Here is a 57671-nt window from a genome sequence, read left to right as displayed (position 1 = left end):
TTTGCTGCATCTGTAAGCTCAAGACTGATACGCTTGTCCTTAAGCCTCTCTACAAGATCGGCAGCCTTGATGTCAACGATCCTGACAAGTTCTTCAGGCTTGAGTGCATGGAAGAGAGCAATCTCATCAACACGGTTGAGGAACTCCGGCCTGAAATACTTTCCAAGCTCGGTCATTGCACGCATCTGCAGTATGTTGTAATCCACATCCTGTGCATCCTCCTCGGACTTCAGGACTTCTGTAAGATCTCCTGCGAAGATGTTGGATGTCATGATTATCAGCGTGTTCTTGAAGTCCACGGTCCTGCCCTTGGAATCGGTCAGGCGACCGTCATCAAGTATCTGAAGCATGACGTTGAACACATCAGGATGCGCCTTTTCGATCTCATCGAAGAGTACAACTGAATATGGTCTTCTGCGTACTGCTTCTGTGAGCTGTCCACCTTCATCATGTCCGATATAACCGGGTGGTGCTCCGATCATCCTTGCAACGGTGTGCTTTTCCATGTACTCGGACATGTCAATACGCACCATGTTGTTCTCATCATCGAACAACTCTGCTGCAAGGGCTTTTACAAGCTCGGTCTTACCGACACCTGTCGGACCAAGGAAGATGAAACTTCCAATCGGACGCCTTGGGTCCTTGATACCTGCGTAGTTACGTATAACCGCATCTGCAACTGCCTTTACAGCTTCACTCTGACCTATGATACGGTTGTGCAGGTTGTCTTCAAAGTGCACAAGCTTCTCACGCTGCCCTTCCATAAGCCTTGTTACAGGTATGTGGGTCCACTGGCTGACAACATCGGCAATATCCTCTTCGCCGACTTCCTCATTAAGAAGCATCTCACCCTGCATATCCTGAAGCAGTTTTTCCTCTTCAGCATACTGGTGTTGCAGTGGAATGAGAGTTCCGTACTTGAGTCTGGAAGCAAGCTCAAGGTTGTTGTCGTTCTCAGCAAGTTCAAGCTGGATCTTCGTGTCCTCTATCTCCTGCTTCAGTGAACCAAGCTTTGAAATCGCTTCCTTTTCACGATCCCATCTTGCTCTCATTGCATCGGATTCAGCCCTGATATCAGCAAGTTCCTTCTCAAGAATTTCCAGACGATCCTTTGAAGCAGCATCCTTCTCCTTCTTCAATGCCTCGCGCTCGATCTCAAGCTGCATGATCTTACGGTCAGCCTCGTCAAGTTCTGCAGGCTTACTGTCAATTGCAGTTCTCTTCTTTGCAGCAGCCTCGTCTACAAGGTCAATCGCCTTATCTGGAAGGAACCTGTCTGCAATGTAGCGGTGACTCATGATCGCAGCAGCCACAAGTGCAGAGTCCTTAAGACGTACACCGTGGTGTACCTCATATTTCTCCTTCAGTCCACGGAGGATGGAAATTGTGTCCTCTACTGTTGGCTCCTCAACGAATACCGGCAGGAACCTGCGTTCAAGTGCAGCATCCTTTTCAATGTACTTACGATATTCATCAACAGTTGTAGCACCGATACAGTGAAGCTCACCACGTGCAAGCATTGGCTTGAGGAGGTTTCCTGCATCCATTGCACCTTCTGTGGCACCTGCACCTACGATTGTGTGGATCTCATCAATGAAGAGAATTATCTGACCTTCGGAATCTGCAACTTCCTTAAGTACAGCCTTGAGCCTCTCTTCGAACTCACCGCGGAACTTGGCACCGGCTATCAATGCACCCATATCAAGGGCAATGATACGCTTGTCTTTCATGGCATCAGGAACATCCTTCTTGGCAATACGCTGTGCAAGACCCTCGACAATTGCAGTCTTACCTACACCAGCTTCACCGATAAGTACAGGGTTGTTCTTCCTGCGGCGTGAAAGTATCTCAACTGAATGCCTTATCTCCTGATCCCTTCCGATAACTGGATCAAGCTTACCCTGAGCTGCAAGTTCTGTGAAGTCTATACCGTACTTCTTTAATGGTTCCATTGTGTCTTCCGGATTCTCTGAAGTTATTCTTCTATTCCCCCTTACCTGCTTTATCGCTTCAAGAAGTCTGTCACGTGTAACGCCTTCACTTGCAAGTATTTTACCGCACTGGTTGTCCTTTTCTTCCACCATTGCAAGCAGGAGGTGTTCGACACTTACATATTCGTCCTTCATCTTGCCGGCTTCCTGTGAAGCAGCATCAAGGACGCGCCTCATGGTCTGAGTCATGTATACCTGATCGCCGCCAGGCCCTGACACCTGAGGAAGACCTGCAAGCTGAGACTCAACTTTCTCCTTTACGCGGTCCACCGGAACTTCCATATTCTGAAGTAAGGTTGTTACCAGTCCCCCACTCTGTTCCAGCAATGCAAGAAGCATGTGTTCGCAGTCTATCTGCTGGTTTCTGTATCTTGCAGCAATTGTACTTGAACCCTGGATAGCTTCCTGGGCTTTTTGTGTGAAACGATTAAGATCCATATTATAAACTCCCCGGGATTGACATTTCCCATTTATTATTTTTTGATTCTAAGTTAAATCCTTTTTGACACGTTTTTCGGGGTCATGTCTGAACCCGGAATGAGTAAATAAAAAACCTGATAGCAAGCGGCCATTGCCCCAGCTATGCAGGAATGTTACTCATGTATGGACCCATCTATTCGATGGGTATCTTTTTGTTTTCTTCTATCTGCAGCTTTGGCAAAGTAACAGTAAGCACACCGTTTTCGAGTTTTGCCTTTGCACCTTCTGCAGAGACTGTGTTTGGTAAGGTCACAGTTCTTGAGAATGAACTGTAAGTCCTTTCCCTGCGCAGGTATCCTTCGTCCTTTTCTTCTTTGTCTGAACTGCGCTTTGCAGATATTGTCAGCATGTTATCGCTGACATCAAGGTCAACATCATCTTTCTCCACTCCCGGAAGGTCGGTTGTGACAAGTAATTCGGAACCTTCATCCTTAACATCCACAAGAGGTGCAAGAATTCCAGGTTCTGACCATCTGTCCCCGAAACTTCTCTCTTTAAACATGTTGTTTAACATATCCTGCATCTGCACTATTTCTTCCATTGGATTCCATACTCCACTTCTTGCTGGCGTTACTTTTGTTAAACCAAATCTCATATTATCACTCCTGTTCTCATGGATATTCTGATTTTTTTGGTCGTCCGGCGGTTCCGTTTGTTTTCTGTTTTGTAATTGTTGTTTCATGATAGGAACAGGATAACTCCTGTTAACTGAACAATTATATTGTGGATTTCCTATTTAAATCTTTTGTAGAAAATAGCTATTTTATCGTTTTTATCGAGATGATATCGATAAAATACAAGTAAGCTATATATACAGGCAATTCAATAGAGTAATACTATGCCACAGCAGATTATCCTCGTAAATCTGGAAAAACCCAGAGAAAAGAGACTGGAAGAAGATATTCGCTGGTTCTGTGACAGTTTCGGATTATCTTCCGGCCGTGATACGGAAAACCTTGCTACACAGATAGTCCTCGATCTACTTCAGCAGCTGGCAGAAAACCAGGATAAAATATCATCAGATATCATAGCCAGGAGTATTGAGGTCAACCAGTCCAGAGTGAACCACCACATAAGGAACCTTATCAATTCAGGACTTATCTATAGAGAAAAAAGAGGACTGTACATTCGTGGAGGAAGTCTTAAGGCTGCGGTACAGGAAATGAGAAAAGATTCCGAGCGCATATTCCAGGAACTGGAAGAAATCGCCGAAGAAATAGATGAGCAGATGGGACTGAAGAACAGATAAAACTACCTCAACCCATTTATTGTAATGCTTTTTTCCATTTTAATTCAGAGCTTGTCGTGAACCCAGAAATCACCTTCAATGGTGTACTCTTTTTTCCAGATAGGAACATCTTCCTTTATACGCTCAAGTGAATCGACAAGTGTCTGGAAAAGCTCCTGCCTGTGAGCGGCAGCCACAACTATGTAAACGATATCCTCACCCGATCTAATAAGTCCTGTTTTGTGATGAATGAGTACATCAATTATGTTTTCCTTTTGTTTCATGTCAATGCATATCTTTTCAATAGCTCTGTCAGCAACACCGTCATATTTTTCAAAATCTATGGCAGTCGTTTCCACATTATTGTTGATACGGCGGACTATTCCGGTGAATGTTGCGATACCGCCTGAAAGACGGATGTTTGGATTGGCTCGCACCTTTCTGATAAGAGAGTCAAGTGTTACCCATTCAGGTTGATCATGGATGAGTTCAACAAGAGGAGCCATATGCCATTCAGATCTTACAGGCAGTTTGACAAGTATATTGGAGATCTCATCAGAGCCTTCCGGCTCACCAAGGAAGATCTTTGGAAGATCACTGCTTTTTGCACCTTCAACTATTGCAAAGTCTGCTCCGTTGTCTGCAAGAGAGTCCAGAGCATCCTCCAGAGTAGGATCACGTTTAATGGTTACAAGCTCAGTATCTGTTATCGCCGCTACCAGATCAGCACCTGCATCGAAATGTTTTCCCGTATCAGTGTCCTGCGGATTGAAACGGTGATGAAGCATCTGTTTTACAGTTCCAACCTTCCCGTGTTCGGAAAGAGCTTCAACAAGGCGGGTAACCAGAGTTGTTTTGCCTGAATTCTTATATCCTGCAACACAAATGACTTTCATAAAGGGAATTATGGAGAGTCATTCTATAAGTACACAGCGCAAACAGTATCCTGCACGTTCATAGCAACTATTTTTTAGATAAAGAGTAAATTATAATAGATTAATTACGATTAATTTATATTCTTGAATTTTGTAGCCATTTCAATGAGTGATTACAAGATTAGTATCCATGACATGCCAATGGATGAAAGGCCAAGAGAAAGACTATTGAAATACGGTCCTGAGACACTCTCAAATGCGGAACTGCTGGCGATAATCCTTAGAACAGGGTCGCAGAAAGAGAACGTTATCAACATGTGCAGCCGTATTTTCTCAGAATACAATATCAAACAGCTCAGCCAGGCAAATATCGCAAATCTCACTAAAATTCATGGCATCGGCACTGCAAAGGCTGCACAGATAGCTGCCATCTTTGAACTTGCCCGCAAGCTGGAAGGATTCAGCGATGAGCCTAAAAGAAAGATAAGATCACCTGCCGATGTTTATTCAATTCTCTATCCGGGAATGAGAGAACACAAGCGCGAAAGACTTGTAGCCCTTCTGCTCGATACAAAGAATCAGGTCATACGTGAGGAACTAATTTCCATCGGCAGCCTGAATGCAAATATCGTTCATCCAAGAGAAGTATTCAAGGCAGCACTTATGGAGTCATGCGCTTCAGTGATTCTTTCACACAATCACCCTTCAGGCGATCCCACACCAAGCAGGGAGGATATTGCAGTTACTGAGAAACTTGTAGAAGGCGGTAAGCTCCTTGGTATCGATGTGTTGGATCATGTGGTTATCGGTGATGGAAGATATGTTAGTCTGAAAGATGAAGGATATGTAAGATAACACATGACAAACAAAACATTTAAAGTATTGACTTGCATTTAAGTCCCAAATGAAAGAGATTGAACTTAGTGACCCCTATATCACTCCATACAGGGGCATATACGCAATATGCGACAGTAAAAACGAATACGCTGAGGTCATCGAGCATTCGAACTGTTATGGCGGTGCTGCATGGTCTAAGTTCCATTATTCTCACTCGCCGCTTATTCTGAACACACGTTCCATTGGGAACATGATCAGATACAAAGTAAAGACAGGTACTTCAACCCTTGAACTGAAACCATCCACTGCAGCAGCAGGAATTGAGTCTGTTATTGTGGAAGGAGATGAAGTCCATATTACATACGCAGGACTTGGAGGAGGAGGAGTGGGTGCCACAAAATGCAGGGCATTCGCTGAAGGCGTACTTCGCTGCAATTATACCGAATCCGGCGGTGGCCGTGCTGCAAAAGGCACTATCGTAGTTCCTAAAAGAGAAAGAGTGCTCATTGGAATCGATGACACCGACACCAAAGAAGAAGGCGCTACCTGGACATTAACTCATAATATGGCAAATGCACTTGATTGTAATGAGTCTATTTACCTATCACACTCACTCGTACAATTGTTCCCGGTATCCGCAAGAACCCAGAACTGTGTTTCCACAGTACTGGAATTCGGATGCGTGGATGAGAATGCAAAACAGGAACTCCTTGAAAGCGTGAAAGCAGCTCTCCTGAAATATAGTGTTTCAGATGAGACGGGAATGGTAGTGCTCTCAGACTTTGATGCAAAGAAGATCAACGAGTACAGCACTAAATGCCGCAGTGGAGAGCTTACAAAGGAATATGCCCTCCAGTATGCAAAAGATAATGGTGTTGACATCTGGCTTGATGGCAATGGAGTCATTGGTGCACTTGCAGCGCTGGCATGGTTCGCACAACCAGATGATTCAGTTAAACTGAAAGCCCAGATCGAATAAACAAGTAATCAAATTATGACTAATACAAAGGATACAACCGGCCTTGAAGCAATTTACCTTGCAGCACTTGACAGCAATGTAAGGTTCATTACTGCTGTAGCCGGATATCCCATGACTGCAGTTGCAGACTACTTTTTTGAGAAGAAAGAGTTTACTAATTATGATATTCACTGGTTCACCAATGAGAAAGCTGCCTTAGAAGCAGCATTGGGTGCATCAGTTACCGGACGCCGCTCAATGGTAATGGTAAAACATGTTGGAATGAATGTGCTTTCCGACCCGCTCATGACAGCAATGATGCACACTATCGGCTCAGGACTTGTGATACTTGCAGGTGATGACCCGGCAGCAAAAGCATCACAGAACGAGCAGGATTCCAGATTCTACGGAGCAATTTCAGAGACCGCCACTTTTGACCCTGCAACACCGCAGGACGCATACGATTCACTTAACCGGGCTTTTGAACTCTCAGAGGAAACAAAGGTTCCCGTAATTATGAGAATAACTGACCGACTGGAGAACGAAGAGCAGGAAGTCAGTCGATCACAAATCAATTCAAAGGTAAAACAGGAAGGAAAGGTTTTAGACAGGAATATCTGGAAACTTACCATGCATGGAAAGCATCAGCGCTTCCATATTGAATCAGAAACTCTCCTCATCCATGAAGCTGAAAACTCACGGTTCAATCATTGTTTGATCAAAGAAGGAAATGTTGGAATAATCTCATCCGGCTACTCTTCATTCATTGTAGACAAGATACTTTCCACACAATTAGTTTATTCTTCTTATTCACACCTGAGTCTTGGAATGGTGACTCCGTTGCCGGAGAAACTTGTAAAACGTTTCATAGAACAACATGAACGCATACTTGTTGTGGAAGAAAGCGAGCCTTTCATTGAATCTTACATAAATACATGTTGCAGCAAGATTCTTGGAAAAAGAACCGGACATCTGCCTTTTGGGATAATAGAAAAAGAACATGTTGAATTTGCCTTCGAGAACATCGATAACGATGAACTCTCAAAGTACATCGATATCCAGACTATCCTTAATAGAGGTTCAAGACCTATTTGCAGCGATTGTCCGTTCATGCCACTCTACAATGTACTGCACAATATTCAGCCGGTTGCAGGAGATATGGGATGCTCCATACGTACAGCACCTGATCCTTTAAACGCAGTTGACACCGGATTTGCACTTGGTGGTGCGATATCTACAGCCTGCGGATTTCCCGGAAAGGGCATAGCAGTCATCGGAGATTTCGGACTTGCGCATTCTGGCATCATTGGACTTATAAATGCAGTAGACAGTGGTTTTGATATCCTAGCAATCATACTTCAGAATGATGTTGCTGCAATGACAGGCGGACAGAGTGCACCGGACCTGAAAGAAGTCGTAAAGGCACTTGTACCCGATACAACCTGCATCAATATCGATGAGCTGCAGAAATTAGAAGGAAAAGAAGCTTGCTCAGAGAATATCCAGGACATGATACAAAAGAAACTTGATAATAAAGGAGTTTCTGTAATCTACATTGAAGGCAAGTGTACAAAACACTGATCGTTTGATGTTTCAAATTTGTTGTTTAAAACTAATAGTTTATAATTTATAGTTTTAAGTTTATAATTTAAAATTTCAAACGGAAACTATTTATCACTTATTTTTGAAATTGACCTTAAGACCCAGGATCTCACTTGAACCTGAATTAATATCTCTTGCAATCTCAGCACAACCAATGGCTGCACTCCACCTGTCAAGAACATGAGCCTTTACTCCAAGATGAGCTTCTATCTTCTTTACAACATCAGGAACTTCACCTACGGAACCTTCGATGATAACTTCACCAACTGAACCATAGTCCTTCATCAGAAGCTGCATTCCTGCAATTTCCATGGCAGCAAAGAGCGCCACACTATCCATGGCAAGCACAGCCTGAGAATCCCCATCTGCTGCCGCTTTAATGAGTTCATGTCTATCTGAGAAAGAGGTGTGTTTAAGAACACCTGAATTTACAAATGCTTCATTTGCACTTATTTTTCCTGCATCCACATCCCTGAGAGCCTGCACATCCAGTGGACCGTGTTGCAATCCCGGAGCAAAGATACAGGCATCTATGGCACCAATGAGTTTTCCATTTGCAACTGCAACAGTAACGGTGTTGGAGCTAATATCAGAAAGAACAAAATCATGGAATCCAAGTGCAAATGCATGATAGGCAATTCCTATCTTTTCAGGACTGGTGGAATGTGAGAAAATATTAAGACGAGAGTCTGTATCACTGTTTTCATGGATACCGGGAATTACAACTGCAGGAATGCCGGATGATCTTATAGAATCAAAAACAAGTCCGCCACCACCTGTCTTCTTTCCTGCACCTTCTATGCTTTTGACACCGCGATTCTCAACAGTGGTTATGTCCTCTATATCCTTTATACCATCACCCATGGAATAGGTCACAGCCATAAGAGAAATGTCAGAAGAATTTATCCCAAAAGCATCTTCCATTGAGGATATAAGCTGGGACTCTGTCATCCCGGCAGCTTCAGTTCTTGGAATCTCAAGTTTCAGCACATTTCCGTCAGGAAAGAGTGCAGCAAAGCGCATTGCAGTTGTACCATGATCTATTCCAATGAACATAGATTTCACCTTAGATATCAGATAATAATGAATTAAGTTCTTTCATAATGTCTTCACCTTCCTCAAAACTGCCTACATTCGTGACAATACGCAGTTCCTGGAAAGATGTACCATGTGAAAGAAGAAGTCGCAGGTTTCCCCTGTCATCTGGTCTTTGGATTTTGGCAGTAAGTTTTCCGCCGGAATTACCTTTTCCTTTTACAGCAATTACAGAAGGAATTACTTTTTTGACAGAAGGATGTTGACTCAACATGGACACTATCTTTTTACCTGCACGTCCACCAATAATAGTAGTATGCGAACCGCCGAGTTTACACTCCGGTTTGTGAACTCCTTTTGAATTGATAGTATCCGTCATTTCAATTGGAATGACAACAGGTCATATAAAATATTAGTGGTTCGTTTTAATGATCCGATCCTGCAACGGCTGCGAAAACCGGAAGAGAACATGAATATGAAATAAGTAGCAAACAAAAGTGTAGTAAAAAAGAGTGATGGTTTTAAAACAAGATAGGTAAATAAAATAAGTAGTATTCAGAAAATCAGATTTCCTGAATATCTGCCATATCGATGAGCTTTACACCTGCACCGTCAAGGACCTTGATAGCCCCCTCGATGTCACTTACCCTGAGAATAAGAAGTGCCTGCTCAGTCTTTGTGACAAAAGCATAGGCATAGTCAATATTGATATTCTGCCCACCAAGCACATCAGCTATCTTACCAAGACCTCCGGGTACATCCTCCATCTCGATGCCAAGAACACTGGTTTCGGAAACTGTGAATCCTGCATCATGAAGGACTTCGTGTGCAAGGTCAGGCTTGTCAACTACCATCCGGATGATGCCGAAATCTCCTGCCTCAGCAATCGTAAAAGCCCTTATGTTGATACCTGCCTTTCGGAAATTAGTTGCAATATTAGCAAGGCGGCCTGGCTTGTTCTCAGCGAAAAGTGATATCTGCTTGATTATCTTTTCTTCCATATTAACACCTGCATTTTTATTAGAAGTTATGTTGCATAAGCGTTTATAGCTTTCTGTTATCTATCACTTTCTTGGCTTTACCCATTGAACGTGGGATGGTCCCCTTCTCAACAAGCTCGACCTTAACTGCCAGATTAAGCACGTTCTTAAGAGCAGCCTGAACCTTCTTTTCAAGACCAATGATATCAGTGACCTTGTCACTGAATGCCTCATCTGTCATCTCTATCTGGATGGTCATAGTATCAAGTTCATTCACCCTGTCTACGATAATCATAAAATGCTCGCCAACTTCAGGGAGGGTCATCAGTACAGACTCTACCTGACCAGGGAACACGTTGATTCCACGAACGATAAGCATGTCATCTGCACGGCCAAGTACCCTCATGATACGTGGGTGTGTACGACCACACTTGCATGGCTCCTTGTTAATGATAGTAATATCACCAATACGATACCTGATAAGTGGAAGTGCTTCCTTTGCAAGGGTTGTGATTACAAGCTCCCCACGCTCACCATCGCCGAGCTGTTCACCTGTTGCAGGGTCAATTACTTCGAGAAGGAACATGTCAGCCCAGATATGAATACCGTCCTGGAACTGGCATTCAGTACACAGAGGACCACTGAGTTCTGAAGTACCGTAGATGTCGTAGGCTTTGATACCTGTTGCTTCCTCAATCCTTGTCCTCATTTCCTCAGACCATGGCTCTGCACCGAAGATTCCGGCCTTAAGCCTGGTGTCATTCTGTATGCTGATTCCGTTCTGGTTTGCAACCTCGCTCATGAAGAGGAAGTAAGATGGAGTACAGGCAATTGCTGTGCTGCCCAGATCCTGCATAAGATCAAGCTGTTTTTCAGTGTTACCTGAACTTGTAGGAAGAACAGTGGCACCCACTTCTTCAGCACCATAGTGCAGTCCAAGACCACCGGTGAAAAGACCATATCCATAACTCACCTGAATAATATCCCCACGACCCAATCCAATTGAGGTTAGAGCTCTTGCAAGAGATGTATTCCATGCATGGATATCATTCTTTGTGTAACCTACAACAGTTGGCTTCCCGGTGGTTCCTGAGGACACGTGGAAACGTGTGAGCTGTTCGTTGGGAACACAGAACATTCCTGTTGGATATGTATCTCTTAGATCGGATTTGTATGTAAAAGGTAATTTCTTCAGGTCAGCAAGCGTCTGGATGTCTTCAGGTTTGACATCTGCTTCATCAAATCTCTTTTTGTAGAAATCTGAGTGCTGGTAGACATAGTTAACCAGACTTCTGAGTTTATTCTCCTGCATCTTCTCCAGTTCACCAACTGGCATCCTTTCCATCAATGGGTTCCAGTATTCTATCATCTAATTGCCCCTTTATCGATTATTCAGATTCGTGACATTCATCATTCAGTGAATCACATATAGAAGGATTGGGTTTGCCTTTGAGAATACCACGTATCCTGTCTTTGCATTCACCTAAAATAGTATCCATGTCGGCAACTACATCAATTCCGGCAGCTCCCGCATGACCTCCTCCGGTACCATCATAATTATGGCTAATATCTTCCATTATCTTTCCAAGATTGACACCTGCAGCGACAGCTTCACGTTTAGCCCTTCCACTGACCCTGATATTTGCATCACGGGAAGTTCCTATAAGAGCCACATCAGCGCCAATGTTGAGGAACATGGATGATGCTGCACCACCGAATGAATTCACATGAGAATCCACCAGTAACCAGTCATCAACCCTTTCAATGTTTGCACGGGTAGCACATTTTAACATGGCTATACGCATGGATATATCCTGCGGGGTTGCTGCCATCATCTCCAATACGTCTGCATATTCAACACCACTACAGGCAATTATTTCAGAAACAGTCTTGAATGTTTCCTGTGTAGCGTGCTTAAAATGGCCGGTATCGGTTATTATTCCAGTGAGCAGACCCATAGCAGTACGGCGCATTACAGGTGCACCCATTGATACAAGAATATCAAAGACCATCTCGGCAGTGGATGTTGCATGACGATGCAAATAGAACTCTGCATTTTCGATAAGAGCGGTTGTCGCGTGATGATCAATCACACAGTATTTGCCAAGTTTAATGTCATTAAGCTGAGAACTGGTTGAAGTGTCAACTACAAGAGTAATATCATATTCTGACGGATCAGGTTTCTCGACCACGTCTATGTCAAGTTTATCAATAAGAAGAGAAGCAACCCGGTTACATCCATCAACAAGTCCTATTGTACCTCCGATGGCTTCAGATAGCGCAAATGCACTGCTTACAGCGTCCGGATCGGCGTTCCGATGGCAAAGATAAAGGATATTATTATAATCCAGAAGCTTATTGTAAAACTCCGTTTCTTCAACTCGCATGGAAACCTCTGAACATAGCCGGCGCTTATACCGGCATGTCATCAGTAGTAGAGAACAGGCTTACTGTGCCTGGTTCCCCATAGACTGTTCGATCTGTTCCTGAAGTTGTGTGAAACGTTTTGATATCCTTTCTTCCTGTCTGGAAATGGATTGTAACCTGAGTGAAAGTGTTTCTACTTTTTCATTCAGTTTGGACACAGATTCTTCCTTGCTTGATTTGATCTGCAGTTCACCTACACTGCGGAAAATTACAACATCTTCAGGCAGTTTATCCAGCTCTTCAAGTGCCATTTCAGCTTCTTTCTGCATGGACTCGATCTGGGATTTCTGCATAGCAAGGGACTGCGCCTGCTGCTGAACCTGCTGCAACTGTGCAAGCTGGTTCTGTATCTGTGGGGGTATTTGCGTACTCATTTGGTTTCACCTGGCATACCAATAAACCTGAAGTGATTTTAATGTTTCTATGTGCATTAATACAAAAACAGGAATGAAAGAGAGAATCTGATGCAGAATAATTGTTACAATTGCAGAAATTATCCCGTATTAAACGAGACAGTCTGCAGTCTCGGATGCAACCTGTATTAGGCGCAGCCATGTATTAAGAGTCGAGCGCATGGCAACAAGGTCATCAGACCGTATTTCCAGATAGAGGGTTGAATTTTCAACTTTTATGTAAACAGAAGAACGATCTGTCACCTGACTTTCAAGCTCTGGTTTAAGTGATCTGTAAATACGTGAAGCTGCAGGGGTTTCAAAAATAGAATGCGAAGTTAACAGCACTCGTCATCAACCTCAAATACCTTGTAGCTTTTCATCCTGAGACTGAAAAGTTCTTTCTCACCTTCTTTGAAATCCAGCTGATTTCCTGAAATTACAAGAGACAACACTGTTGAAGATGTTGAATTTTCAGGATTTATCAGATCATTGAGTAAAGGTACCAGCTCATTGTCACCTTCAATTAAAGGAAATGAATGAGATCTCTTTGGATAATCAGAAGGAGCTTCCAGTACGGAAATGTAAATTGAAAGAGTACAGAACCCTTGTCCGTCATAAAAAGCTAAACTACCTGGATTACCATGATATTCACCGACAATAAGAAGTGGATTATCATGAGAGAGGTTTAAGACCTCACCCATGCCCATCTTACCTCGGTTAAAGTAATCAAAACCGAAAAAAGATGCCAAATGCTTACATAAAGTACGCGTTCCGGCAGAAGGTTTGCGAGAAGAAGTGATATACATCGCTTCTTACTCTGCTTTGATGCGCTTGATAGTTGTTGGACGCTCTTTCACAAGGATACGGTGTCCACAGTATGGACAGCGAATACCTGTATACTCGTAATCGATCTCAACGTTTCTCTTGCATCTTGTACATTTATAGGCCATACTCACCTACTCTAATGCTTCTGTAGCCTTCTTTACTGTACGTGCAACTGTCTTTCCGACGTTGGTCTGAGGCAGGAATGTGCCACCTGCAAAAGTGTAATCACATTTGGTACATTTCCAGATACCTGTACCTGCTCTCTTTACGTTAGGACGTGCACATCGTGGGCACTTGTGTGGCATACGCATCTTTTCTTCAAGATCTGCCACAAGTTTACGGTCCCTTCTACCATAGCGAGTACCAAATCTACCGGCTGACCTGGATACTCGGCCTTTTCGTGTATATTTTTTTGCCATGAATCTTATCTCCTTGAAATGGTGTAAATATTATATGATATTGATTTTCTGCTCAGATATTCAACAGGTGAGCTTCCCTGAGTTCAGATGCTTTCTGGCAGGCAAGTGACACAGCCTTTAACAGCTTTTCCTCGGTAAGTGCGCCATCGCCGCTCTTCTGCATTCCTGATATAGAGCCATCCTGATTTGAAACAATGGTTATGCGGGTGTCACAAACAGTTTCTTCATCAAGGTCAGGATCAACCATCATCTCACCGCCGATGTCTACCAGCGTAACTGAAATAGGCATATCCCTTATAGGCATTGGCATGTCCTCACCACGGCCTTCGCGTTCACCAGGAACAACGGCAGTCAGAAGGGCAGCTATTGCGCCCAGAGAGGACACATCCTGAATATTACCCTCATTGTTGAGAACATGGATATCTATGAATACCATCCAGACTTCTTCTCCCTCCGTAATACACAACTTGTTTAAATCAATTGCGCCTGATTCACGGATTCCCCTGTCGGTGACACGGGCCATTTCAATGGCATTCTCTTTTGGAGGACCTGCCTCAAAATCAGGAGAAGCTATCGGATTTAGTTCCATACTTGTAATAATGACACCCTGATCAGCAGAGTCAGGGAAAGGTGTACCTACCTGTAGTTTTACTCCTACAAGGATCTCGGTACCACCCATCTTTATCCAGGCGGAACCTTCAGCTTTTTCTATAACATTGGTTCTGATCTCAATATCCCTTATCTCATCAAAAGCACGTCCATCAGCACGCTGACCTTTGAGCATAAGGTTGTAAATGTAATCTTTCTTAAGTACTGACATTACTTCGTTGCCCATGATCTCACCTCAGGCCTTCTCTTCATCATCTTCATCCTCTGTGGCATCCTCTTCATCCACATCAGTGAAAGACTCTTCAAAATCCTCTACCAGCTCGACAGCTTCGAAATCAGAATGAGATTCTACTGAATCGAGGTCTTCATCTTCATCGTCCTCAGATTCAGGTACATCTTCTTCTTCATCAACTGAATCCTCGTCAGCATCTTCAATCTCTTCTTCCTGATCAGCATCATCGTCGGATTCAACTTCAATTTCGTCCTCATCTTCAACATCATCCTCGGATGGTTCAAGAGTGGATTCCACAAGGGCAGAAACATCAACGTCTTCATCATCATCAGAGATCTCTACATCATCAAGTTTTGTGAACTTGTTTCTAAGAGTCTCCTTCTGTATCTCCATAATCTGGCGACATCCTTCCTTGCACATCTCAATTGCCTGTTTGAACTCTTCAGGAGTAACGTCACCGTCCATCTGAACAAGAGTAATCTCGCCATCAGATGTCATAGCCATTGGGATGTCAGCATCACCATAGTTGTCTTCGGGCTTGTTAAGATCAAGTACAAGCTGTCCGTCAACCTTTCCTACTGCACATGCAGAGACAAGCCCTTTCATAGGAATACCTGCATCAGCAAGAGCCATACAGGCTGCGTTGATAGCTGCAGTCCTTGTACCTGCATCAGCCTGGAGGACCTCAGCAAAAACATCGATCACTGCACCAGGATAAAGGTGAGTAAGCACTACAGGCTCAAATGCCTCACGACTTACCTTTGATATCTCAATACTTCTTCTGCTTGGACCTGGTCTTATACGGTCCTCTACAGAAAAAGCTGCCATATTATAACGGTATCTTATCAGTGCAGAATCAGCTTTCTGCAATCTTCTTGGGTGAAGTTCCCTTGGACCATAAACAGCCGCAAGTACCTTGTTCTTACCCCATTCTAAATAACATGAACCATCAGCCCTGGAGAGTACACCTATCTCCATTTTCATTGGCCTGATCTCATCAACACGTCTGCCGTCCAGACGTAATCCATTTTCATCAATGAACTTTTCAGGTTTATCACTCATATTAATTCTCCAATATTCTCACATTCTCCCTGATCAAAAAGAGTTACTCTGGTCAATCATCATCTTCCAGAAGAGCATCCACTTTTCGGTAGGTATCTTCCCTTATCTCACTTTCGTTCTCTGCGTCTTTTTTATCTTCTGTGAGATCTTCTTCTAAAACAGCTTCATCCTTCTCAGAAACAGGTTCTTCCTCACCTTTCAAAAAAAGAGATATCCTATCTGTCAATCCTGATGTGTGAGAATGTTTCATTATAAGCTCGATAGCCTCTGTGAGAAGGTCCATTTCACTATCTTTTCCATTTATCCATATTCTTCCGTTCTGGCCTACGAATACCTCACAATTTGTCTCTTTCTTAAGCATAGATACCATAGAACCACCATGTCCTATGATACGGGGGACCTTCGTAGGAGTTACTTCAATAACACGGCCAGTACCAAGAGCTCTCAGACCGCGTTCTCTCATGGTCAACTCGACCTTCATGGATGAACTTACATCTTTTACACGAAGCAAGACAGATGTGCCTATGCCCATGTACTCCGCCATCTTTTCCTGTTCAACACGTCTTGGATATTCAGACACGTGCAATAAACCGTCATATGGCGATCCAATATCAAATATCCAGTTAGAGGGGGTTACATCTATAACCGTACCAATAACGTAATCCCTGGAAGAAGGAATATACTTTCCGGAAAAAGGAATGACTGACATCTTCTTCTTGGAATTCTTAACTCCGTATAAAAGAGAATAGACTTTTCCGTCCTTTACATATGTACCAGGACCTGAATCCGCCTTATTTTCAGACAAAAGTTGTCCAGGAATTACAATTTCACGTTCCATTATGGGGCCTCATAATAATTTAGTTTCAGCATCCCCTTTTGTAAGATGATTCACAAGGCCATAGAAATCATTCTGCAGGCCAGCAGGCATTTTAATCACGGCTACCCATGAGCCGTCACTCTGCCATTCATTCTTTACAAGGGTTGCAAAGCCGGCAATCTCTCCATAGGATTTTGCCGCATATTCACCCGGAATCTTTACAGCTACATCGACCTCTTCAAACCTTATAGGAATTATCGGACGAATAGCTTTCATTACAATATTTACCTGCTCATCTACGCCTTTCAAAGGATCGATGTGAATCTTTGCCTCTTCCATCGCCTTTTCAATTCTGGCAGGTGGATGAGGTGCCCTTGTCTGGGGGTTAATAGCATTTTGTGCAATAATGGTTATGACCTGTCTGGTCTTCTCTTCAAGAATCTGTTTTCTCTGCTCTTTTGTGAGCTGGAGTTCACCATGCAATATAATTTGCCTGGCAACATCCATGACATCACTAGTTTCAAAAGCATTTAGAAGTTCAGATTCCCCGGCATTGTCTCCCTGCGCAGCATCAGTAAATACTGATTCTACAGCAATGACATCTTCCATATTGACATCTTCGCCTCTTTTCAGTGAAAATGCACCTTCCGGATCAACTAAAACCTCGAAATGATGCTTACCTTTCTTGAGCCTCGCAATAACAGCCTCGTCAAGAGATACCATGTTAGTTCGCCCCAATAATTGCTTTAATTATTCCTCAGACTCCTCGCTTTCAGAGTCTGCACTTTCTTCTTTCACATTATCCTTAAGCTCTTCGCGAACCCTGGAAACAAAACCAGCAACCTCCTCTTCAGAAAGCTTTCTGAACTGGCGGTCATCAAGTGTTACAACACCAAGCTCAAGGGTAGCTGCATCAACCTTTCCTTCTGTAGAAGTGTAAAGGGCCTTCATACCAAGCATAATTGCAGCATCAATGTCCATATCTTCATGATAATCTGCCTCAAAGATCTCCATGAAAGCGTTCCTTCCCGCACCAATGGCAGTTGCCTTGTACTCAAGCAATGCACCGCTTGGGTCACTCTCAAAGAGACGTGGGCGTGAATCATCAACACCTGCAATAAGAAGAGCTGTACCGTATGGACGGACACCACCATACTGTGTGTACGTCTGCTTGTGATCGCAGATCTTCTTGGCAATAACTTCGACACCTATTGGTTCGTCGTATGAGACCATGTTTACCTGAGCTTCGACTCTTGCCCTGTCAACAAGAGCACGGGCATCAGCTACAAGTCCTGAAGTGGCAACACCTATGTGGTCATCTATCTGGAAGATCTTCTCAATAGATTCTGCTTCTATCAACCTGCTTGTGATTCTTTTGTCTACAAGCAATACCACACCATTCTTTGCTTTTACACCGGCTGCGGTTGTGCCTCTCTTAACTGCTTCTCTTGCATATTCTACCTGGAAGAGACGTCCGTCAGGACTAAAAACTGTGATGGCTCGATCATACCCCATCTGTGGCGTCATTTGCATCTTCACTTCATCTCCTGATTTATTTATAAATAACAGAATATATACGATAACTAACTGAAATACGCTCTCTACTCATTTATATGTGACTGTTCTTCGGGGTTTAATACATCGACACCCTCTAAATACTTTTTTGTTGCACCAAGAACAGTGCCTGATACTCCAAGAACATGGAGCAGAACTCGTTTTCCTTTTACATTTGTGATAGTGGCCATAACAGCCCTTGTCTGTGATACATGATCACGTTCACAGCTTATTACACCTTTATTATCATCAAAGGCAAAAAGCCATATATTACACTCGCTTGAACCAAGGTCACCAAGAAGACTTCCTGATGCTGAGAATATCTCACGGATAAGTTCATCCCTGCTTATCATTGAATCTCCTTCAGCTATAAGCTCAAAGGCGAGATAACGCTTATTTTCCCGCATGGTCGGAGGCAGTATTTTCATTGCCCATCACCTTCACCAATAGCATCTCCCGACATACCATCTACAATTTCCACACCCTCAAATACATAATTGGACGAGGGGCGATTCCTTGAGATAATGCTTTCCGGAGTGTCAGACAGTCCACGGACAGCTTCCTCCTTTGTCATCCCAAAAAGTTGTGCAAGAGCTATTAATTCCCTTGGTGCACGCAAATCGTAGCAGGATCTTGCATTGGACGTTAGTATAAACGGAACATCGTATTTACGGACAATTGCCAGATCTTTTCTGAAATTGGACAAAGTCCTGACCCTTCTCCCTCCACGCTGGCTGATAACTTCACCAAGATCAAATGAAATTGCAACATTGTTATCACTTGCAGATTTTGCAAGAACATGATTAAGACCATTGTCCTTCATTGATCCAAAACCACAAAGAACGTCCACATTGGAGTTCTCAACAGCTGCACGGTTAATATTTTCACTACCACCGTGTACAACAATAACATCGGTGTTCTTACGATATTTTCCCACCATACCATGTAAGCGGGAAGGGTTATCTACCCTTATCTCAACACCACTGAAAACTTCAAGATCATTTACTATCTTCGCCTTTACAGGTTGAGAGCTACCGGAAGGATTGGTAATGGCAATTCCAGAAAATTCCAGTCTGGAAGAAAAAGCAGCCATTTCTTCGATCGTGTTCTTACCTTCTGGTGCAGAGTAAACGTTCAGATCATAAAAAACAGGTCTAGCCAAACAATTCCTCCACTATCAGCCCCGCCTGAAGACGGTTCTTCGGATAAGTGGCTATTTTTACTTTGACAGTAATGGCATCGGATGACGAACTAAGCACCAGTTTCCCTAGGAAAGCTGCCTGTTTGTCAAACCTCATATGGAATAACTGGTCATCATCTAGCCTGTCAGGCATTTCACTGCGCAGGTCTTCTACATCTTCAGGGCTCATGTTTTCCCTGATAAACCTGGCAAGTTTTACAGAATCCGATTTGCGTGAGATCTGCGAACTGAGCATCACAGACGGATTACCATAGTGACCTTCAATATCAGTTACGTCTACAAGTTCATCGGTAACATCATCGTCGGACATGCCGGTGGCATTCCGTAAAAAGAAGTCCAGGGCACCACGTACCCTGGAAAGATCCTCAGTAGAGTGCGCGATCACGCGCAAGTTAATATAGTGGATCACTTGCCCCTGTTGAGGTTGGATCTCAGGCTTGGCCTGGTCTTTTCAGTACCGGTTCCACGGGTCATCATACCTCTGCCCTTGCGGCCTGCGCTGGTCTTACCGCGGTGTGCACGTCCCTTGTGGGTGTTGTCACAGATCCAGTTGAGGTTCTTGTCACTCTTGATTACAGGGTGGCTTGGGTCTACAAGGATAACCTCGTACCACTTGGATTTACCGTCGTCGCCTACCCAGTATGAGTTGAGAACTTCCATGTTAGGGAATTTCCTGTCAGCACGCTGTTCAGCGATTCTCTGAATGCTCATTCCACCAGTGATCTTGTTCTTACCCATGCGCTGTGTACGTCTTCCACGGATGTATCTGGACTTTCTAAGACCTCCTCTGCGTACCTTTACACGAGCTACAACGATACCCTGCTTTGCCTTGTATCCAAGGGAGCGGGCACGGTCAATACGAGTTGGACGCCTGATCTTTGTTACAGATCCTTCTCTTCTCCATTCCTGAAGTCTTTCCCATCTAAGCTCACGGACATATGTGTTGTCCGGGTCTTTCCATGCGTCTCTTACGTATGAATAAAATGATTTTGACAAATTAGTTCACCTAAGTTTCATTTCTAGTTTCACGGTTCAACTTTTGAAAATTACAAAAGCTACATTCCCACGGGACTAATCCCGACAATGAAACAGGACTACTACTTAACCCAATTGAATTTAAACCTTTGCACAATTCAGAGATAAAAATGCAAATTACCAGCAGAGAAATGTAAATTTATATAATGTTGACATGGTATTTTAGTAAAGACAATTCCCAGAGGAAAAAGATGAACATATCAAAACTGAACTACTATGTCGACATCTTGCTGGCTGTATTATTCATTGTAGTTGCCATTACAGGTTTTGTATTATACCTTGTCATCCCTTCAGGAGTACGACAGGGAAGATATCAGGAATTTATAGGCATTACCAAAGTAACATGGACACTTATTCACAACAGATCAGCCATACTGCTTACATTACTTACTGGTCTTCATTTCGTCCTGCACAAAAGATGGATGTGCTGCATGACAAGAAACCTGTTCAAAAGAGAAGGAGACCGGAAAAACACCGAGTGCGAGATGATAAACGTTTAAATAAAAAGCTCAGGATTCTAATTACTCATTTCAATTACTCAAATTTACTCAGATCTTCCCCTGAACGCAGGATACCGGTAATTTTACCATCGTTATCCATCAGGACAACATCATACCAGCGCATAGGGATTTCTTTTCCATCTTTTGCAAGGACAACGTGCTCGGCAAATTCCTGTGGTTCGGATTCACCGGAAATAATTTCAGTAAACTCATCCCGAAGTTCGGAACCTTTTCCTTCCGGTACAAGGAATTTAATGAAATCATGGCCAATAAGTTCGAACTCATTGTAACCCAATACTTCGTTACCTTTACGGTTCACAAGATTGATCTTCATATCACTGTCAAGTACAAAAACAACAAAACCTGCAATATCAAGATAATTCATTGCCTCGTTCCTCTCTGCAAGAATCTTATCCTGAAGGTGCTTTATACGCAGGAGAGATTTTACCCTTGTCACAAGCTCAAGACGGTTTACAGGTTTTCCGAGGAACTCATCCGCACCAACCTCAATACCTTTTATACGGTCATCCTTGCCAGACAGTGCAGTAACCATCACCACTGGCAGGAATTGTGTCTCCACTGACGTCTTTAAAACCCTGCATACCTCATACCCATTCATATCAGGCATCATCACATCAAGCAGAATAATATCCGGCTTTTCGGTTTTGACCTTATCCAGCGCTTCCTGCCCGCTATATGCAGGAATAACATCATAATCTGATTTAAGGTAAAGTCCCATTAGCTCTACTATAGCCTGCTCGTCGTCAACAATGAGTACTTTATCCCTGTAGTGCATGAATCATAGGCTCCTTTTTACACGTAAATTAAATAAATACATTGCAATATAAATTTAATGGTAATTGTCCCATCTTGTTGTATTATATAAGTAAAATTATTTTAAATTTTACTATTAATTATATAGTTCTATCTACATATATAGTTTAGGCATAGAAAGAGTTACTCGCCCTGTTTTAGGACAACTAAATCAAGAAAATAGATGGGGTTGGTGAGATTCGAACTCACGATCGACGGGTCTCTCCGAACAGCTGAAAAAACAGCTATAGTTCTCATGAGCACATATCAGTGCTCCAACGGTTCCTCACAAACCAACCCCGTCGGGTTAGTCTCAGTAGACCCGTTGTTCATCATTTATCCGCTGGAGCCCATCGCCATGCCGGGCTAGGCCACAACCCCATAAATTCGGGTAGTATCCCCTGAATACATCTTATCAAAGATATATTTAGCGGTACTACACGCCTACGCTTATATATCTTCACCGGCAACCCGGGCGAGATCCCCGAATTTGCACAGCTCATCACAGAGTTGCTCGATCTTTGAGCGTAACTCTTCCATTGAATATCCATACATGGCCGTGAGGTAAATAGCGCCACCTGCACCTACACCTTCTTTCACAAAACCTACCTCATATTGCTGCAGACCTTTGAATGAAGACTTTCCAAATTCAGGATCTGCTCCTTCATAATCTGCACCAATCTCAGTTACCAGTTCCACAAAGTTGGCAGTTTCATCACGAACCACATAACTTGTAGTTACTATCTTTACGTTGTCAGTAGGATATCCCATGTGTTTAATGGCAGCGAATATCGATGCCATCTGAGTGCCGCCTGCAAGGACCACAGGTGTGTCACCAAGTCCTGCAGTAATTCCTGCAACTGCAACCATCATAGGATCACCTACGGAAGCTATTGCCTTAAGAGGATCATCACTCAGAGAACCAAAAGTGATTCCTGATGAGACCAAAGCATCCCTCACAACCTCTTTTTTAAGTGTCAGAGGATTTGCATCGGAACTGCTGCTAACGTTCCCATCATAACCAAGTGCCTGCAATAATGCATTTGCAGTGGTTGTTCCCGCAGGGATACTTTCACCGATCATGATGAAGTCATGTTCCTTTGCAAGCTTCTCTCCAAGCTTGAAAGCGTTATCAAAAGCTTCCTGTACATTGTGCACAGCAACCGGCTTTCTGATGTCACCACCTGGCTTCCCTCCGATATCTACAAGAGGAACCTGTTTAGCCGGAAGCACCTTCAGACCTGAATTCACAAATATATGAGGCACACCTGTTATCGAAAGTGCTGCACGTGTGATGAGTGCAGGTGTAGGTGTGTCATATGGAGGTGTCATAGGTAAGATAGGAATATCAATAATAGTTCCTGTCTCAAGAACCTCTGCATCACCGGCAGGCGTATAGTCTGTCAGTTTTGCAGTCTTTCCTGCTGCGGAAAGACCTTCGATATATGCAGTCTCCGTATTTCCAAGGACACAGACGAATAACGGTTTTTCAGGTAACCGGACTTTTTCAGGTGATAACGTATCCATACCAATCGCCTAGATGTATTTTACAGGGAGTATATGACTTTTTCCTGACAAACTCAGTATGTCCTTGCAACATACACCTTGGTGCTGGCATCTGCGCCACATACAGGACACTTGCCCTTACACTCTTCCTGATCAGTTGGTATTCCAAGTATTCCTGCACCAATCTCATCTTCCAGTTTCAGGCCACATTCCTTGTTGCCACACCAGAAGATCTTTGCAATACCTTTTGGAAGATTCTCTTTGACACCATCAAGGTCATCACAGTCAAAGACACGTGAATAGACACTTTCCTTTGCCTTTTCATAAAGTGAATCATGAATATCATCAAGCATTGAAGACACATCATCAACAATTGTATCCAGAGAAAACTGCTGTTTCTCCCCGGTATCACGACGTGCAAGCATAGCCGCATTGTTCTGGAGATCCCTTGGACCAAGTTCAAGTCTTACAGGCACACCTTTCATTTCCCACTTGTAATACTTGGCACCCGGACGGTCGTCACTTGCATCCATTTTGACGCGAATTCCCACTGCCTCGAGTTTACTCATTAACTCTTCACATGCTTCAAGTACGCCTTCGGCTTTCTTGAAAATGATAGGAATAATGACAACCTGAACAGGAGCAATTGCTGGCGGAAGCACAAGACCCTTGTCATCTCCGTGCATGGAAATAAGAGCAGCTATGGAACGCTCGGAAACTCCATAACAAGTCTGATGAGCATAGACCTGTTCGCCTTCAGCGTCTTCATAAGTAATATCAAAAGTTTTTGCGAAATTGTCACCAAGGTGGTGGGCAGTACCTACCTGGAGAGTCTTTCCGTCAGGCATCAGTGCATCGGTTGCAATTGTATAATCTGCACCAGGGAATTTATCCCAGTCAGGCCTTTTGGATGCAAGTACAGGTACAGCAAGCTGACGATAGAACTCAGTATATATTCTGATAGCTTCATCGACCTGTGCTGCCGCATCGTCCCATGTAGCATGGACTGTGTGAGCCTCTTTAAATGAAGTGATCTCACGGAGCCTGATAAGAGGACGTGTGTGTTTTGTCTCATACCTGAAGGTGTTGACTATCTGGTAGAGCTTAAGTGGCAGGTCTGCATGTGACCTGATCCAGAGCTTGTACATTGGATAGATTGCAGTCTCACTGGTTGGACGGAGTGCAAGCTTCACATCAAGCGGAGTCAGACCACCATGTGTTACCCAATAAACCTCATCTTCAAATCCTTTGATGTGCTCTGCTTCTTTCATGAACTCATTTTCAGGAATAAGGAGTGGGAACATTGTTTCCTGATGATCTTTGTCAAGCAGCCTGCGCATGATATCATAAACATTTCTTCTGATGTTGAATCCGAATGGGAACCATACATAAAGTCCCTTTACAGGATAACGTACATCCATGATCTCGCCCTTTAAGAGCAGATCGTTATACCATTCACTGAAATTCTCTTTAGAAGGAAGTGCAGCATCTTTTTCTTGCTCTGCCATTTATTCACCTTATAAGTTTCATACTTGATTTGGCTACAATAACTAATACATTGCTTATAGCCATTTCCTTTCATAGCCGGACTGAGGCAGATGGCACTACTGACCTGAAATTCTAAAATCAGATATAAAAACAACTATTCGGATTGAACAGAAATTTCTGATAGGAAGGAATAAAAAGAAGAATTAAAAGAAAAATGAAATGGAAATCTTAATCGATTAGGTTTCAATCTGTAATGCGGTGCTCTGAATCACTTGCATCCAATTCCATCTCAGAAGAATTTGCATCAAAGACGATCATGCCTGTCTTAAGACAGCCAGCCTCCTCAGGAGCAAGTACACAAGATTTCACCTTTTCAGAAATGATTGCACTATTACCGAATGGATCCTCTATGACAACGGTTATTTGTCTTTGCCCTTCAATTGCATCCCTGAGGAATTCCTGGACTTCAAGACCACGTAATCGTTTTTCTTCATCATCCTCACACCATTTGGTTGCTGTGATAACCACACTGAGAATTCTGTCAAGTATACCCTCAATATTGGTAATGTATGATTCTGATATTGAACCCGGTTCAACATCAATTCCAAGCTCTGGTATCCTGATGGTACCTGAAGTAGAACGTACTACCCTGCTGTTGAGGTCTTCAAGACCCTCCACCAGCAGTTCATAACGCATTGGCTCTTTCTGGGAAAGAATAAGAGTGTCAGCAAACCTGAAACTGCAACTGCATGATGCGGTGATGTACATTACCTCACCAAAATAAGGAATTTCATCACCCTGCCAGCTGATGATCAGCTCTTCATGGCAGAGAGGACATGAAGTCCTTGTTACAAATTTCTGACAGGAATAGTTTTCGCTCAATATCTGCCACCAATGATCTTTGACCTGTCGATCTTGATACCTGTTGGAGTTACAAGAACCTGGTCTTCCTTGATACCGGCGATATCGCCATGAACATCCATTACTACTTCCTTGAGATCCTTCAAAGCACGGTCAAGTAATAACTTGTCAACCTTGATGTTTGAGATGTCTATCATTACGATGTTACCGTCATATATCTCTTTTTTGAGTGCGGTCAGCTCATTGAGGTTTGTAAGTTCTGCAACACGGATGTAAGTCTCTGCAGGCTCGTCATCCATTACCTCTTCGTACTTGGTAAGGTCAAGTTCAGTATACTCATCCTCAGTGGTTGAGCTTTTGCTGCTGCCACCAAACAATTTGTTAACAATATTTGCCATAATTCGCCCTCATGTATTCAAAAACACTGTTATATTAATAGCACTAATACTTAAAATGTTACCGGATTGGATTGCGTATACCGGACCATGTCAGTATTATCTGCCGGTGATATTTAGTTACTGCTATTTAATGGTATTAACTGACAATTATATTTAATCTCATCCTATTTTAATGATTTCTTTTAGATGTCAAGATTCCAGAGCTTGTCGCCTACATAATGAATGGACTTCACACCTTTTCCAGTGTTCCCTTTCATCTCAGCACCCGGAATCAATGCAGTTCCAATGGCAAGAGGTTTGCTGTGAGCTTCCTCAATAATGATGACCGGATCGCCTTCCTGAATATTATCATCTGCAGCAACTATACCAGGACACATGATATCAGCACCATTTACTACAAAACGCACGGCACCGGAATCAACCGTTACCACATTCTTCATCAGACCAAGCTTCAACACTCCCCTTACAGTAGGAAAGTAGAATTCATTTATCTGGAAAAGCAAAGGTTCACCGTCAACCAGTATCAGAGACAGATCATCTATGTTTGCGGTTTCAAACTTACTATTTTCCAGTTGTTTTACATCATCTCCGAAAACAGATGTAATATCACTTAAAAGCTGGTTCTTTGCAGACTTCCTTAACTGTACCCTGGACTTTATTTTCAACTTATCACCTGTCAGATAAGATATTTTGAATTGGATTGTTTATCGATAGTAATCTTGTAATTAATAGATAACTCTATTAGTAATTCAATTGATCTTACTAATTATACTACGAAAATAAGTAAGGGATGCTTTAAAAGAGTTATGTGGAACACATAAAGCATCCTGAAACAGTATTTACTGAATATTCCTTATCGTTGCGATATTATCGATATATTATCTGATAATCACAACAGGAATTCCGCTGATGTCAAGAACATCCACAGCCCTTCCTGCAGAAACTACCTCTTTCTCGATCTCCACGCATTCAGGTTCAAGCTCGATAGTCTGGCCATCTACTTCAACGACAACCTTACCATTTGCTACCTCATCTGCAACCTTCTTTGGATTTGCATCTGTAAGTGCATTGATAATTGCCTTGGCCTGTCCTCTGAATTTAGGACCGATCATACCCATGTTTGGCTTAACATTCACAGGTACGTGCTCGAAGTCAGGTTCACCGTCGATCATCTCTACAGGAGAATTGGTAGCTCCAAGTACGTCTGTAAGGTCATCAAGACTTCCGTATATCTCGATCTTTTCAAGAGGAGCGTTCAGTGCCATTCCATGCTCGGACTTGTAGCGTCTTACATTACTTGCAATCTCTTTGATGAACTCTCCGGATTTCTCCACATCTTCATCGATAAGTGAATCACAAACTTCAGGCCATGCCTGAACGTGAACACTACCCTCACCAATGCGTGAGAACATTTCCTCCGCAAAGAACGGAGCGAACGGTGCAAGCATGCGTGAAAGCGCATCAATAGCCACATACAAAGTGTACCTTGCTGCCTTCTTTCCAGCTTCATCATCACCATAGAGACGTGCCTTTACAAGCTCGATATAGTTGTCAGCAAGGACATCCCATGTGAAACCCCTTACAGCCTTGAAAGCTTCATCGAACTGGTATTTTTCCATTGAATCGGTTACTGAAGCTATGAGCCTGTTAAGGTTGCTCAGGAGCCATTTGTCAACGATCTTAAGTTCTGAAACATCAAGGGCACTGTGTTCATATTCCTCAAGGTGGGACATGCTGAACCTGTAAATACTCCACATCTTTGCGAAGAACCTTGATGCTGAAACGACATCTTTCCAGCGGAACATTACGTCTGAACCTGGTGAACCACCGATTGCAGCCCACTGTCTGAAAGAGTCAGCACTATAATCTTTAATTACTTCTTCAGGTGAGATGACATTACCAAGTGACTTACTCATCTTGTGCCCATCCTCACCAAGAACCATACCGTTGATAAGAATAGCATCCCATGGCCTCTTGCCCTGAATTGCCATTGACCTGAGAATTGTATAGAATGCCCATGTCCTGATAATATCGTGACCCTGTGGGCGTAACTGAGTTGGAAGCCTCATTTCGTGGTCTGTGAGCCAGCCTGAAACATGTAGTGCTGTTATTGATGAATCCATCCATGTGTCCAGAACATCTTCTTCTGCCTCGAAATCTGTACATCCACATTTACAGGCTTCCGGTGGCTGCTGTGTTGTTGGATCGATTGGCATCCACTCTTCCTTTGCAACCATTGTTTCGCCACAGTCCTTACAATACCATACAGGAATCGGGGTTGCGAAAAGCCTCTGACGGGATATACACCAGTCCCATTCCATAGTGTTGTTCCAGTTGTCAAGCCTGACCTTCATGTACTCTGGCAGCCACTCGATCTCATTTGCTGCCATTGCGATCTCTTCATTAGGAATCTTAATGAACCACTGGCGTTCGGAGAGGATCTCAATAGGAGTGCTGCATCTCCAGCACATACCGACATTCTGATCCAGTGACTTCTGATCATAGAGATAACCTTCGCTCTTGAGGTCTTCGATTATTGCCTGCTTACATTCTGGAATTGTCATTCCCTGGTACTTGCCTGCAATCTCGGTCATAAGACCCTGTTTGTCAATTGCCTTGCGCAGTGGAAGACCGTGCTCCAGCCACCATCTGACATCCTGTTTGTCACCGAAAGTACAGATCATAACAACACCTGTACCAAATGTTGGGTCTACAGCCTCGTCCCCAATGACCTTTACCTCATGTCCAAAGAGAGGGACTTTCACAGTTGAACCGATGTGCTGTTTGTAGCGTTCATCTTCTGGATTAATCACAACTGCAACACAGGCTGCAAGTAATTCCGGTCTTGTGGTTGCTATCTCAAGACCATCGAAGTGCAGGAAATTGAGCTTTGTTTCCCTTGCATCATATTCAACTTCTGCAAAAGCAATAGCAGTTTCACATCTTGGACACCAGTTTACAGGGTGCTCAGACTGATAGAGACGGTCCATATCGTACATCTGCCTGAAAGACCTCTGGGTCTTGGAATAGTACTCAGGTTCCATTGTCACAAACTCGTTGCTCCAGTCTGTGGAGAATCCGAGGTTGAGCATGGTCTGTCTCATCTTCTCGATGTTACCAACTGTGAGTTCACGGCACATATTCCTGAACTCTTCCCTTGGAACCTCATTCTTAGTAATGCCGTGGATTTCCTCTACCTTTACTTCGGTAGGAAGACCGTGACAGTCCCATCCCTGTGGGAACATCACATTAAACCCGCACATACGCTTATATCTTGCAACAAAATCGATGTAACACCAGTTAAGAGAGTTACCGATGTGGAAATTTCCGGTAGGATATGGTGGCGGAGTATCAATGAGGAACTGGGGTCTGCTGTTATCTTTCCAGTCAAAGTGATACATGGTCATATCCCATGAATCGCGCCATTTAGGCTCTATAATGTGTGGGTCATATTCTTTAGGAATTGTCATTGTGACTCTCCGGTAAATGCGATAAAATGTAATTAGATGTATTTGATATATGTGTGAAATTCATCAATTCATTGAATGTATTGATTGTGTTTTTATCCTAAGTGGTGTAAGATTATTTAAATTATCTGGTTAGACCAGGAATACCGGAGCATGCTGATAAACATATTTATGCGAACCGGAAGGAACATGATAATAATCTTACCTCTTTTAAAAAGAGGCTGCCCTTGCACAAAAGAGTATCTTGCAGAAAAGAGTATCTTGCAGAAAACTCCACGGACAAGAGGTCATTGGTGTACGATCGAAAGCAAACATTTCCTTGACGAATGGGTGATGATACCGTCTGGAACATATGCCCTATATTCTGCCCGGTTATGTGCAAAAGACAAGCCACCCACTGTGACGAGAATTTAGTATATCAAATTTACGATTTTATTTTTACAATATGCACAACTGCACACAATAATACACAAATAATCGTAGACATCAATCTGTAAACCATTGCAGGCGTGGTACCTCCGTATTTTGAATGAAAATATCAGGAGACCGAAAGCACTTTATAGAAATCTCTTCAATTGTATGCAGGGGAAGCAGAAGGGTTAATCCGGTGATATAATGACCAGAAAAGTAGCTATTTTTGCTTTTAACGGAGAGGAGATGTGTTTCATCCATTCCCTGATGAATGCACTTGATATGAAAGATAAAGGATATGATGTTAAGCTTATAATCGAAGGTTCTGCGACCCGTCTTGTGAAGGAGGCAGAAGGTGAGAAAAAACCATTTACTGCCCTATACCTCAAAGCAAAGGAGGCAGGACTTATCGACTGCGTATGCAGAGCATGTGCATCCAAAATGGAAAGCCTTGAAAGTGCGAAAAATCAGGAACTTCCGCTATGCGATGAAATGTTCGGACATCCAAGTATGGCTCGATATATTAATGACGGCTACGAGATAATCGTAGTTTGATCATTTATACATATCAGAACAGATAGTGAAACAGCATTAAGAATGGAGATTGAAAATGTTAAGTGAAAAGATGATAGCAGCCCTCAACGGGCAGATCAATAAGGAGATGTATTCCGCATATCTTTATATGGACATGTCAGCTCACTGCACATATGAAGGGCTTGACGGTTTTGCCAACTGGTTCATGGTTCAGTACCAGGAAGAAATGACCCATGCAATGAAGATATACGATTATGTGAACAACCAGAGTGGAAAAGTTGTACTTGAAGCAATTGAAAAACCACCTGAAAGCTTTGGAACTCCGTTAGAAATGTTTGAAGCGACACTTAAGCATGAACAGTTCATTACAAAATCAATCCATGATCTTGTGACCCTTGCAAACGAAGAAAAGGACTATGCCACACAGATATTCCTCCAGTGGTTCGTGACAGAACAGATCGAGGAAGAAGCTAATGACAATGAACTTATTGCAAAACTCAAGCTCATAGGAGACGATGGAAACGGCCTCTACATGCTTGACAAAGAACTCCTGACAAGGGTGTTCACACCACCAGCTACAACAAGCGAGTAAACAGAATCACAGTTATCAAAAACACAAAATCTGACAAAAGGTGAGATAAATGGAATTTGAAGAAGCACTTAAAGGAAAGGAAGTTGAAGGTAAAGAGAAGCATGTCCCTGAGATTGATATCATCAGAGGACATGGCCAGGCAAAGGCAGACTTTGTACGTGTAACTGTCGGAAAGGAAGTAAAACATCCGAACACTGTTGAGCACCACATCGAATGGGTCGAGCTTTACGGCATTACAAAGGATGGTAAGATGGTAGATTTTGGAAGAATGAACTTCGAGCCTGTTTACACCGAGCCTACAGCCTCATTCCATGTCAACAACATTGATGACTTCAAAGCATTCTGTGCACTTGAATACTGTAATATCCACGGCGTGTGGAAGAACTGTATTGAAGTTTAAATAATTGAGTGAAAAATCTACAATTTGTGGTATCAGTCGCCACATCTTTTTTATACTTGTCCATTTCCATCTTTTACAAGAACATCATGCAAATGAGTTTTTAAAAAGAGGGAAAACAGTGATCAGAAAACTTATTGGAAAACTTGCATTCCTTGCCATTATAGTCGGTATCATGGCAGTGATTATACTAAACTATGTAACACCCTACATGCATGCATAAAAGAAAAAAGGTTACTTAAGAATCGTCGTAACCTATCTCTTCCTTGGTAAGATAACATGCAGGATCGTCTGCCCAAGTGTTGCCATAGATAGCTTCCGCCCTTACACGGAAGTTCCCGTTACAGACATCTAACCATTTACAATGGGCACACCTGTCAGCATTTTCCTTTATCAGAGGCTTACGGTCTTTTAGTCCTGCCATGAGTTCATCGCTTGTATCTCTCCAGATCTCGCTGAACTTGCGGTCCCTTACATTGCCAAATGTGTAGTGTCTCCAGAACTGGTCAGGATGTACTGAACCATCCCAGGATACACATCCAAAGCCAATTCCAGTGGAATTGCCCCTGTTCATGTTCAATAGTTCAAGAACTTCAGCGGCTCTCTCTGGATCCTCTTTCAGAAGACGCATGTAGATGTATGGACCGTCACAGTGGTTATCCACAGTCAGTACTTCAGCTTTGAAGCCTTTTGCATGAAGCTCTCTTGTTTTGTCCATAAGCAGGTCCACAGTCTTGCGACTCTCTTCAAGGCTCAGGTCTTCATTGACCATCTCAGAGCCACGGCCTGAATATACCAGATGGTAGAAACAGATACGTGGAATGTTTTCCTTTTCCATCAGGTCAAATATTGCAGGAATATCATGGACATTATGGCGATTGATGGTAAACCTGAGTCCTACCTTGATGCCTTCTTTCTGGCAGTTGTGCAGACCTTGGAGTGCTTTGTCAAAAGAGCCTTCAATACCACGGAACTTATCGTTTGTTTCCCTCATGCCGTCAAGAGAAATACCTACGTAAGAAAGACCAATATCCTTGAGCTTTTTTGCCATCGCTTCTGTGATCATGGTACCGTTTGTTGAAATTACAGCCCTGATGCCTTTTGAACGTGCATAGCCTGCAAGTTCAGGCAGGTCTTTCCTCATTAGAGGTTCGCCGCCTGAGAAAAGTATTACAGGACAACCGAAATCTGCAAGGTCATCTATGAGAGCCTTACCTTCCTCGGTAGTCAGTTCATTTTTGTATTCTATGTCTTTTGAGTGAGCATAACAATGGACGCAGCGAAGGTTGCAGCGCTGGGTGACATTCCAGACTACAACTGGTTTTTTATCCTTTGAGAACTGGAGCAAATGTGATGGGAGTTTTTTAGAGTCACGCCCATATCTGAGCGCGTCCGAAGGCTCCACGGTTCTGCAATAAAGTTTTGAAATTCCTATCATAATCGGACTCCGAATAAAAGATAAAAGAAGATTGTTCTATTATATGCGAAACTCCTATACCATCATCCTATATTATATCTATGGTATAGAGAACTTTTTATTCAAAAAATAAATAATGGGAAATGCTAATTCAGCATATCCTGAACTTTTTTGAGAATATCCTCGAATGTGAATTTTCCAGGAGTCACTGAAACCTTCACACCGTAACCCTCAATGGTCTTTGCAGTTGGTATGCCGATGGCTGCAACGATGGAATTGTTCATGATATTTATCACTTCATCCTTTGAAGACTGGTCCACAGCATGCTCAAAGAAATTGCGCACCATCATGGAACTTGTAAATGCGAACACATCAACCTCACCTGCAAGTACCTTTGCAATGAATTTTTCCTGCTCGTTACCTTCAGGTTTTGTCAGTGTGTAAACATTTGTCTCGTGCACCTCAGCACCGCAGTTCTTCAGGCCTTCAATCAGAAGCGTTGAACCGTAGAAACTTCTTGCAGTATCAATGACTTTACCTTTTACATCAGGACAGAGATACTCCACAAGACCCTCTGAACTATAAACTCCCGGCATGCCAAGTACGTTTATATCCATGTCATCCAGCGCCTTGCGAGTAGTTGGTCCTATGGCAATAACTTTTGTGGAATTAAGGGCAGCAATGAATTTCTCATGCTCATCGGCGGGGATCTTATCCAGTGTGAAATCTATGCCGTTTGCACTTGTGAATATCACATAATCCGATTTCCCTGCCATTACCCTTTCAACAAAGCTATCGAAAAACTCATCCTTCATACCTTCAAGCTCAATCATTGGAACTGCAAGCGGTTCAAAACCCATATCCTGTGCAAGTTCCACTGAATCTTTCAGGTAACGTTTTGGCCTCATTATAGCAAGTACAGGTCTTTTGGACTTTTCTGTCAAAGGTAACACCTTCTAATCAAAATAATTAGAGACCTGTTCGCCAAGAATATCGTGCAATGATACAACATTACCAATTATGGTAATTGCAGGTGCCTTTACACCTCTCTCCTTTGCAACTTCTGCTATATTCTCAAGGACACCAACGGTCACGCGCTGGTCAGGTCTTGTACCTCTCTCAATAAGAGCAACAGGAGTTTTTGGATCCTTGCCGAATTTCATAAGTTCACCGACATTCCTGCCAAGCATTTTTACACCCATGAAAATAACAATGGTACCATCGAATTTTGCAAGTGTTTCCCAGTCAAGAGCTGTTTCCTCTTTAGTAGGATCTTCGTGACCTGTGATGAAAGTCACCATTGATGCATGATCCCTGTGGGTAACAGGTATGCCTGCATATGCCGGAACTGCCACAGCTGATGTAATACCTGGAACGACCTCAAACTCAATCCCTTCTGCAATGAGTTCCTCAGCTTCTTCTCCACCACGGCCAAACATGTAAGGATCGCCACCTTTGAGGCGTAGTACGTTCTTTCCTTCCTTTGCCTTCTGTATGATAACAGCATTGATCTCATCCTGTGTGAGTGTGTGATCACCTGCATGTTTACCTGCATCGATCTTTTCAGCGCTGTCAGGAATGGAATCTATTATCGCCTTACCCGGAAGCTGATCGTATACAACTACTTCAGTTGTATCAAGTAACCTGCGTGCCTTAACTGTCAATAATTCCGGGTCACCCGGGCCTGAACCAACCAAATAGACTTTACCATATTTCTGGGCCATGTTAGTGAGATCCTCTTAATCTTTATCAGAATGGTAATGAACTTACCAAGTTATAAATATGCATCGTCTTGAAAAGACGGAAAACAAGGTAACTTTATAAGTAGTCTAAAAAGCAGAACCTGATAGATAAACAAAACCAATGTGACAAAAAGATTTGAATAAGAAAAATCAAATCTTAATAAATATAAATGGAGTGCCGTACCGTTAGATACCGCACCTTTTCCAACCCTAAAAATCTATTTTTTGCTCAGTATGTAGAACAACATTTCTTTATTTAGTTTACCTTCGCGCTCAAGTTTACTTACTATATCCTCATCAGACATGCCTTCTGATTTAAGCTCTTTGATCTTATCAAGCAGCGCCGGAGCGATACTATAATACTCGTTGATGTCTTTCCTGTGGCCCCAGACATCACCTTCAATGAGCTTAATACCCTGCATTTGCATGAACATCTCGATGGACTTTGAGACTGTACGCCTGTAAGAACTCGGGATCTGGATAACTTCCACTTTAGGACAGGTCTGGACCAGTGAAAAAATATCCTTGTTCGATGGTCTGAATGCAAGATGGATAACCTTCTCACCTGGATTCAGATGTGGTATCTCCTCTCGCGAACTTACAACTCTTATTTTCATAAGTCTCCCTCACCTCCAGTTCGTTGAGAACTTATTAAAATAATGTATGTATTCACCTATTAAATAATTACCGATTTAAAAATCAAAAAAATAGAAAGGTAATTTACTCGAACCTTGTTCTAACGGAATCTGCATGTGCCTGCAGACCCTCTTTTTCAGCAAGAGCAATTACAGGCTCTTTCAAAGTTTCAAGTCCCTGCTTGCTAATTCTCTGGATACTTGCAGACTTCATGAAGTGCGCAAGGTTCAGTCCGGAATATATTCTGGCATATCCTGCGGTAGGCAACACGTGATTTGTACCTGATGCATAGTCACCGACAGGAACCGGGGCGTAGTTCCCAACGAATATGGAACCTGCATGTTCGATACCTTCAAGGACCTCATCATCGTTTTCCACCATGATCTCAAGGTGCTCGGGTGCAAATTCATTTGAGAACTTGATACATTCATCCATTGAGTCTACTATAAGAATTGCGGCATTTGCAAGGGAAGTATTCACAATCTCAGTCCTGAGGGTCTTTTCTGCCTGTTTAAGTACTTCAGCTTTGACATCTGCAGCAAGTTTCTCGGAAGTTGTAACAATAACAGATACTGCATTAGGATCGTGCTCTGCCTGGGCGATCATATCTGAAGCTGCCATCCTGGCATTGCATGAATCGTCAGCTATGATAAGCACTTCACTTGGACCGGCGGGGAAATCGATCTCAGCCATATCTCTCACCTGCATCTTTGCAGAAGTGACAAAAACATTGCCAGGACCAACTATCTTATCAACCTTCATGACGGTTTCAGTACCGTATGCCATACCGGCAACTGCCTGCACACCACCGATCTTATATACATGATCTGCTCCGGCAACTTTTGCTGCCGCAAGAGTGAGAGGATTTACTTTCCCGTCCTTGCCCGGTGGAGTACACATAACAACATTCTTAACACCGGCAACTTTTGCGGGAACTATGGTCATTAAAGCTGTGGAAGGATATGATGCCCTGCCTCCCGGCACATAGGCTCCGACACTTTCAAGAGCAGTAAATTTCTGTCCAAGTTCAATTCCCGGTGAGACTTCAATGAACCATGTCTTTTGTGGCATCTGGGCCTCATGGAACCTGCGGATGTTGCCAGCAGCGAATTCAAGGTGCTTCATCAGTTCAGGATCAATGCTTGCCGCAGCCTCGTCAATCTCTTCCTTTGTAACTTCGACTGCCTCAATATCAGCACCATCGAACTTCTTAGTATATTCACGCAGGGCTGCATCACCATTATGCTTTACATCTTCAAGGATAGCTGCAACTGTATCTTCAACATTTGCAAGATCTCCGCCACCACGTCCTATCAGTTTGCTCTTTTCTTCATCGGTAAGTTCGGATAGTTTCTTGTAAAGCATAGTATTTCCCCTGAGGTTTGTAAATAGTTAGTAATGATGTGTTTAAAGATAATGATTATTTTCTGATGCTTATACCTGTTCATCATATATAACGCTTAGAACATGCACTCGTTCAGCCATAAAGACCAATAGCCTATTTTTCAAAATCACTGAAAGTGCTCTGCTCTCTTTCCATAAGCGAACTCATGGTTTCGGACTTTATGCCATCTCCTGAGCCGGATGGCCTCAATCCTGAAGTAAGACCAAGTTCCTCAAACAGTTTCCTGGCAGTCTTTGGACCTATAAGTTCGGAAACAGTTCCAATATCTGAGCTTTTGATGGCCTGCACTGTTTTTAGTCCACTGTCATAGAGCTTACGTGCACGTACACGACCAATTCCACGGATGCTCACAAGCTCGATAAGATCGGAAGAGGCTCCATAGTGTATCCTTTTTTCCAGCAGGGCAACATGACTGGAAATGTCTTTTGCCATTTCGGGAGCAATGAGTCCTGCAAGTCTGGAAGTTGAATGCATGAGCCACTCTGCAATATCGGCAAATGCATGGACATCACCCTCACCAACACCGAACTTCTTTGTTATCTGGTCAAGAGACTTCTCGTTAATCCAGTCCTCTACCAGAAGAGCAGTTTTCACTTCAGCCATGAACCACTCATAATCAACTTCCTTTGACCTTGGAGGAATCTCCACAAACTCATCGCTGCGAGCCATGATAATATCATTGATTACTTCATAATCACTGGCCCTCATGTAGAGCTGCCTCATATCCGGTGTTTTGCATATAAGATGCAAAAGAGTCATGTCTGTAATGTTCTCAGCTTTGGCTTTTTTCAGCCCGTCGACAATGTAAGCACCAGAAAGTGGATCGATATAGAGTGTTGATACAAGTCTTCCAAGTACTGTTGGCAACAGAGTATCTTCACCCTCAAGCATACCATGGATTCTCAGGAAATCAAGACACTCATCCACAACATCCATGATTCCCCATGTGTCATTCTGGTGAGCAAAGAACGTGGCTTCTATAAATTCAAGAAGACCATCCCTTGTTGTTGCAAAACCGTTGACGATTGTAGAAAGAATATGGGTTCTCAGTGCGTTCTCTGAACCAAGCTTGGACCAGATATCCTCTGCATCAGCATCAATATAGTTGTCAAAAAGCCCTGTCATTTCATTATAGGATTTTGCGATAAGGACGGATTCACCATAAGGATCAAGATGCGGCCTGCCTGCACGACCTGCCATTTGTTTGTAATCAAGAACAGGGATTGGCTGCATACCATAATTTGGATCGTAACGTCTGTAACTTCTGATAATTACCCTTCTTGCAGGAAGATTAAGTCCTGCTGCAAGGGTCGGAGTGCTGGAAATTACCTTTATTTTGTTAGCTCTGAATCCATCCTCCACAATTCTGCGGTGTGCAGAATTGAGCCCTGCATGATGGAAAGCAGTTCCGTTCCTGACGCACTTTGCCAGTTCATTGGCTGCTTCGGTCTCACCATTCTCTATAATTTCCTCAACAAGTTCATCAAGTGCTTTCCTTGTTGGTTTGTCCAGAGTTTCAGCCACCTTTGTGCCTGCCCTTTTGGCAAATGAAACACTGTTCTTGCGGCTGCTTTCAAAAACAAGGCACTGACCGCCTTCTTCTAAGGTGTCAAGCAGAATGTTAACTGCATCATCCTGTGATCTGGCCTCGATGCGTTTCTGTGAACCATGGAAATTGATATTTCCATTAAGATAGACACCTTCCTGGAGGCGTGTTGGTCTCCATTCACTGAGAACAAGTTTTCCTTTCAGCCAGTCTGCTATCTCATAAGCATTGCCCACGGTTGCTGAAAGAGCGATTATCTGGCATCCTGGATTCAGTTTCATGAGTTTTGTGAGAGTTACTTCCAGTGTCGGACCCCTGTTGGCCGAATCAAGCAAATGCACCTCATCAACTACAATTGTGGTAATCTCCTGCATCCAGGAAGTCTCATTACGCAATAGAGAGTCTGTTTTTTCAGATGTAGCAACTATGATATCATTGGAACCGAGCCATTCATCCCTTGATTCAAAATCACCTGTGGATATGCCAACCCTCAGACCTCCGTTTCCTTCTCCTTTTACTGAAACTGATGAGAATGTTCTGAAACGGTCGAACTTCTCACTTGCAAGTGCACGCAAAGGAACTATATAAAGAGCCTTTCCTCCATTTGATATTGCTTTTAGCATTGCAAGTTCTGCAAGAAGAGTCTTTCCTGAAGCTGTAGGAATCGCAGCCAGCAGGTTTTTTCCTTCAAGTAACCCTTTTTCAATTGCCTCGGCCTGAGGAGGATAGAGTTCTTCTATGCCGGAGTCAAGGTAAAAACGTATAACAGATTCCGGCAGATCCAGGGATTCAATCTTCATGATAACTCTGTTTTAAGAGAGGGTTATATCTAATTAAAATTGCCCTGATCATGGATTGTAGAATGTGATGTCAGTTGTAATTTCAGTTTTTTGACCTCAAAAAAAGAAAGCAGCAAAAATGCTGCCAATTTCAGTTATTTTCCTTGGCATCTGCCACGTAGTCATAAAGCAAAGCTGCAATCACAGCGCCTGCGATCGGACCGATTATGTAAATTGGGAACTGCCACCAGAGATTCGACCCTCCAAGAAGGAAATCTGCAAGATACGGTCCGAAAGTACGTGCCGGATTCAGGGATGAGCCGGTTATATTTCCAACTACGATAATGTCCGCAGCTACCACAAGACCGATTGCAAGCCCTGCAAAACCTGCAGGTGCCCTTTTATCCACCGCAGAACCCATAATTGTCAGCATCAGGAAAAAGGTTGCAACCGCTTCACATAGTATAGCCTGGCCGTAACTAACACCATCAAACATCGCCGTGGCACCAAGACCTGTGGCAACTGCCCTGCTTCCCAGTATTGCAACAATAGTGAAAGAAGCAAGGCTTGCACCGATTAGCTGGGCGACGATGTAACCAAGCATATCTTTTGCAGGGAAACGTCCTGTTGCCCATAATGCAATGCTTACAGCCGGATTGATGTGTGTTCCTGATATATGGCCAAAGGCGTATATCATTGCAATTATCGCTATGGCAAAAGCAATGCCTATGGCAAACCATGCTGCGATATCAATACCCACGTTAAAAGTATTGCCAGGTATTGAATCTGTACCCTGAAGAAGTAGGACGGTTGTGACTACGGACCCTGTTCCCAGGAAGACCAGCACATATGTCCCGATCAGTTCGGCGATGGATCTTTTTAATAGACCCGGTTCTGACATGTAATCACCTGCCTGAAAACAAAATGTGCCTTAAAAAGGCACATCTGTGATCAAACTGCCTCCGTCCAGTTGCAGTACTTGCACTTATAGTCGAAGTAGTTAGCTGCACAGAACTTACAGGTACGTGCAGGTGAATGTGGTTCCGTCTTGTGCAGGGCTATGATATTCGTCATCATGGTAGCAGTGACAGGCTCACTTGTAAGCAGACATGGGAAATCAGCCAGCCGCATAAGGGCTGAGAACCTGACTGTGATAGCACATGCAGGATATGTGTAACGCTGTGGGTTGTTCAGAACCTCATTCTTCTCAATCGGGCTCAGATCGACAGGTATGCCCTGGACTTTTCCACCCATTCCCCTTGGCTTGTGGTCAATGATACGCTCACCCTTTTCGATAAGATCGATAAAGTCCACATTGTGAAGTTCAGCTGCTGCTCCTCTTGTTGGATTGTTAAGTACAAGGTTGTGGTATCTCTTGACCAGCAGATCAAGTACCATCATTGTCGTGAAGCCATCCATCCAGAGGATCTTTGTGGTGGCGGCAGCGGCAGCGTCCGTTGCTATTGTCAGTGGTGAATACTCATCTTTGAACTTGCCCATAGCATTGTTCATGGTACCATCCATGACATCGGTTACAGCATTAATAACAGCCATAACAACATCGTCCTTTGTCATGTTAAACATAGACTGGGAGATGTGATGAGCAACATCACCTACACCATATGCAGGAACAGTTACGATATTTCCGTAGAATACATCTGCATCCATGGCAGCTTTGACAGTTTTCTTCATCCTGTTCTTGTATTCGCTCATATACTTCTTTACGTCAAATGATATATGCCCTGCCTCATCCATAAGCTTGGCCTGAGCAGCCATAGGTGCATCATAGACCATCTGAAGCATTTCGATTTCTTCTTTTATAGCTTCAGAAGGAGTCTTACCATTTTCAATGGCCATCTGGAATTTTGCACCAATACCATATGATGTGTTCATACCCCATGATTTGGAAGAAAGAATTGCTCGCTTGTGATCCACAGGAATATCTGTTTTCTGAAGTATCCTGTTGACTACATTGCTGGTACTTCCCGGGACAAAAGCAAAGTCTACAACACAGGTAGGACCGTAGAATCCACCATACCTTCTAATGGACTCTTTACCGATGAGAGCCTCCGACCTACCAATTTTATCAATGAACTTTTCCACTGATGCCCTGAATGCAGGGTCCTCCTCATACAATATATCAAGAATAGGTGGTGTCTGATAATGTTCGACAAATGGGTCATCCTCCGGCCTCACGCTGTCTGTTAAGCCGGAAAGGACATCATAATGTGTATTTACAGAGTTGACATGAAGGTCAAACACTTCTTTACACTGCTCGCCCTTCGGTTCCATCTTGTTAACTGCATCAACATAAGGTTTTGCATCCTCTACCTTAAAAGCGGTGCCTCTCTTCTTATTTATAGTGCTGACAACAGCTTTTTGTGCATTCATGGCCTCTCTTGCCATTTTGTCGTATATCTCTTTCATGTTAGCCCCTTTTATTTATTGAAAGTGATAACTGGACCTGAAAGAAGTGTTCAATCAAATTCAAATAATAGTTTAAAAATATATAATGACAAACAATCTAGCTACCGCTAAGAATGCTTGTTTTTCCCAAACAACACTCCTTCACCAGGATGTTAATTCACTCCTTATAACAATCTGAAACTATACATTATAAACATTTCTAAACTTAAGAAATGTTGTTGAAAGTTTTTGAGAAGTAACAATAAGCTCATATCTATTCAATTACTAATATGTTACAGGGTCATATGGCTGATATCTTATCAATACCAGAATGGGCAACATGGAAACTTGTTAACCTGCTAGTTGTTATCACAATTATATTACTTACTATTTTTCTTGCAAGATTCGTTGACAGATTACTTATAAGGCAATTCAACATCGTAAGCAAAAAAATGAATGTCGATCTTACAAGTTACAGGGTTGTAAGGCACACTATGGTTGCTGCGATATATCTCATTGGCATAATGATTGTCGTTAACCTTATACCCTCACTTGAGACTCTTTCCATTACTCTTTTTGCCAGTGCAGGTTTTGCAGGTATTGTTCTTGGTCTTGCAGCACAGAGTACACTGTCAAATATCATTTCCGGTATTTCTCTGGCAGCATTCAGGCCTTTCAGAGTGGGAGACCTAGTAACAATCAAGGATGAATACGGACGGATCACTGATATCACACTCAGGCATACAGTGGTCAGAACATGGGATAATAGAAGGCTCATTATTCCTAACAGCGTGATAAGTGAAGATGCAATAATCAACTGGTCCATCGAAGATCCAACGGTCAACTGGCCAATTGACATCGGTGTGAGTTATGACGCGGATATTGATAAGGCAAGGCAGATAATGATATGTGAGGCCAGAAAACACGCAAACTCCATGACTTTCAGCCAGATCAAGAAATATCACCCTGATATGAAGAAAGATGAAGTCGTTACTGTTCGTGTGAGGGAACTTGGAGATTTTGCGGTTATTCTCAGGCTACTTATCTGGGTCGATGACAGGGATATTGCCTATGATACCGGATGCGACATCAGGGAAGCAATCAAAAAGAGATTCGATGCCGAAGGAATTGAAATACCATTCCCATACCGTACCATTGTGTACAAGAAGGATCTGCAGGCAGAAGTCTCTGCAATAGAGGAAGAATCAGTATCTGTATGAAAGTAATTAATTGAGCTCTTCAATAAAAACAGGATTTGTGGCATGTAACCATGCCACCTTTTTTAGATTTAATATTTAATATTTAAAATCACTCGTTAGTCAGCTCGCCGCTGAAGTACTTGTCATAGGAAGCCATATCGAAGTGACCGTGACCACTGAGGTTGAACAGGATGGTCTTCTCTTCGCCTGTCTCCTTGCATTTGAGTGCTTCATCAATTGCACATTTGATAGCATGTGATGACTCTGGTGCAGGAGCAATTCCTTCAGTACGTGCAAATTGAACTGCTGCATCGAATACCTCTACCTGATGGTATGAGGTTGCTTCCATGATTCCGTCTGCTACAAGCTTACTGATGATTGGTGATGCACCGTGATACCTGAGACCTCCTGCATGGATTGCAGGTGGTATAAATTCAGAACCGAGTGTGTACATCTTAAGGAGAGGTGTCATCTGTGCCATGTCACCGAAGTCATACTTGAACTCTCCACAGGTGAGAGTTGGACACGCAGATGGCTCGACTGCAATAAACCTTGTGTTAGTGTGACCTGCAAGGTTGTCCCTGATGTATGGCAGACTTACACCAGCGAGGTTACTTCCACCACCACAGCATCCGATAACTATGTCAGGATAATCCTCTGTCTTGTCAAACTGCGCCTGGGTCTCAAGACCGACTACTGTCTGATGCAGACTGGTGTGGTTAAGGACACTACCGAGAGCATATTTGGTGTTGTCATTAAGTGCTGCATCCTCGATAGCTTCACTAATGGCTATTCCAAGACTTCCTGTTGTGTCAGGGTACATTTCACGGATCTTTCTTCCAAACTGTGTGTCCGGACTTGGGGATGGAACTACTTTTGCTCCCCAGAGATTGATAAGTGACTTTCTGTACGGTTTCTGGTAGAAGCTTGAGCTTACCATGTAGACCTTACATTCAATGTCAAAATAGTTACAGCAAAGTGATAATGCACTACCCCACTGGCCTGCACCGGTTTCAGTTGTGATCCTTTCGGTGCCTTCTTTCATGTTGTAGTACGCCTGTGCGATCGCAGTGTTTGGCTTGTGGCTTCCTGCAGGACTGACACTTTCATTCTTGTAGTATATCTTTGCAGGTGTTCCAAGAGCTTTTTCAAGCCTGTGTGCCCGGTGCAGAGGTGATGGTCTCCAGAGTGTGTATATTTCCCTTATCTCTTCTGGAATGTCAATGTATTTTTTGGAGCTGATCTCCTGATTGATGAGTTCCTTTGCAAATATAGGCTCAAGATCTGCAGGATTCATTGGCTCATTGGTTGCAGGGTTCAGTGGTGGTTCAACAGGCAGGTCTGCAAGTATGTTATACCACTGTTTCGGCATTTCATTTTCGTCAAGTAATATCTTAGTATGCTCCATAGTATCTACCTCTGTAAAAAAGTGAATTCAACAATGTATAATTGAGTACATTTAAGGATATTTAATGTTTTTGATTTATGCAGAAAGCAAAACCACAATTAAAGAAATAAACTGTTTAATCAGCTTACTTCTATCGATTTTAGAGATGGTTTTTCCCAATCACTGAACTTGTGTATCCTTATTGAGATAACTTTGATTTCGCCAGGACCTAATTCAGCATTCATTGAAGCTTCATAATGCCTGAAAGTCGACATGTCATCATCAAAAGATACATCTGCAGAAATCTTGTTAATATAGATCCCCGACGTTTCAGTGTTTTCAAGCGTGATCAGTATTCTGTCAACAGCAATTTTCCATTCTTTCACCTGAATCCCATCAGGAACTATGATAGTTTCTCCAGATTCACCATACTGCTGTTCAATAGAAAATGAATCTGTATCGGTACTTTCAAGTGTTTCTATAAGTTCCTCAGTCTCAGTCCCATTTTCAGTACAACCGGACAGTAAAACAGCTATCAATATTACAATTAATACTTTGAGTGTAACCACACACTTTCGTTCCAGCATTCAACCACCACAAACAATTGAAGTGGCATAATTAATAAAGATACCTAATATTGACATTATAATTTGCAAAAAGAGAATAAAACATTGATTAGAAGAGAAGAACATTCATTTCTTAACTAATCGAAACTGTAAAATATACTACATTTATACTACCAGACATATTAACATGAAATACTGATTAATCTTTCAGATTAATCATATAGTAAATCTAGAATTCACACTTATCAGGTTGACACAAAATGAAGATCACTAAACCACGAGGAACACGTGATTTCCTCCCTGAGGATACAAAGAAAAGAAGATATGTAGAAGGCATACTGCGCCAGGTAGTAAAGAACTGGGGCTTCAATGAAATAATCACCCCTACATTTGAGAATCTCGAACTATTTACTCTCAAATCAGGTGAGGGAATAATCGGGGAACTCTACAATTTCACAGATAAAGGTGATAGAGATATGACCCTGCGTCCTGAATTGACTGCACCTGTCATGAGGATGTATGTCAATGAGATGCAGGCATATCAACAGCCTTTGAAATTATTCTACTTTGAGAACTGTTTCAGGTACGAGAGACCGCAGAAAGGACGCTTCAGAGAGTTCTGGCAGTTTGGCGTGGAACTCATAGGTAGCAGGAAAATGGATGCTGATGCCGAGGTTATTGCACTGGCAACAGAAATGCTCAGAGCAGTTGGTATCAAAGGTGATTTGAACGTAAACAATCTTGGCGTAATTAGGAATCTTCTCAGTGTACTGGAAACAGAGCATCAAAGCAAAATAATGAGACTTGTTGACAAGAAGGACTATGAAGGTCTTGATGATTTCCTTGAGGAAATAAATGCTCCTGCTGATCTTCGAATGAAACTTATTGAGCTGATATCCCTTACAGGTAATGATGCCATTACAAAAGCAAGAGAAATTATAGGCGATATACCTGAAATTGAAGATTTCCAGGAACTTCTTACCATGCTGGATGCTTATGGTGTAGAGTACACAATTAATTTTGGAATTGCAAGAGGACTTGATTATTATACTGGCACTGTTTTTGAGATTTACGCAGAAGGACTCGGTGCTCAGAATCAGGTATGTGGTGGAGGTTCATATCAACTAATTCAGCTCTTTGGTGGAGGAGATGTCCCATCAACTGGGTTTGGTCTTGGATTTGACAGGATTATGGAAGTATGTGAACTAGAAGCACCTGATGATGTTCCAGTCGTGATTATTGCCAAAGACACTACCCGTCTTGATGCAATAAAGGCGGCTAATGAACTCAGGAAACATATGCCTGTATATAATGACCTGATGAAAAGGAACTTCAAAGCTCAATTATCACATGCCAACAACATTGGTGCTAAACACGTTATCATAATAGGTGAAAAGGAAGTTGAAGCTGGAAAAGTCATGTTAAAGGATATGACAAGCGGCGAACAGGAACTTCTGAGTATCGAGGAAGTTATTGATAAATTCACTTGCTGATAAATTAATATCATAATCAGGTGACGAAAATCTCATATTTGGAGCAGTGCTCCATCAATCATAACATATATATGAGATGATTGACTTCATAGGTAGCACTTCGCCAATCACATTAACATTTTATCGAACCGACTCCCAAGTTCAAGAGTTCGATAAGGATCAAAACATCAATTCTATATTGAATCCTATCTAAATTCAATATAGGCTAAATTAATCAAAACTTGAATTAAAACTTGAATTACAATTATCAGGAGGAAGATTATGGCAAAAATGCACACCCGTAGGAAAGGAAACTCTGGACCTACAAGACCACTTCGTACAGAAGTACCTTCATGGTCAACAATGACCAGCGAAGAAGTAACAACCGTAGTTGCTGATCTCTGGAAGCAGGGAGTAAGCACAAGCGAGATCGGAATGATCCTCAGGGACAAGTATGGTGTACCTGATGTAAAGCTTGCAACCGGCAAGAAGATCACAAAGATCCTGAAAGAAAACGGTGAAAAATTCGCTGTACCTGAAGATCTCTACAACCTTATCGTAAAGGCAATCGGAATGAGAAAGCACATGAACTACAACCACAAGGATGTACACAACAAGCGTGCTCTCCAGAACACCGAATCCAAGATCAGAAGATTGGTAAAATACTACCAGTCCGCAAAGGTTCTTCCAGCTGACTGGAAATACAAGCCAGAAACTGCTGAGATGCTTATCACCAGATAAACATATTTCAGATTTAATTACAAACTTTTGTTTGGCCAATTGGTCAAACACAACTTTTCTTTTTTTCATGATTTTTGGATTTCAGCGTTAGCTCTGTAACGAATATTTCAAAATACAGAAATCTATTGTTATCTCAAACACTTATGAAGGCAACTTATAAATTGTTTTAAAGAGCATTATATTCCATGAAAGCTGTCATACTTGCAGCCGGTGAAGGGAAAAGATGCCGGCCTCTCACACTTACAAGATCAAAGGTAATGCTTCCGGTGGCAAACAAGCCAATTCTTGAACATATCATCAATGCTCTTGTTAAGAATGATATTAAAGAGATAGTTCTGGTAGTCGGTTACAAAAAAGAGCGTATCATGGACTATTTTGAAGATGGGATCAACTTTGGTGTGAAAATAGAGTATGTGGAACAAAAAGCACAGATAGGAACAGCACACGCAATTCTTCAGGCACGCGATCTGATAGGAAAAGATGAGGACAAATTTATTGTTGTCAACGGGGACAATATAATCGGATCAGACGGTATTGCAGACCTGATCAATGGTGAAGAAGGTGATGCAACATTACTCACATGCAAAAAAGATAATGTCAGTGGCTATGGAGTAATAGTTGCCAAAGGAAAGAAAGTTGTTGAGATCATCGAAAAACCAAAGACCCTTATAAGTCATCTTATCAACACTGGTATTTATCTTTTCAAGAGTGATATTTTTTCCATGATTGAAAGAACAGCCATATCAACAACTGGTGAGTATGCAATTACAGATACTCTTCAAATGATGATCGATGAAGGCATGTCTGTCACAACAGCAATAACAAATGCAGAATGGCTTGATGCAGTTTATTCATGGAACCTTCTGGAAGCGAACACAATTATTCTCGGTGACTCTGAAACTGATGTTTCAAAAGCAAAAATCGAGGATAGTGTCAGCATAAAAGGAAGTGTTTGTATTGGCAGGAACACAACCATTCGGGCAGGATCATACATTGTGGGACCCGTGATAATTGGTGACAACTGTGATATTGGCCCAAATGTGGTCATTTTGCCCTCCACCAGCATTGGTAATAACGTATCTATTGCCTCATTCTCATATATCAAAAACAGCATATTGATGCAAGACGTGCGGGTCAGTACACACAGCAACATATCAAGCTCCGTTGTAGGAAGTAATGTCACAACAGGCCCTAACTTCATCACAGAAGAAGGGGAAAAACTACATATAATTCTTGAAAATGAGCTTAATGAAGCTGAAAAGTTAGGAACTGTAATTGGTGATGATACAGATATTGGTGGAAACGTGTTAGTTCGTGCCGGAAAGATGATCTCATCTAACTGTCGCATCGGTTCTGGAAAAACAATTGCAGAGGACGTACCAACTAATGCACTTATAAATTAGGTTCAGGGTGAAAAAATGTGTGGAATAGTTGGATATATTGGTGATGGACAGGCAGTACCTATATTGCTTGAATCGCTTAAAATGCTGGAGTACAGAGGTTATGATTCTGCCGGTGTAACTGTTTTTAACGAAAAACTTGAAACATATAAAATTGCAGGCAGAATAAAGAACCTGGAAGAAATTATTCCTGAGAACGTATCAGGAAATATAGGAATCGGTCACACAAGATGGGCTACACATGGAAAACCGGAAACAAGGAATGCTCATCCTCATACATCATCAGACATATCAGTCGTTCATAATGGTATAATTGAGAATTATCTGGAACTCAAGGAAAGACTGATAGATCAGGGATATGAGTTTAAGTCAGACACAGACACCGAAGTCATTGCACATCTTTTACATTCCAAAATGAGCTGCGATGATAAAATATGTCTTCTTGATGGCCTTGCACAAACTGTAAAGGAACTTGATGGCTCGTATGCTATTGCTGCTCTTAGCAATAACGATCCGGATGTTATAGCATTTGCAAGAAAAGACAGTCCCCTTGTAATAGGAATTGGCAATGGCAGCAATTATGCAGCATCCGATGTTACTGCATTTTTGAAGCACACAAAAGAAGTCATATTCATAAATGATAATGAGATAGGTCTTCTCAGACCTGATTCAATAGAAATATATGACCTTGAAGGAAACTCTGTTTCAAGAGACACAGAAACAATAGAATGGGATCTTGAAGCTGCGGAGAAGGCAGGTTATGAACATTTTATGCTCAAAGAGATTCACGAGCAGCCAACTTCCATACAGAACACATTTGCAGGTAAGCTTTCTGAGCTCGAAGGAAACGTCACACTTGAAGAGATATACCTGAAACCTGATGAAGTAAAAAGACTAAGAAGAGCCACTATTATAGCCTGCGGAACTTCCTGGAATGCCGGTATTCTTGGGAAATACCTCTTTGAGAAACTTGCGGGCCTGCATACTGATGTTGAAACTGCGTCCGAGTTCAGGTACAGTAATCCGGTTCTTTGCGGAGAGGAACTCACAATTGCAATCACACAATCCGGTGAGACAGCCGATACTCTTGCAGCAGTCAGGAGTTCAGCATCTTACGGATGCCGCAGTATCGCAATTACAAATGTAGTTGGAAGTACAATAACAAGGGAATCGGATAGCGTGCTCTACACCAGAGCCGGACCTGAAATAGGCGTTGCTGCAACAAAGACATTCACAGCACAGCTTATGGCTCTCTACATGCTTGCCATAAATCTTGGAAGAACACGAGGAGTTATCAGTGCCAATGAAGCAAAAGACCTTATAGTTGGCATTAAAAAGCTTCCCGGACAGATACAGAAAGTGCTCAGCAGGAAGGAAGAAATTAATGAGTGTGCGGTGCAGTTCGCTGATAAAAGGGACTACTTCTTCATTGGACGCTACCTGAATTATCCTGTTGCTCTTGAAGGAGCTCTGAAGCTAAAGGAGATCTCATACATTCATGCTGAAGGTTATGCAGCAGGTGAGCTTAAACATGGGCCACTGGCACTAATCACAGATGAGACCCCGGTTGTGGCAATAGCTACAAAAGGACACACATACGAGAAAATACTGAGCAATATCAAGGAAGTAAAGGCACGTGATGCAACTGTTATTGCAGTTGCAGATGACGATGACACAGAGATTGACAAATATGTGGATGTAGTGATACGTGTGCCACCTACACATGAGTTACTCTCACCCGTACTTTCCTCAGTGACACTGCAGTTGCTTTCATATTATACTGCACATGCAAAGGGATGCTCCATTGATAAACCAAGGAACCTTGCAAAGAGTGTGACTGTAGAATAAATTATTTTATTTTTAGAGAGGATAGCAAATGAAGTTATTTGGTTCTTCAGGCATCCGCGGACTTGCAAATGTAGAAGTTACCGTAGACCTGGCACTGAAAGTTGGAATGGCTCTTGGAAAATCAAAGAAGACTGCTGTTATTGGCAGGGACCCAAGGGTAGCTGGGGAGATGATAGAGCTTGCAGTAATTTCCGGTCTGATGTCTGCAGGATGTAATGTTGTAAGAGTTGGTCTTGTAACAACTCCAACACTTGCATACGCAGCTAGAAATTATGATTGTGGTGTAATGATCACTGCATCACACAACCCTGCAACAGACGTCGGGATCAAGCTCTGGAATCCTGATGGCATGGCATTTGATTCAGCCCAGCAGGAAGAGATCGAGGACATCATTGAGAAAGAGGATTTTGTTTATGTTCCCTGGAATGAGGTGGGTGAAATCACCACATACGGAAATGCTGTAAGGGACCACATGGACATGATACTCAGTCACTCCACTGGTGCACCTATACGTGTTGTAATTGATTGTGGAGGCGGTGCAGGAGGTACAATAACACCTTTCCTTTTACGCGAAATGGAATGCGAGGTTATCACGCTTAATTCCCAGCTTGATGGTCATTTCCCGGCACGTAACCCGGAACCCAATGATAAGAACCTCTGGATGCTGAAAAAAGCAGTAAAGGAATTCGATGCAGCTCTTGGTATTGCTCACGATGGTGATGCCGACAGGATGATGGCTGTGGATGAAAAAGGTGGTTTCCTTTCAGGGGACGAAATGCTTGCAATCTTTGCTCGCTTTGAGTGCACAGGTAACCCGATGATCGTGGTTCCAGTTGACACATCAATGATAGTTGATGACTCCATGCCCGGTTCTACTGTTGTTCACACAAGGGTTGGAGACGTTTATGTTGCCGAGGAAATGAAGAAACTTAAAGCTGATTTTGGCGGCGAGCCATCTGGAAGCTGGATTTTCCCGAGAATTTCCTACTGCCCGGATGGAATCTATGCAGCAGCCCTGCTTGTTGATATTGTAAAGGAGAAGAAACTTTCAGAACTCAGAGATGAGTTGCCAAAGTATCCGACACTCAGAAGCACGGTTGCATGTGATAACGATAAGAAGTCTGCAGTAATGCAGGCTGTCAGTTCAAAACTTGAAAGCATGGGTGAGGTTTCCAGTATCGATGGTATCAGGGTTGATATGGAAGGCGGGTGGGTGCTTGTAAGACCATCTGGAACCGAGGCAAAGATAAGGGTCACAGCAGAAGCAAGGCAGGATGTTGAGAAACTACATGCCAAAGTTGAGAATATAGTAAAGGAGTGCCTCAAATGAAAGTAGTAATTCTGGCTGCCGGTGAAGGTACACGCATGAGACCGCTCACCGCTTCAAAACCAAAAGTGATGCTTCCAATTGCTAACAAACCAATGATGGAGCACACTATCAGTGCGGCAATTGAGGCAGGAGTAAAAGAATTCCTGATCGTGACAGGTTACCGTGAGGACGCTATTAAGGATTATTTCAAAGATGGTAGCCACCTTGGAATTAGTGTTGAATATGTGCGCCAGGAAGAGCAGCTTGGAACTGCAAATGCCATTGGTTGTGCAAAAGGCTTTGTGAAAGGTCATTTCATAGTACTCAACGGGGATATGCTTGTAAGTACAGAACATATTGCTCATTTAATATCAAGAACAGAAGATGCTATTCTCAGTGTCAAGAAGGTAGAAAATCCTTCCCATTTTGGAGTAATCGAAACCGATGAGAATAAGGTTACACGCATCATTGAAAAGCCTAAAAATCCACCTACAAACCTTGCAAATGCAGGCATATACCTTTTCCATGATGCTATTTTCGATTATATTGCAAAGACCGGTAAATCATCAAGGGGTGAATATGAAATTACTGATTCCCTTCAGATGATGATTGACGATGGTCTTAATGTTGGTTATGAAGTTCTTGAAACCGAGTGGATCGATATTGGGAGACCATGGGATATTCTGGACGCAAATAAGGTTCTGCTCGAAAAAATTGATAATACCTGCGAGGGAACAATCGAACCCTATGCAACATTGCATGGTAATGTGAAAGTAGGAAAGAACACCATTATCAGAAATGGTGCTTATATCATGGGCCCTGCCATTATAGGTGATGACTGTGATATAGGTCCTAATTGCTTTATCAGGGCTTCAACTGCAATCGGTAATGATGTCCGTATAGGTAATGCTGTTGAGATAAAGAACACTGTGATCATGGATGGCACAAATGTCGGTCACCTCAGTTATGTCGGTGACAGTGTGATAGGAACTAACTGTAATTTCGGTGCCGGGACAAAGGTTGCAAACCTCAGGCATGACAATAAGAATGTGAAATCTGTTATCAAGGGCGAGGTTGTGGATACCGGAAGAAGGAAGCTTGGTGTAATTATGGGCGATGATGTACACACAGGCATCAATACCAGCATCAATATCGGTACTGTGATGGAAGCCGGAAGTTCTACCATTCCCGGTGAAGTCCTGATGTACAGAAGAAAAACTAATTAAGGCTCGTTGCCATCTTTATTAGGAGATTCGGATGAACTTAAATATCGAGATGCAAAAACTCAAGGAACTGGCACGGGAAGCGGCAGACGTAATAGAGAAATACGAACACGTACGTGTAATTTCCCATAATGATGCAGATGGCCTGACATCAGCCGGCATTATCTGCCAGGCTCTTTTAAGACAGGATATTCGTTTTCATACATCTATTGTACCACGTCTTGATAAGTCCGTTGTTGAAATGGTCAAGGAAACCACAGCAGATGATGACCTTGTTATTTTCTGTGATATGGGCAGCGGCCAGTCAGATGTAATCTCCGAAATAAAGCAGGAAATAGTTGTACTTGACCACCATGTTCCTGTAGGTGAATCTCCTGCAAAGGTGCTGGTAAACCCGCATATTGTGGGAATTGACGGTGCAATGCACATATCAGGATCAGGAGTTACTTTTTTTGTGGCAATGGAAATGGAACCTGCAAATATTGACCTGGCGGGACTTGCTATTGCAGGTGCTGTGGGTGACAAACAGATTTTCAGTACACTTAACGGTCATATTCTTGAAGAGGCTGTGAATGCTGAAGTCGTTTCAATAAAGAAAGGGCTCAAAATCGGTGACGGTGATATTGCAAAGGTGCTTGAATACACGCCTGAACCTTATCTAGATATAACCGGTGACAGCGAAAAGATAGCCCAGTTCCTGGATTTCCTTGAAATTGAAGGAAATATCGAGGACCTGAACCCGGACCAGACAAAAGCACTTACTTCAGCAGTTGCACTCAAACTTGCAAAGCATGCAAGTCCTGAGGCTGTGGATGCTGCAATCGGTGATGTTTACATATTGAACAATGAGATCGTTCCCAATGTCTATGACCTTGTTGCAATTCTCAATACCTGCGGTAAGGCTGAAAAATATGGAATGGGACTTTCCATATGCATGAAAGATAAAAACCATCTGGAAGAAGCAAGAGATATGGCAATCTCTCACCAGATATCCATTGTGGAGAATATCAAAAAAGGCATGGATATGGTCAAAGAAGGAAAAAGCATCGGTTACCTGATAGGCACTGACATGGAATCTACAGGCATGATTGCCAGTACTTTTGTCAGATATGTAAATCCCGATATGCCTTTTGTTGCAGTAAACCAGGTTGATGATCTTGTGAAAGTTTCTGCAAGGGGCACCCGTGCACTTGTGGGGAAGGGACTTGACCTTTCATTTGCACTCCGTGAAGCTGCAAAGTTAGTTGGTGGAGAAGGCGGAGGACACAATGTTGCATCAGGCGCATCAATCCCACCGGGAACTGCCGAGCAGTTCATTGCCAAGGTTGATGAGATAGTTGCAGAACAACTCCCTAAGCAGGAGCAAACTCAATGAAAATTACTACAACTATTGAATTCAAGGATGAAGGCGCCATACATGTGGCAAAGAGAATTGCAAATTCACTAGCTCCTGATAACCTGACAAATATGTATACAGAAGTCAAAGATGACAGCGTATGTATTCATATTTCCACGGAAAAGATAACTTCACTTATTGCCACTGTGGATGATCTGCTGATGAATGCAAAACTAGCTGAAGAGATAGCAGAAGACCTTGAAAAATAGGTTTGTATCTGGTATTAAGATTTCTTCTTTTACAATTCTACCGTTATCCCCAGAGATGCCTGTTATTATCAATAAGCGCGTTCTGTTCCTCAATTCTTGAGCGCTGGTAAATAAGTGCTGCAGGATGGTATATTTTCAGAAGAGTATATTGTCCACTAACTTCTTTTGGAACTCCCCACTCTAGTTTTTCACCATCACAAAATGCTTTCTCAGCGGTGTTTCCAAGAAGTATGATCACTTTTGGATTTAGCAATTGAATTTGTGCTTCTAAAAATGGCTTGCAGGCTTTGATCTCGCTTTTGAGCGGATTACGGTTTTTTGGAGGACGGCATTTGATAGTGTTTATAACAGCATAGTCATCGCCTGAAAGTCCCATGTACTCGATCATGCCATCGAGGTTCTTGCCTGCTCTTCCGCAGAATGGAACGCCGGTTTCATCTTCGTTCTTTCCTGGAGCTTCGCCAACAAAAACAACTCTCGGAGTTCTGGAGCCTTTACTGATTACTTTATTGGTTACAGTCTCATGAAGCTGGCAGTCTGTACATTCAAGTATTTCTTTTTCAACAGCTTCAAATCCCTGCTCCACAAGTTCACTTACCGACCTGACTGCCATATAATCACGATTCCAATACTAGTTTCAATATTAATTTCAAATTTAGTTTGTAATCCTTATTCCTGTTTCAGCTTTTCTGCCTGCAATGCTTCCATGAAGCGAATCTGCTCTGAAATGAATGTGTTGTATGGTGCATCAATTCCAAGTTTCTTTGCCCTTGATACTATTGCACCGTTGAGAAAATCAATCTCAGTCTTCCTTCCCGATGTGATATCCTGATACATGGATGAATGATGTTCTGCAGTATTTGGGAGCTGGAAGTCATGGAGGAAAGCAAGGTATTCTTCTGCTGTTTTCCATGGAAGTACAACACCTTCGGCTTCAGTGACCTTGAAAGCCTCATGAACGATGTTCTCAATAATACTCCATGCGTGTGAGTTCTCAAGTTTACCGTATGGAACTCCCATGACAGCACCAAGTGGGTTGAGGGCTGAATTATAAAGGACTTTTGACCAGACAGAACTCATGATGTTCTCTGAACCACTAACCTGAATTCCGGCACTCTTTACCAGTTCAACAAGCCTGAGGACACTTTCATCGAGTCCTGAAGGGAATCTTCCGAGGTTCATTGGTCCGGTTTCTACAGACACATGTATCTGTGCATCTCCTGCCCATTCAAAACCGGTGATTATGGTACCTCCGATTACCTTATCGGTGTATCTGGCTATGATCTCCTCGTTGCCAATACCGTTCTGCATACTGATAACTTCCCTGCCTTTAATGATATCAGCAAATTGCTCACAGATTGATTCGGTCGCAGTGGACTTGGAAGAAATGAATATATAATCGTAATCATCTTCGGGGGCATCTTCCGAACAGCTGAATTTACAGGTAGCTTCGCCCCAGATGCCTGTCATTTTAAAACCATCTGATCTTATTTTGTCAGCATGCCTCTGACGGCATACTGCATGTACATCACAAACAGAAGATAATTTTGCAGCAAGGGTCAGACCCACTGCTCCTGCACCTAATATCAGGATTTTCATAGAGCACCTCTTTTTTGCCTTAGACGCTTTTTTCCGTTAAAAGAATAACTCTTGGAGGCTGACCAATTAAGAGAAGCTCTTAATTAGCAAAAGATACATCTTGCATAAAGTAGCCTGAGGGCTGGAAATAACAATAACGTTCATAAGAAGCAGTTATAGCTGCTTGATTTTCCCTATCACAATCATACAGAGGAATGGAAATCTATGGAAGCAAAGAAAAGAGATGAATGCTGTCCGGCAGATAAACCGGAAGGTGCAGGAATTGCAATTGACTTCAAATTCAGGCTGGAGTGTTCAATTAAGACAAGTGCAGATGCAACACCGGCCACAGATGTTGTTGACAAGTACATCCATGAAGCTAATCACAGTATTCTTACCAAGGGTGCACCGGAAGGACAGGGTGCAAAGGTCACAGGATGGAAAGTAGATGGTGACAGGATAAAACTCGTTATTGAATCCGGCAGGTACGTGCGTGTCCATGATGCATTGCTCCGTATGAGAAAACCACTTGCAGGAAAACTTGGAAAGGAGTTCAAAATAGGAATTCGTGGAATCGAGGTAGAGTCATTCACAATTGAAGTTCCTTCTGAGAAAGAACTTCCTCCAATGAAGATCCCTTATGTTGCAGAAATGACCTACAACGATGGAATTATCAAATTAGTTCTTGATGTTGATGAGTCTGCAATGTCAAACCGTGTTCCTGACAGGATACTTTCCCTTATGGAGGACAAGCTCGAGCAGCAGTCCTATGGTGGAAAGACCGAGCACTGGAACATTCTCTGGCAGAGTGAGAAAAAAGACCACAAGTTCAACGAAGATCCGACCAAAGCAATGGTGGATGCTGGCTGGCTTAAGAGAGGTGCCAGCAGAGGTCAGTGGATACATGGTCCGCAATCCACAAGGATGTTCAGGACTTTTGAGAGAATTGTTCTTGAGGAGCTTCTTGAACCTCTCGGATACAGGGAAATGATCTTCCCGAAACTTGTACCATGGGAAGTCTGGCAGAAATCTGGACATGCAAAGGGTGTCTATCCTGAGATCTATTACGTATGTCCTCCAAAGACAAGAGACCCTGAGTTCTGGGAGGAAGTTATTGATCATTACAAGGTGACCCTTGAAGTTCCAACTTCACTTATCAAGGAGAAGATCGGTGACCCTATTGGTGGAATGTGCTACGCACAGTGTCCTCCATTCTGGACATACCTGCAGGGTGAGACCGTACCAACCGACGAGTTCCCGATAAAGGTGTTTGACAGGTCAGGAACCTCACACAGGTATGAGAGTGGTGGAATCCACGGAATGGAACGTGTGGATGAGTTCCACAGGATAGAGATTCTCTGGGTTGGAAACAAGGAACAGGTAATTAAGACCGCAAACGAGTTGCATGACCGTTATATGCATATCTTCAATGAGATACTTGACCTTGAATGGAGAAAGGCATGGGTAACTCCATGGTTCATGGCACAGGAAGGACTCACAGGAGTTTCCGAGCAGACTGAAGCCGGTACAACCGATTATGAAGCTGTACTTCCTTACCGCGGTGAGGACGCTGAATGGCTGGAATTCCAGAATGTCAGTGTAAACGGAAACAAGTATCCATCAGGATTCAATGTCAAGTGCCAGTCCGGTGAGGAACTCTGGTCAGGATGTTCCGGTGTTGGACTTGAAAGATGGGCTTCCGCTTTCTTTGCACAGAAAGGAATTGACCCTGAAAACTGGCCTGAGGAATTCAGGAGAAGAGTAGGAGAGATGCCAAGAGGAATTAAATTCCTCTGATTAATCCTTTTAAAATTAATCATAAATTTGGAAAAAATAGTTAATAAATGTAAGGAACAGAGTTCCTTTAATTTATTTCTATCACA

At 42.7% G+C, this 57671-nt stretch carries 60 protein-coding genes and 1 tRNA gene (2 of these 61 cut by a window edge); 18 read left to right on the top strand and 43 right to left on the bottom strand.

The features are described from left to right. Together clpB and RE474_RS10905 are read right to left on the bottom strand one after the other, a co-directional pair. Positions 1-2429: the 5' portion of an ATP-dependent chaperone ClpB gene (gene clpB, locus RE474_RS10910; RefSeq protein ID WP_309310395.1), read on the bottom strand. It extends 187 nt beyond the left edge of the window; the window shows 2429 of its 2616 coding nt (coding positions 1-2429); it begins with the start codon at positions 2427-2429; its stop codon lies beyond the left edge, outside the window. A gap of 175 nt (positions 2430-2604) precedes the next feature. Next, positions 2605-3066, bottom strand: coding sequence for an Hsp20/alpha crystallin family protein (locus RE474_RS10905; protein WP_309310394.1), 462 nt, complete (start codon positions 3064-3066; stop codon positions 2605-2607). 243 nt (positions 3067-3309) lie between these two features. Here RE474_RS10905 and RE474_RS10900 point away from each other — a divergent pair, with 243 nt between their 5' ends. Beyond that, complete coding sequence (locus RE474_RS10900; protein ID WP_309310393.1) at positions 3310-3720, top strand: ArsR family transcriptional regulator; 411 nt, start codon at positions 3310-3312, stop codon at positions 3718-3720. Between the two features lie 44 nt (positions 3721-3764). Here the strand turns inward: RE474_RS10900 and RE474_RS10895 are convergent, their stop codons facing one another. Continuing rightward, on the bottom strand, positions 3765-4595 hold the full coding sequence (locus RE474_RS10895) for a molybdopterin synthase (protein WP_309310392.1): 831 nt from the start codon (positions 4593-4595) through the stop codon (positions 3765-3767). A 144-nt stretch (positions 4596-4739) separates the two neighbouring features. On the opposite strand from RE474_RS10895, the gene radC reads away from it, so the two are divergent. Genes radC through RE474_RS10880 form a run of 3 tightly spaced genes read left to right on the top strand, consistent with a single transcriptional unit; the run spans position 4740 to position 7950 of the window. Next, a complete protein-coding gene (radC, locus tag RE474_RS10890) occupies positions 4740-5429 on the top strand; it encodes a RadC family protein (protein ID WP_309310391.1) in 690 nt (229 codons plus the stop codon). Between the two features lie 49 nt (positions 5430-5478). Further along, positions 5479-6390, top strand: coding sequence for a methanogenesis marker protein 11 (gene mmp11 / locus RE474_RS10885; RefSeq protein ID WP_309310390.1), 912 nt, complete (start codon positions 5479-5481; stop codon positions 6388-6390). Positions 6391-6405: 15 nt separating this feature from the next. Beyond that, positions 6406-7950, top strand: coding sequence for a thiamine pyrophosphate-dependent enzyme (locus RE474_RS10880; protein ID WP_309310389.1), 1545 nt, complete (start codon positions 6406-6408; stop codon positions 7948-7950). A 93-nt stretch (positions 7951-8043) separates the two neighbouring features. Here RE474_RS10880 and RE474_RS10875 read toward each other — a convergent pair whose 3' ends face one another. The 19 genes from RE474_RS10875 to RE474_RS10785 form a co-directional block, all read right to left on the bottom strand. Next, on the bottom strand, positions 8044-9027 hold the full coding sequence (locus RE474_RS10875; RefSeq protein ID WP_309310388.1) for a methanogenesis marker 12 protein: 984 nt from the start codon (positions 9025-9027) through the stop codon (positions 8044-8046). Positions 9028-9037: 10 nt separating this feature from the next. Next, a complete protein-coding gene (locus RE474_RS10870; protein WP_309310387.1) occupies positions 9038-9385 on the bottom strand; it encodes a DUF2103 domain-containing protein in 348 nt (115 codons plus the stop codon). Positions 9386-9569: 184 nt separating this feature from the next. Then, positions 9570-10007, bottom strand: a complete 438-nt coding sequence (locus RE474_RS10865) for an ACT domain-containing protein (protein ID WP_309310386.1) — start codon at positions 10005-10007, stop codon at positions 9570-9572. A 43-nt stretch (positions 10008-10050) separates the two neighbouring features. Further along, entirely contained in the window at positions 10051-11355 is a 1305-nt protein-coding gene (locus tag RE474_RS10860; protein WP_309310385.1) for a phenylacetate--CoA ligase family protein, read from the bottom strand. Between the two features lie 19 nt (positions 11356-11374). Then, positions 11375-12373: a DHH family phosphoesterase gene (locus tag RE474_RS10855; RefSeq protein WP_309310384.1), complete on the bottom strand. Its 999-nt coding sequence runs from the start codon at positions 12371-12373 to the stop codon at positions 11375-11377. 60 nt (positions 12374-12433) lie between these two features. Next, a complete protein-coding gene (locus tag RE474_RS10850; protein ID WP_309310383.1) occupies positions 12434-12787 on the bottom strand; it encodes a prefoldin subunit beta in 354 nt (117 codons plus the stop codon). Between the two features lie 129 nt (positions 12788-12916). Next, positions 12917-13153 carry a KEOPS complex subunit Pcc1 gene (locus RE474_RS10845; RefSeq protein WP_309310382.1) on the bottom strand — a complete coding sequence of 79 codons (237 nt, stop codon included), beginning with the start codon at positions 13151-13153 and terminating at the stop codon, positions 12917-12919. Then, positions 13144-13509 (bottom strand): Brix domain-containing protein, encoded by a 366-nt coding sequence (locus tag RE474_RS10840; protein WP_309310381.1) that lies wholly within the window; start codon positions 13507-13509, stop codon positions 13144-13146. Before RE474_RS10840 ends, RE474_RS10845 begins: the two co-directional genes overlap by 10 nt. 111 nt (positions 13510-13620) lie before the next feature. Next, the gene (locus tag RE474_RS10835) at positions 13621-13758 is read right to left on the bottom strand and encodes a DNA-directed RNA polymerase subunit P (protein WP_084323965.1); all 138 of its coding nucleotides are present in this window, start codon (positions 13756-13758) and stop codon (positions 13621-13623) included. 6 nt (positions 13759-13764) lie between these two features. Then, positions 13765-14052: a 50S ribosomal protein L37ae gene (locus RE474_RS10830; protein ID WP_309310380.1), complete on the bottom strand. Its 288-nt coding sequence runs from the start codon at positions 14050-14052 to the stop codon at positions 13765-13767. A gap of 52 nt (positions 14053-14104) precedes the next feature. Beyond that, the gene (rrp42, locus tag RE474_RS10825; protein WP_309310379.1) at positions 14105-14887 is read right to left on the bottom strand and encodes an exosome complex protein Rrp42; all 783 of its coding nucleotides are present in this window, start codon (positions 14885-14887) and stop codon (positions 14105-14107) included. Positions 14888-14896: 9 nt separating this feature from the next. Beyond that, a complete protein-coding gene (gene rrp41, locus RE474_RS10820; protein WP_309310378.1) occupies positions 14897-15955 on the bottom strand; it encodes an exosome complex exonuclease Rrp41 in 1059 nt (352 codons plus the stop codon). A gap of 52 nt (positions 15956-16007) precedes the next feature. Next, positions 16008-16793 carry an exosome complex RNA-binding protein Rrp4 gene (gene rrp4, locus RE474_RS10815; protein ID WP_309310377.1) on the bottom strand — a complete coding sequence of 262 codons (786 nt, stop codon included), beginning with the start codon at positions 16791-16793 and terminating at the stop codon, positions 16008-16010. Positions 16794-16802: 9 nt separating this feature from the next. Then, positions 16803-17495, bottom strand: coding sequence for a ribosome assembly factor SBDS (locus tag RE474_RS10810; protein ID WP_309310376.1), 693 nt, complete (start codon positions 17493-17495; stop codon positions 16803-16805). 27 nt (positions 17496-17522) lie between these two features. Beyond that, entirely contained in the window at positions 17523-18305 is a 783-nt protein-coding gene (gene psmA / locus RE474_RS10805; protein ID WP_309312249.1) for an archaeal proteasome endopeptidase complex subunit alpha, read from the bottom strand. Between the two features lie 68 nt (positions 18306-18373). Further along, on the bottom strand, positions 18374-18754 hold the full coding sequence (locus RE474_RS10800) for an Rpp14/Pop5 family protein (RefSeq protein ID WP_309310375.1): 381 nt from the start codon (positions 18752-18754) through the stop codon (positions 18374-18376). Beyond that, a complete protein-coding gene (rnp3, locus tag RE474_RS10795) occupies positions 18751-19488 on the bottom strand; it encodes a ribonuclease P protein component 3 (RefSeq protein WP_309310374.1) in 738 nt (245 codons plus the stop codon). The genes RE474_RS10800 and rnp3 overlap by 4 nt, the downstream gene beginning before the upstream one ends. After that, a complete protein-coding gene (locus tag RE474_RS10790; protein ID WP_309312248.1) occupies positions 19481-19912 on the bottom strand; it encodes an RNA-binding protein in 432 nt (143 codons plus the stop codon). The genes rnp3 and RE474_RS10790 overlap by 8 nt, the downstream gene beginning before the upstream one ends. Positions 19913-19932: 20 nt before the next feature. After that, positions 19933-20523 (bottom strand): 50S ribosomal protein L15e, encoded by a 591-nt coding sequence (locus RE474_RS10785; protein ID WP_309310373.1) that lies wholly within the window; start codon positions 20521-20523, stop codon positions 19933-19935. Positions 20524-20753: 230 nt separating this feature from the next. Between RE474_RS10785 and RE474_RS10780 the strand changes: the two genes are divergently transcribed. Then, positions 20754-21062 carry a DUF4405 domain-containing protein gene (locus RE474_RS10780; protein WP_309310372.1) on the top strand — a complete coding sequence of 103 codons (309 nt, stop codon included), beginning with the start codon at positions 20754-20756 and terminating at the stop codon, positions 21060-21062. Positions 21063-21096: 34 nt separating this feature from the next. Here RE474_RS10780 and RE474_RS10775 read toward each other — a convergent pair whose 3' ends face one another. The 8 genes from RE474_RS10775 to RE474_RS10740 form a co-directional block, all read right to left on the bottom strand. Next, positions 21097-21858 (bottom strand): response regulator, encoded by a 762-nt coding sequence (locus RE474_RS10775; protein WP_309310371.1) that lies wholly within the window; start codon positions 21856-21858, stop codon positions 21097-21099. 202 nt (positions 21859-22060) lie between these two features. Beyond that, positions 22061-22256, bottom strand: a tRNA-Trp gene (locus RE474_RS10770). 69 nt (positions 22257-22325) lie between these two features. Further along, a complete protein-coding gene (cobT, locus tag RE474_RS10765; protein WP_309310370.1) occupies positions 22326-23402 on the bottom strand; it encodes a nicotinate mononucleotide-dependent phosphoribosyltransferase CobT in 1077 nt (358 codons plus the stop codon). A gap of 53 nt (positions 23403-23455) precedes the next feature. Beyond that, positions 23456-24889: a proline--tRNA ligase gene (gene proS, locus RE474_RS10760; RefSeq protein ID WP_309310369.1), complete on the bottom strand. Its 1434-nt coding sequence runs from the start codon at positions 24887-24889 to the stop codon at positions 23456-23458. Positions 24890-25112: 223 nt separating this feature from the next. Then, positions 25113-25754: a ZPR1 zinc finger domain-containing protein gene (locus tag RE474_RS10755; protein ID WP_309312247.1), complete on the bottom strand. Its 642-nt coding sequence runs from the start codon at positions 25752-25754 to the stop codon at positions 25113-25115. After that, on the bottom strand, positions 25748-26128 hold the full coding sequence (locus RE474_RS10750) for a cell division protein SepF (RefSeq protein ID WP_091709819.1): 381 nt from the start codon (positions 26126-26128) through the stop codon (positions 25748-25750). The genes RE474_RS10755 and RE474_RS10750 overlap by 7 nt, the downstream gene beginning before the upstream one ends. 182 nt (positions 26129-26310) lie before the next feature. After that, positions 26311-26793 (bottom strand): RNA-binding protein, encoded by a 483-nt coding sequence (locus RE474_RS10745; protein WP_309310368.1) that lies wholly within the window; start codon positions 26791-26793, stop codon positions 26311-26313. Between the two features lie 213 nt (positions 26794-27006). Further along, on the bottom strand, positions 27007-29598 hold the full coding sequence (locus RE474_RS10740; protein WP_309310367.1) for a valine--tRNA ligase: 2592 nt from the start codon (positions 29596-29598) through the stop codon (positions 27007-27009). A gap of 612 nt (positions 29599-30210) precedes the next feature. Between RE474_RS10740 and RE474_RS10735 the strand changes: the two genes are divergently transcribed. The 3 genes from RE474_RS10735 to RE474_RS10725 are packed head-to-tail and all read left to right on the top strand — an operon-like array spanning position 30211 to position 31532. Then, positions 30211-30561: a DsrE family protein gene (locus tag RE474_RS10735; protein WP_309310366.1), complete on the top strand. Its 351-nt coding sequence runs from the start codon at positions 30211-30213 to the stop codon at positions 30559-30561. A gap of 55 nt (positions 30562-30616) precedes the next feature. Beyond that, positions 30617-31132, top strand: coding sequence for a ferritin (locus RE474_RS10730; RefSeq protein ID WP_309310365.1), 516 nt, complete (start codon positions 30617-30619; stop codon positions 31130-31132). A 49-nt stretch (positions 31133-31181) separates the two neighbouring features. Then, positions 31182-31532: a desulfoferrodoxin family protein gene (locus RE474_RS10725; RefSeq protein ID WP_309310364.1), complete on the top strand. Its 351-nt coding sequence runs from the start codon at positions 31182-31184 to the stop codon at positions 31530-31532. 235 nt (positions 31533-31767) lie between these two features. Here the strand turns inward: RE474_RS10725 and ahbC are convergent, their stop codons facing one another. From ahbC to RE474_RS10685, 8 genes are all read right to left on the bottom strand, one after another. Continuing rightward, a complete protein-coding gene (gene ahbC, locus RE474_RS10720; RefSeq protein WP_309310363.1) occupies positions 31768-32967 on the bottom strand; it encodes a 12,18-didecarboxysiroheme deacetylase in 1200 nt (399 codons plus the stop codon). A gap of 125 nt (positions 32968-33092) precedes the next feature. Next, on the bottom strand, positions 33093-33890 hold the full coding sequence (locus tag RE474_RS10715) for a uroporphyrinogen-III synthase (RefSeq protein ID WP_309310362.1): 798 nt from the start codon (positions 33888-33890) through the stop codon (positions 33093-33095). 12 nt (positions 33891-33902) lie between these two features. Then, positions 33903-34670 carry a uroporphyrinogen-III C-methyltransferase gene (gene cobA / locus RE474_RS10710; protein WP_309310361.1) on the bottom strand — a complete coding sequence of 256 codons (768 nt, stop codon included), beginning with the start codon at positions 34668-34670 and terminating at the stop codon, positions 33903-33905. Between the two features lie 236 nt (positions 34671-34906). Further along, entirely contained in the window at positions 34907-35305 is a 399-nt protein-coding gene (locus RE474_RS10705; RefSeq protein ID WP_309310360.1) for a DUF1699 family protein, read from the bottom strand. Between the two features lie 103 nt (positions 35306-35408). Then, positions 35409-36689: a histidinol dehydrogenase gene (gene hisD, locus RE474_RS10700; RefSeq protein ID WP_309310359.1), complete on the bottom strand. Its 1281-nt coding sequence runs from the start codon at positions 36687-36689 to the stop codon at positions 35409-35411. Positions 36690-36822: 133 nt separating this feature from the next. Beyond that, on the bottom strand, positions 36823-39075 hold the full coding sequence (locus RE474_RS10695; protein ID WP_309310358.1) for an ATP-dependent DNA helicase: 2253 nt from the start codon (positions 39073-39075) through the stop codon (positions 36823-36825). A 130-nt stretch (positions 39076-39205) separates the two neighbouring features. Next, entirely contained in the window at positions 39206-39955 is a 750-nt protein-coding gene (locus tag RE474_RS10690) for an MIP/aquaporin family protein (protein WP_309310357.1), read from the bottom strand. Positions 39956-40005: 50 nt separating this feature from the next. Next, positions 40006-41481, bottom strand: coding sequence for a DUF2193 domain-containing protein (locus RE474_RS10685; protein WP_309310356.1), 1476 nt, complete (start codon positions 41479-41481; stop codon positions 40006-40008). Between the two features lie 284 nt (positions 41482-41765). Between RE474_RS10685 and RE474_RS10680 the strand changes: the two genes are divergently transcribed. Beyond that, on the top strand, positions 41766-42680 hold the full coding sequence (locus RE474_RS10680; RefSeq protein ID WP_309310355.1) for a mechanosensitive ion channel family protein: 915 nt from the start codon (positions 41766-41768) through the stop codon (positions 42678-42680). An 88-nt stretch (positions 42681-42768) separates the two neighbouring features. On the opposite strand, the gene RE474_RS10675 is transcribed toward RE474_RS10680, so the two are convergent. Together RE474_RS10675 and RE474_RS10670 are read right to left on the bottom strand one after the other, a co-directional pair. Beyond that, positions 42769-44067 (bottom strand): TrpB-like pyridoxal phosphate-dependent enzyme, encoded by a 1299-nt coding sequence (locus RE474_RS10675; RefSeq protein WP_309310354.1) that lies wholly within the window; start codon positions 44065-44067, stop codon positions 42769-42771. A gap of 119 nt (positions 44068-44186) precedes the next feature. Next, positions 44187-44633, bottom strand: a complete 447-nt coding sequence (locus tag RE474_RS10670) for a hypothetical protein (protein WP_309310353.1) — start codon at positions 44631-44633, stop codon at positions 44187-44189. A 239-nt stretch (positions 44634-44872) separates the two neighbouring features. Here RE474_RS10670 and hisS point away from each other — a divergent pair, with 239 nt between their 5' ends. The 8 genes from hisS (at position 44873) to RE474_RS10630 (ending at position 54210) form a co-directional block, all read left to right on the top strand. Beyond that, positions 44873-46105, top strand: coding sequence for a histidine--tRNA ligase (hisS, locus tag RE474_RS10665; protein WP_309310352.1), 1233 nt, complete (start codon positions 44873-44875; stop codon positions 46103-46105). 261 nt (positions 46106-46366) lie between these two features. Next, positions 46367-46825: a 30S ribosomal protein S15 gene (locus tag RE474_RS10660; RefSeq protein ID WP_309310351.1), complete on the top strand. Its 459-nt coding sequence runs from the start codon at positions 46367-46369 to the stop codon at positions 46823-46825. A 185-nt stretch (positions 46826-47010) separates the two neighbouring features. Next, complete coding sequence (gene glmU, locus RE474_RS10655; RefSeq protein ID WP_309310350.1) at positions 47011-48228, top strand: bifunctional sugar-1-phosphate nucleotidylyltransferase/acetyltransferase; 1218 nt, start codon at positions 47011-47013, stop codon at positions 48226-48228. A gap of 15 nt (positions 48229-48243) precedes the next feature. Continuing rightward, complete coding sequence (gene glmS, locus RE474_RS10650) at positions 48244-50073, top strand: glutamine--fructose-6-phosphate transaminase (isomerizing) (RefSeq protein WP_309310349.1); 1830 nt, start codon at positions 48244-48246, stop codon at positions 50071-50073. Positions 50074-50101: 28 nt separating this feature from the next. Continuing rightward, on the top strand, positions 50102-51403 hold the full coding sequence (gene glmM / locus RE474_RS10645) for a phosphoglucosamine mutase (protein ID WP_309310348.1): 1302 nt from the start codon (positions 50102-50104) through the stop codon (positions 51401-51403). After that, positions 51400-52608, top strand: coding sequence for a bifunctional sugar-1-phosphate nucleotidylyltransferase/acetyltransferase (gene glmU, locus RE474_RS10640; RefSeq protein WP_309310347.1), 1209 nt, complete (start codon positions 51400-51402; stop codon positions 52606-52608). The genes glmM and glmU (RE474_RS10640) overlap by 4 nt, the downstream gene beginning before the upstream one ends. 31 nt (positions 52609-52639) lie before the next feature. After that, the gene (recJ, locus tag RE474_RS10635) at positions 52640-53980 is read left to right on the top strand and encodes a RecJ family nuclease (protein WP_309310346.1); all 1341 of its coding nucleotides are present in this window, start codon (positions 52640-52642) and stop codon (positions 53978-53980) included. Beyond that, positions 53977-54210: a KEOPS complex subunit Pcc1 gene (locus tag RE474_RS10630; protein ID WP_309310345.1), complete on the top strand. Its 234-nt coding sequence runs from the start codon at positions 53977-53979 to the stop codon at positions 54208-54210. The genes recJ and RE474_RS10630 overlap by 4 nt, the downstream gene beginning before the upstream one ends. 43 nt (positions 54211-54253) lie before the next feature. Here the strand turns inward: RE474_RS10630 and RE474_RS10625 are convergent, their stop codons facing one another. After that, on the bottom strand, positions 54254-54823 hold the full coding sequence (locus tag RE474_RS10625; protein WP_309310344.1) for a uracil-DNA glycosylase: 570 nt from the start codon (positions 54821-54823) through the stop codon (positions 54254-54256). A gap of 56 nt (positions 54824-54879) precedes the next feature. Then, positions 54880-55809, bottom strand: coding sequence for a ketopantoate reductase family protein (locus RE474_RS10620; protein ID WP_309310343.1), 930 nt, complete (start codon positions 55807-55809; stop codon positions 54880-54882). Between the two features lie 267 nt (positions 55810-56076). Here RE474_RS10620 and RE474_RS10615 point away from each other — a divergent pair, with 267 nt between their 5' ends. Beyond that, positions 56077-57585, top strand: coding sequence for a serine--tRNA ligase (locus RE474_RS10615; protein WP_309312246.1), 1509 nt, complete (start codon positions 56077-56079; stop codon positions 57583-57585). 67 nt (positions 57586-57652) lie between these two features. On the opposite strand, the gene RE474_RS10610 is transcribed toward RE474_RS10615, so the two are convergent. Beyond that, positions 57653-57671, bottom strand: the final stretch of a protein-coding gene (locus RE474_RS10610) for an NADP-dependent oxidoreductase (protein WP_309310342.1). It continues 917 nt past the right edge of the window; only the last 19 of its 936 coding nucleotides appear in the window; its start codon lies beyond the right edge, outside the window — the gene reads right to left on this strand; its stop codon occupies positions 57653-57655.

The organism is Methanolobus sediminis (genome assembly GCF_031312595.1).
GTDB classification, from domain to species: Archaea; Halobacteriota; Methanosarcinia; order Methanosarcinales; family Methanosarcinaceae; genus Methanolobus; species Methanolobus sediminis.
The sequence above is the reverse complement of the archived record's forward strand: the minus strand, read 5'-3'. Positions and strand labels throughout refer to the sequence as shown.

What these genes read in the sequence shown, in the direction of transcription:
- RE474_RS10905 (WP_309310394.1), bottom strand. Translation starts at nt 3,066, where the DNA reads ATGAGATTTGGTTTAACAAAAGTAACGCCAGCAAGAAGTGGAGTATGG.
- RE474_RS10900 (WP_309310393.1), top strand. Translation starts at nt 3,310, where the DNA reads ATGCCACAGCAGATTATCCTCGTAAATCTGGAAAAACCCAGAGAAAAG.
- RE474_RS10895 (WP_309310392.1), bottom strand. Translation starts at nt 4,595, where the DNA reads ATGAAAGTCATTTGTGTTGCAGGATATAAGAATTCAGGCAAAACAACT.
- radC (WP_309310391.1), top strand. Translation starts at nt 4,740, where the DNA reads ATGAGTGATTACAAGATTAGTATCCATGACATGCCAATGGATGAAAGG.
- mmp11 (WP_309310390.1), top strand. Translation starts at nt 5,479, where the DNA reads ATGAAAGAGATTGAACTTAGTGACCCCTATATCACTCCATACAGGGGC.
- RE474_RS10880 (WP_309310389.1), top strand. Translation starts at nt 6,406, where the DNA reads ATGACTAATACAAAGGATACAACCGGCCTTGAAGCAATTTACCTTGCA.
- RE474_RS10875 (WP_309310388.1), bottom strand. Translation starts at nt 9,027, where the DNA reads ATGTTCATTGGAATAGATCATGGTACAACTGCAATGCGCTTTGCTGCA.
- RE474_RS10870 (WP_309310387.1), bottom strand. Translation starts at nt 9,385, where the DNA reads ATGACGGATACTATCAATTCAAAAGGAGTTCACAAACCGGAGTGTAAA.
- RE474_RS10865 (WP_309310386.1), bottom strand. Translation starts at nt 10,007, where the DNA reads ATGGAAGAAAAGATAATCAAGCAGATATCACTTTTCGCTGAGAACAAG.
- RE474_RS10860 (WP_309310385.1), bottom strand. Translation starts at nt 11,355, where the DNA reads ATGATAGAATACTGGAACCCATTGATGGAAAGGATGCCAGTTGGTGAA.
- RE474_RS10855 (WP_309310384.1), bottom strand. Translation starts at nt 12,373, where the DNA reads ATGCGAGTTGAAGAAACGGAGTTTTACAATAAGCTTCTGGATTATAAT.
- RE474_RS10850 (WP_309310383.1), bottom strand. Translation starts at nt 12,787, where the DNA reads ATGAGTACGCAAATACCCCCACAGATACAGAACCAGCTTGCACAGTTG.
- RE474_RS10840 (WP_309310381.1), bottom strand. Translation starts at nt 13,509, where the DNA reads ATGGGTGAGGTCTTAAACCTCTCTCATGATAATCCACTTCTTATTGTC.
- RE474_RS10835 (WP_084323965.1), bottom strand. Translation starts at nt 13,758, where the DNA reads ATGGCCTATAAATGTACAAGATGCAAGAGAAACGTTGAGATCGATTAC.
- RE474_RS10830 (WP_309310380.1), bottom strand. Translation starts at nt 14,052, where the DNA reads ATGGCAAAAAAATATACACGAAAAGGCCGAGTATCCAGGTCAGCCGGT.
- rrp42 (WP_309310379.1), bottom strand. Translation starts at nt 14,887, where the DNA reads ATGGGCAACGAAGTAATGTCAGTACTTAAGAAAGATTACATTTACAAC.
- rrp41 (WP_309310378.1), bottom strand. Translation starts at nt 15,955, where the DNA reads ATGAGTGATAAACCTGAAAAGTTCATTGATGAAAATGGATTACGTCTG.
- rrp4 (WP_309310377.1), bottom strand. Translation starts at nt 16,793, where the DNA reads ATGGAACGTGAAATTGTAATTCCTGGACAACTTTTGTCTGAAAATAAG.
- RE474_RS10810 (WP_309310376.1), bottom strand. Translation starts at nt 17,495, where the DNA reads ATGGTATCTCTTGACGAGGCTGTTATTGCGAGGCTCAAGAAAGGTAAG.
- psmA (WP_309312249.1), bottom strand. Translation starts at nt 18,305, where the DNA reads ATGCAAATGACGCCACAGATGGGGTATGATCGAGCCATCACAGTTTTT.
- RE474_RS10800 (WP_309310375.1), bottom strand. Translation starts at nt 18,754, where the DNA reads ATGAAAATACTGCCTCCGACCATGCGGGAAAATAAGCGTTATCTCGCC.
- RE474_RS10780 (WP_309310372.1), top strand. Translation starts at nt 20,754, where the DNA reads ATGAACATATCAAAACTGAACTACTATGTCGACATCTTGCTGGCTGTA.
- RE474_RS10775 (WP_309310371.1), bottom strand. Translation starts at nt 21,858, where the DNA reads ATGCACTACAGGGATAAAGTACTCATTGTTGACGACGAGCAGGCTATA.
- cobT (WP_309310370.1), bottom strand. Translation starts at nt 23,402, where the DNA reads ATGGATACGTTATCACCTGAAAAAGTCCGGTTACCTGAAAAACCGTTA.
- proS (WP_309310369.1), bottom strand. Translation starts at nt 24,889, where the DNA reads ATGGCAGAGCAAGAAAAAGATGCTGCACTTCCTTCTAAAGAGAATTTC.
- RE474_RS10750 (WP_091709819.1), bottom strand. Translation starts at nt 26,128, where the DNA reads ATGGCAAATATTGTTAACAAATTGTTTGGTGGCAGCAGCAAAAGCTCA.
- RE474_RS10740 (WP_309310367.1), bottom strand. Translation starts at nt 29,598, where the DNA reads ATGACAATTCCTAAAGAATATGACCCACACATTATAGAGCCTAAATGG.
- RE474_RS10735 (WP_309310366.1), top strand. Translation starts at nt 30,211, where the DNA reads ATGACCAGAAAAGTAGCTATTTTTGCTTTTAACGGAGAGGAGATGTGT.
- RE474_RS10730 (WP_309310365.1), top strand. Translation starts at nt 30,617, where the DNA reads ATGTTAAGTGAAAAGATGATAGCAGCCCTCAACGGGCAGATCAATAAG.
- RE474_RS10725 (WP_309310364.1), top strand. Translation starts at nt 31,182, where the DNA reads ATGGAATTTGAAGAAGCACTTAAAGGAAAGGAAGTTGAAGGTAAAGAG.
- ahbC (WP_309310363.1), bottom strand. Translation starts at nt 32,967, where the DNA reads ATGATAGGAATTTCAAAACTTTATTGCAGAACCGTGGAGCCTTCGGAC.
- cobA (WP_309310361.1), bottom strand. Translation starts at nt 34,670, where the DNA reads ATGGCCCAGAAATATGGTAAAGTCTATTTGGTTGGTTCAGGCCCGGGT.
- RE474_RS10705 (WP_309310360.1), bottom strand. Translation starts at nt 35,305, where the DNA reads ATGAAAATAAGAGTTGTAAGTTCGCGAGAGGAGATACCACATCTGAAT.
- hisD (WP_309310359.1), bottom strand. Translation starts at nt 36,689, where the DNA reads ATGCTTTACAAGAAACTATCCGAACTTACCGATGAAGAAAAGAGCAAA.
- RE474_RS10695 (WP_309310358.1), bottom strand. Translation starts at nt 39,075, where the DNA reads ATGAAGATTGAATCCCTGGATCTGCCGGAATCTGTTATACGTTTTTAC.
- RE474_RS10690 (WP_309310357.1), bottom strand. Translation starts at nt 39,955, where the DNA reads ATGTCAGAACCGGGTCTATTAAAAAGATCCATCGCCGAACTGATCGGG.
- RE474_RS10685 (WP_309310356.1), bottom strand. Translation starts at nt 41,481, where the DNA reads ATGAAAGAGATATACGACAAAATGGCAAGAGAGGCCATGAATGCACAA.
- RE474_RS10680 (WP_309310355.1), top strand. Translation starts at nt 41,766, where the DNA reads ATGGCTGATATCTTATCAATACCAGAATGGGCAACATGGAAACTTGTT.
- RE474_RS10675 (WP_309310354.1), bottom strand. Translation starts at nt 44,067, where the DNA reads ATGGAGCATACTAAGATATTACTTGACGAAAATGAAATGCCGAAACAG.
- RE474_RS10670 (WP_309310353.1), bottom strand. Translation starts at nt 44,633, where the DNA reads ATGCTGGAACGAAAGTGTGTGGTTACACTCAAAGTATTAATTGTAATA.
- hisS (WP_309310352.1), top strand. Translation starts at nt 44,873, where the DNA reads ATGAAGATCACTAAACCACGAGGAACACGTGATTTCCTCCCTGAGGAT.
- RE474_RS10660 (WP_309310351.1), top strand. Translation starts at nt 46,367, where the DNA reads ATGGCAAAAATGCACACCCGTAGGAAAGGAAACTCTGGACCTACAAGA.
- glmU (WP_309310350.1), top strand. Translation starts at nt 47,011, where the DNA reads ATGAAAGCTGTCATACTTGCAGCCGGTGAAGGGAAAAGATGCCGGCCT.
- glmS (WP_309310349.1), top strand. Translation starts at nt 48,244, where the DNA reads ATGTGTGGAATAGTTGGATATATTGGTGATGGACAGGCAGTACCTATA.
- glmM (WP_309310348.1), top strand. Translation starts at nt 50,102, where the DNA reads ATGAAGTTATTTGGTTCTTCAGGCATCCGCGGACTTGCAAATGTAGAA.
- glmU (WP_309310347.1), top strand. Translation starts at nt 51,400, where the DNA reads ATGAAAGTAGTAATTCTGGCTGCCGGTGAAGGTACACGCATGAGACCG.
- recJ (WP_309310346.1), top strand. Translation starts at nt 52,640, where the DNA reads ATGAACTTAAATATCGAGATGCAAAAACTCAAGGAACTGGCACGGGAA.
- RE474_RS10630 (WP_309310345.1), top strand. Translation starts at nt 53,977, where the DNA reads ATGAAAATTACTACAACTATTGAATTCAAGGATGAAGGCGCCATACAT.
- RE474_RS10625 (WP_309310344.1), bottom strand. Translation starts at nt 54,823, where the DNA reads ATGGCAGTCAGGTCGGTAAGTGAACTTGTGGAGCAGGGATTTGAAGCT.
- RE474_RS10620 (WP_309310343.1), bottom strand. Translation starts at nt 55,809, where the DNA reads ATGAAAATCCTGATATTAGGTGCAGGAGCAGTGGGTCTGACCCTTGCT.